The organism is Arthrobacter sp. BGA-UO-ETr-C19 (genome assembly GCF_059568005.1).
The window spans coordinates 173015-229752 of record NZ_JCAQPC010000012.1; the positions used below are offsets into that span (position 1 = coordinate 173015).

58 protein-coding genes, 1 tRNA gene and 1 riboswitch (2 of these 60 running past the window's edge) are annotated in these 56738 nt (G+C 67.0%); of the genes, 20 read left to right on the forward strand and 39 right to left on the reverse strand.

The annotated features are described in order from the left end of the window. Both AC57BR_RS06375 and greA read left to right on the forward strand, forming a co-directional pair. On the forward strand, positions 1-271 hold the 3' portion of the coding sequence (locus tag AC57BR_RS06375) for a DUF4307 domain-containing protein (protein ID WP_496358936.1). Its footprint begins 200 nt before the window's first position; the window shows 271 of its 471 coding nt (coding positions 201-471); its start codon lies off the left edge, out of view; the stop codon is at positions 269-271. A 193-nt stretch (positions 272-464) separates the two neighbouring features. Then, entirely contained in the window at positions 465-959 is a 495-nt protein-coding gene (greA, locus tag AC57BR_RS06380) for a transcription elongation factor GreA (protein ID WP_306921693.1), read from the forward strand. Positions 960-1103: 144 nt separating this feature from the next. On the opposite strand, the gene AC57BR_RS06385 is transcribed toward greA, so the two are convergent. From AC57BR_RS06385 to AC57BR_RS06400, 4 genes are all read right to left on the reverse strand, one after another. Further along, entirely contained in the window at positions 1104-1709 is a 606-nt protein-coding gene (locus AC57BR_RS06385; RefSeq protein WP_496358937.1) for a rhomboid family intramembrane serine protease, read from the reverse strand. Positions 1710-1717: 8 nt separating this feature from the next. Beyond that, positions 1718-2956 (reverse strand): threonine ammonia-lyase, encoded by a 1239-nt coding sequence (gene ilvA, locus AC57BR_RS06390; RefSeq protein WP_003798029.1) that lies wholly within the window; start codon positions 2954-2956, stop codon positions 1718-1720. Positions 2957-2959: 3 nt separating this feature from the next. Beyond that, positions 2960-4342, reverse strand: coding sequence for an AI-2E family transporter (locus AC57BR_RS06395; RefSeq protein WP_496358938.1), 1383 nt, complete (start codon positions 4340-4342; stop codon positions 2960-2962). Between the two features lie 82 nt (positions 4343-4424). Further along, entirely contained in the window at positions 4425-5363 is a 939-nt protein-coding gene (locus AC57BR_RS06400) for an aldose 1-epimerase family protein (protein ID WP_496359029.1), read from the reverse strand. 252 nt (positions 5364-5615) lie between these two features. Here AC57BR_RS06400 and AC57BR_RS06405 point away from each other — a divergent pair, with 252 nt between their 5' ends. The 4 genes from AC57BR_RS06405 to AC57BR_RS06420 are packed head-to-tail and all read left to right on the forward strand — an operon-like array spanning position 5616 to position 10183. Further along, positions 5616-6560, forward strand: coding sequence for a DeoR/GlpR family DNA-binding transcription regulator (locus AC57BR_RS06405; RefSeq protein ID WP_496358939.1), 945 nt, complete (start codon positions 5616-5618; stop codon positions 6558-6560). Then, positions 6557-7750, forward strand: a complete 1194-nt coding sequence (gene galT / locus AC57BR_RS06410; RefSeq protein WP_496358940.1) for a galactose-1-phosphate uridylyltransferase — start codon at positions 6557-6559, stop codon at positions 7748-7750. The genes AC57BR_RS06405 and galT overlap by 4 nt, the downstream gene beginning before the upstream one ends. After that, positions 7747-8907 carry a galactokinase gene (galK, locus tag AC57BR_RS06415; RefSeq protein WP_496358941.1) on the forward strand — a complete coding sequence of 387 codons (1161 nt, stop codon included), beginning with the start codon at positions 7747-7749 and terminating at the stop codon, positions 8905-8907. The genes galT and galK overlap by 4 nt, the downstream gene beginning before the upstream one ends. 37 nt (positions 8908-8944) lie before the next feature. Then, positions 8945-10183, forward strand: a complete 1239-nt coding sequence (locus tag AC57BR_RS06420; protein WP_496358942.1) for an acetyl-CoA C-acetyltransferase — start codon at positions 8945-8947, stop codon at positions 10181-10183. Between the two features lie 180 nt (positions 10184-10363). Here AC57BR_RS06420 and AC57BR_RS06425 read toward each other — a convergent pair whose 3' ends face one another. Continuing rightward, positions 10364-11299: a Bax inhibitor-1/YccA family protein gene (locus AC57BR_RS06425; protein WP_496358943.1), complete on the reverse strand. Its 936-nt coding sequence runs from the start codon at positions 11297-11299 to the stop codon at positions 10364-10366. 348 nt (positions 11300-11647) lie between these two features. On the opposite strand from AC57BR_RS06425, the gene AC57BR_RS06430 reads away from it, so the two are divergent. The 4 genes from AC57BR_RS06430 to AC57BR_RS06445 are packed head-to-tail and all read left to right on the forward strand — an operon-like array spanning position 11648 to position 15752. Then, on the forward strand, positions 11648-12943 hold the full coding sequence (locus tag AC57BR_RS06430; RefSeq protein ID WP_496359030.1) for a branched-chain amino acid ABC transporter permease: 1296 nt from the start codon (positions 11648-11650) through the stop codon (positions 12941-12943). Positions 12944-12952: 9 nt separating this feature from the next. After that, positions 12953-13921 carry a branched-chain amino acid ABC transporter permease gene (locus AC57BR_RS06435; RefSeq protein ID WP_496358944.1) on the forward strand — a complete coding sequence of 323 codons (969 nt, stop codon included), beginning with the start codon at positions 12953-12955 and terminating at the stop codon, positions 13919-13921. Beyond that, on the forward strand, positions 13918-14985 hold the full coding sequence (locus AC57BR_RS06440; RefSeq protein ID WP_496358945.1) for an ABC transporter ATP-binding protein: 1068 nt from the start codon (positions 13918-13920) through the stop codon (positions 14983-14985). Before AC57BR_RS06435 ends, AC57BR_RS06440 begins: the two co-directional genes overlap by 4 nt. Beyond that, complete coding sequence (locus AC57BR_RS06445) at positions 14982-15752, forward strand: ABC transporter ATP-binding protein (protein ID WP_496358946.1); 771 nt, start codon at positions 14982-14984, stop codon at positions 15750-15752. The genes AC57BR_RS06440 and AC57BR_RS06445 overlap by 4 nt, the downstream gene beginning before the upstream one ends. 76 nt (positions 15753-15828) lie before the next feature. Here AC57BR_RS06445 and AC57BR_RS06450 read toward each other — a convergent pair whose 3' ends face one another. From AC57BR_RS06450 to AC57BR_RS06545, 20 genes are all read right to left on the reverse strand, one after another. Further along, positions 15829-17175: an ABC transporter substrate-binding protein gene (locus tag AC57BR_RS06450; RefSeq protein ID WP_496358947.1), complete on the reverse strand. Its 1347-nt coding sequence runs from the start codon at positions 17173-17175 to the stop codon at positions 15829-15831. Positions 17176-17348: 173 nt separating this feature from the next. Next, positions 17349-17422: transfer RNA gene (locus AC57BR_RS06455), tRNA-Leu, on the reverse strand. Between the two features lie 20 nt (positions 17423-17442). Beyond that, positions 17443-18393 (reverse strand): N-acetyltransferase, encoded by a 951-nt coding sequence (locus tag AC57BR_RS06460; RefSeq protein WP_496358948.1) that lies wholly within the window; start codon positions 18391-18393, stop codon positions 17443-17445. A gap of 202 nt (positions 18394-18595) precedes the next feature. Continuing rightward, positions 18596-20065 carry an NAD(P)/FAD-dependent oxidoreductase gene (locus tag AC57BR_RS06465; RefSeq protein WP_496358949.1) on the reverse strand — a complete coding sequence of 490 codons (1470 nt, stop codon included), beginning with the start codon at positions 20063-20065 and terminating at the stop codon, positions 18596-18598. A 34-nt stretch (positions 20066-20099) separates the two neighbouring features. Further along, positions 20100-21497, reverse strand: a complete 1398-nt coding sequence (locus tag AC57BR_RS06470) for a S8 family serine peptidase (protein WP_496358950.1) — start codon at positions 21495-21497, stop codon at positions 20100-20102. An 18-nt stretch (positions 21498-21515) separates the two neighbouring features. Beyond that, a complete protein-coding gene (locus AC57BR_RS06475) occupies positions 21516-22472 on the reverse strand; it encodes a Ppx/GppA phosphatase family protein (protein WP_496358951.1) in 957 nt (318 codons plus the stop codon). Then, positions 22469-23161 carry a DUF501 domain-containing protein gene (locus AC57BR_RS06480; protein WP_496358952.1) on the reverse strand — a complete coding sequence of 231 codons (693 nt, stop codon included), beginning with the start codon at positions 23159-23161 and terminating at the stop codon, positions 22469-22471. Before AC57BR_RS06480 ends, AC57BR_RS06475 begins: the two co-directional genes overlap by 4 nt. 75 nt (positions 23162-23236) lie before the next feature. Beyond that, positions 23237-24067, reverse strand: coding sequence for an FtsB family cell division protein (locus AC57BR_RS06485; RefSeq protein ID WP_496358953.1), 831 nt, complete (start codon positions 24065-24067; stop codon positions 23237-23239). A gap of 88 nt (positions 24068-24155) precedes the next feature. Further along, on the reverse strand, positions 24156-25436 hold the full coding sequence (gene eno, locus AC57BR_RS06490; protein ID WP_003798068.1) for a phosphopyruvate hydratase: 1281 nt from the start codon (positions 25434-25436) through the stop codon (positions 24156-24158). Between the two features lie 142 nt (positions 25437-25578). Next, the gene (locus AC57BR_RS06495) at positions 25579-26184 is read right to left on the reverse strand and encodes a MazG nucleotide pyrophosphohydrolase domain-containing protein (protein ID WP_496359031.1); all 606 of its coding nucleotides are present in this window, start codon (positions 26182-26184) and stop codon (positions 25579-25581) included. A gap of 64 nt (positions 26185-26248) precedes the next feature. Beyond that, entirely contained in the window at positions 26249-27394 is a 1146-nt protein-coding gene (locus tag AC57BR_RS06500) for an adenosine deaminase (RefSeq protein WP_496358954.1), read from the reverse strand. Positions 27395-27482: 88 nt separating this feature from the next. Then, positions 27483-28181, reverse strand: coding sequence for a DedA family protein (locus AC57BR_RS06505; protein WP_496358955.1), 699 nt, complete (start codon positions 28179-28181; stop codon positions 27483-27485). Positions 28182-28283: 102 nt separating this feature from the next. Next, the gene (locus AC57BR_RS06510) at positions 28284-28901 is read right to left on the reverse strand and encodes a DedA family protein (RefSeq protein ID WP_496358956.1); all 618 of its coding nucleotides are present in this window, start codon (positions 28899-28901) and stop codon (positions 28284-28286) included. A gap of 2 nt (positions 28902-28903) precedes the next feature. Beyond that, positions 28904-30226, reverse strand: coding sequence for a thymidine phosphorylase (locus AC57BR_RS06515; protein ID WP_496358957.1), 1323 nt, complete (start codon positions 30224-30226; stop codon positions 28904-28906). Then, on the reverse strand, positions 30223-30654 hold the full coding sequence (locus AC57BR_RS06520) for a cytidine deaminase (protein WP_496358958.1): 432 nt from the start codon (positions 30652-30654) through the stop codon (positions 30223-30225). The genes AC57BR_RS06515 and AC57BR_RS06520 overlap by 4 nt, the downstream gene beginning before the upstream one ends. A gap of 178 nt (positions 30655-30832) precedes the next feature. Further along, complete coding sequence (locus AC57BR_RS06525) at positions 30833-31861, reverse strand: NADP-dependent oxidoreductase (protein ID WP_496358959.1); 1029 nt, start codon at positions 31859-31861, stop codon at positions 30833-30835. After that, a complete protein-coding gene (locus tag AC57BR_RS06530) occupies positions 31858-32289 on the reverse strand; it encodes an organic hydroperoxide resistance protein (protein ID WP_496358960.1) in 432 nt (143 codons plus the stop codon). Before AC57BR_RS06530 ends, AC57BR_RS06525 begins: the two co-directional genes overlap by 4 nt. A 43-nt stretch (positions 32290-32332) precedes the next feature. Further along, the gene (locus AC57BR_RS06535; RefSeq protein ID WP_496358961.1) at positions 32333-32767 is read right to left on the reverse strand and encodes a MarR family winged helix-turn-helix transcriptional regulator; all 435 of its coding nucleotides are present in this window, start codon (positions 32765-32767) and stop codon (positions 32333-32335) included. 129 nt (positions 32768-32896) lie between these two features. Then, a complete protein-coding gene (locus AC57BR_RS06540) occupies positions 32897-34096 on the reverse strand; it encodes an amidohydrolase (protein WP_496358962.1) in 1200 nt (399 codons plus the stop codon). A gap of 148 nt (positions 34097-34244) precedes the next feature. Continuing rightward, complete coding sequence (locus tag AC57BR_RS06545; protein WP_496358963.1) at positions 34245-35378, reverse strand: mannose-1-phosphate guanylyltransferase; 1134 nt, start codon at positions 35376-35378, stop codon at positions 34245-34247. A 257-nt stretch (positions 35379-35635) separates the two neighbouring features. Here AC57BR_RS06545 and sdhC point away from each other — a divergent pair, with 257 nt between their 5' ends. The 5 genes from sdhC (at position 35636) to AC57BR_RS06570 (ending at position 40148) form a co-directional block, all read left to right on the forward strand. After that, complete coding sequence (sdhC, locus tag AC57BR_RS06550; RefSeq protein WP_076798412.1) at positions 35636-36016, forward strand: succinate dehydrogenase, cytochrome b556 subunit; 381 nt, start codon at positions 35636-35638, stop codon at positions 36014-36016. 3 nt (positions 36017-36019) lie between these two features. Then, positions 36020-36511, forward strand: coding sequence for a succinate dehydrogenase hydrophobic membrane anchor subunit (locus AC57BR_RS06555; protein WP_003798094.1), 492 nt, complete (start codon positions 36020-36022; stop codon positions 36509-36511). 106 nt (positions 36512-36617) lie between these two features. Further along, positions 36618-38420 carry a succinate dehydrogenase flavoprotein subunit gene (gene sdhA / locus AC57BR_RS06560; protein ID WP_496358964.1) on the forward strand — a complete coding sequence of 601 codons (1803 nt, stop codon included), beginning with the start codon at positions 36618-36620 and terminating at the stop codon, positions 38418-38420. A gap of 1 nt (position 38421) precedes the next feature. Then, positions 38422-39204 carry a succinate dehydrogenase iron-sulfur subunit gene (locus tag AC57BR_RS06565; protein ID WP_354261993.1) on the forward strand — a complete coding sequence of 261 codons (783 nt, stop codon included), beginning with the start codon at positions 38422-38424 and terminating at the stop codon, positions 39202-39204. Between the two features lie 173 nt (positions 39205-39377). Further along, positions 39378-40148 carry an alpha/beta hydrolase family protein gene (locus AC57BR_RS06570; protein ID WP_496358965.1) on the forward strand — a complete coding sequence of 257 codons (771 nt, stop codon included), beginning with the start codon at positions 39378-39380 and terminating at the stop codon, positions 40146-40148. Here AC57BR_RS06570 and AC57BR_RS06575 read toward each other — a convergent pair. From AC57BR_RS06575 to glyA, 13 genes are all read right to left on the reverse strand, one after another. Beyond that, entirely contained in the window at positions 40105-41169 is a 1065-nt protein-coding gene (locus AC57BR_RS06575) for a YihY/virulence factor BrkB family protein (protein ID WP_496359032.1), read from the reverse strand. The genes AC57BR_RS06570 and AC57BR_RS06575 overlap by 44 nt on opposite strands. A gap of 37 nt (positions 41170-41206) precedes the next feature. Then, positions 41207-41803 carry a 2'-5' RNA ligase family protein gene (locus AC57BR_RS06580; RefSeq protein WP_496358966.1) on the reverse strand — a complete coding sequence of 199 codons (597 nt, stop codon included), beginning with the start codon at positions 41801-41803 and terminating at the stop codon, positions 41207-41209. A 16-nt stretch (positions 41804-41819) separates the two neighbouring features. Continuing rightward, a complete protein-coding gene (gene trpS, locus AC57BR_RS06585; protein ID WP_496358967.1) occupies positions 41820-42908 on the reverse strand; it encodes a tryptophan--tRNA ligase in 1089 nt (362 codons plus the stop codon). Between the two features lie 19 nt (positions 42909-42927). Further along, on the reverse strand, positions 42928-43761 hold the full coding sequence (locus AC57BR_RS06590) for an exodeoxyribonuclease III (RefSeq protein WP_496358968.1): 834 nt from the start codon (positions 43759-43761) through the stop codon (positions 42928-42930). A gap of 10 nt (positions 43762-43771) precedes the next feature. Then, entirely contained in the window at positions 43772-44335 is a 564-nt protein-coding gene (locus AC57BR_RS06595; protein ID WP_003798109.1) for a hypothetical protein, read from the reverse strand. A 62-nt stretch (positions 44336-44397) separates the two neighbouring features. Continuing rightward, positions 44398-45231, reverse strand: a complete 834-nt coding sequence (locus tag AC57BR_RS06600) for an ABC transporter permease (RefSeq protein WP_496358969.1) — start codon at positions 45229-45231, stop codon at positions 44398-44400. Further along, a complete protein-coding gene (locus AC57BR_RS06605) occupies positions 45228-46046 on the reverse strand; it encodes an ABC transporter permease (RefSeq protein ID WP_496359033.1) in 819 nt (272 codons plus the stop codon). Before AC57BR_RS06605 ends, AC57BR_RS06600 begins: the two co-directional genes overlap by 4 nt. 112 nt (positions 46047-46158) lie before the next feature. Further along, complete coding sequence (locus AC57BR_RS06610; RefSeq protein ID WP_496359034.1) at positions 46159-47073, reverse strand: ABC transporter ATP-binding protein; 915 nt, start codon at positions 47071-47073, stop codon at positions 46159-46161. Between the two features lie 251 nt (positions 47074-47324). Then, positions 47325-47645 carry an SHOCT domain-containing protein gene (locus AC57BR_RS06615; protein WP_496358970.1) on the reverse strand — a complete coding sequence of 107 codons (321 nt, stop codon included), beginning with the start codon at positions 47643-47645 and terminating at the stop codon, positions 47325-47327. 159 nt (positions 47646-47804) lie between these two features. After that, a complete protein-coding gene (locus AC57BR_RS06620; RefSeq protein WP_496358971.1) occupies positions 47805-48470 on the reverse strand; it encodes a response regulator in 666 nt (221 codons plus the stop codon). Continuing rightward, positions 48467-49663: a sensor histidine kinase gene (locus AC57BR_RS06625; RefSeq protein WP_496358972.1), complete on the reverse strand. Its 1197-nt coding sequence runs from the start codon at positions 49661-49663 to the stop codon at positions 48467-48469. Before AC57BR_RS06625 ends, AC57BR_RS06620 begins: the two co-directional genes overlap by 4 nt. A gap of 167 nt (positions 49664-49830) precedes the next feature. Next, positions 49831-50730 carry a bifunctional methylenetetrahydrofolate dehydrogenase/methenyltetrahydrofolate cyclohydrolase gene (locus AC57BR_RS06630; protein WP_307100610.1) on the reverse strand — a complete coding sequence of 300 codons (900 nt, stop codon included), beginning with the start codon at positions 50728-50730 and terminating at the stop codon, positions 49831-49833. Positions 50731-50733: 3 nt separating this feature from the next. After that, positions 50734-52038, reverse strand: a complete 1305-nt coding sequence (gene glyA, locus AC57BR_RS06635) for a serine hydroxymethyltransferase (RefSeq protein WP_496358973.1) — start codon at positions 52036-52038, stop codon at positions 50734-50736. 174 nt (positions 52039-52212) lie between these two features. Further along, a riboswitch (ZMP/ZTP riboswitch) is annotated at positions 52213-52299 on the reverse strand. Positions 52300-52341: 42 nt separating this feature from the next. Here glyA and purU point away from each other — a divergent pair. Both purU and AC57BR_RS06645 read left to right on the forward strand, forming a co-directional pair. Next, positions 52342-53202 (forward strand): formyltetrahydrofolate deformylase, encoded by an 861-nt coding sequence (gene purU, locus AC57BR_RS06640; RefSeq protein ID WP_496358974.1) that lies wholly within the window; start codon positions 52342-52344, stop codon positions 53200-53202. A 104-nt stretch (positions 53203-53306) separates the two neighbouring features. Next, on the forward strand, positions 53307-53666 hold the full coding sequence (locus AC57BR_RS06645) for a class I SAM-dependent methyltransferase (RefSeq protein ID WP_496358975.1): 360 nt from the start codon (positions 53307-53309) through the stop codon (positions 53664-53666). Positions 53667-53691: 25 nt separating this feature from the next. Here the strand turns inward: AC57BR_RS06645 and AC57BR_RS06650 are convergent, their stop codons facing one another. Beyond that, complete coding sequence (locus tag AC57BR_RS06650) at positions 53692-54708, reverse strand: DMT family transporter (RefSeq protein ID WP_496358976.1); 1017 nt, start codon at positions 54706-54708, stop codon at positions 53692-53694. Here AC57BR_RS06650 and AC57BR_RS06655 point away from each other — a divergent pair. The 3 genes from AC57BR_RS06655 to AC57BR_RS06665 form a co-directional block, all read left to right on the forward strand. Next, positions 54707-56119, forward strand: coding sequence for an aminotransferase-like domain-containing protein (locus tag AC57BR_RS06655; protein ID WP_496358977.1), 1413 nt, complete (start codon positions 54707-54709; stop codon positions 56117-56119). The genes AC57BR_RS06650 and AC57BR_RS06655 overlap by 2 nt on opposite strands. Before the next feature lie 99 nt (positions 56120-56218). Continuing rightward, on the forward strand, positions 56219-56539 hold the full coding sequence (locus AC57BR_RS06660) for a DMT family transporter (protein WP_496358978.1): 321 nt from the start codon (positions 56219-56221) through the stop codon (positions 56537-56539). Positions 56540-56565: 26 nt separating this feature from the next. Then, positions 56566-56738 carry the start of a haloacid dehalogenase type II gene (locus tag AC57BR_RS06665; RefSeq protein ID WP_496358979.1) on the forward strand. Its footprint extends 571 nt past the window's final position, so 173 of the gene's 744 nt are visible here — the first part of the coding sequence; the start codon lies at positions 56566-56568; its stop codon lies off the right edge, out of view.

A 56738-nucleotide genomic window follows, 5' to 3' on the forward strand; every position in this document is an offset into this window, starting at 1 on the left:
CCGGACCACGGACGCCACGCAGGCTGAGGTGGACTTCCAGGTGACGAGGGAACCCGGCACGGCGGTCAAGTGCGCCATCAAGGCCCTCGATTCCAAGTTCGCAGTTGTCGGCTGGAAGGTGGTCGACATTCCGCCGGTGGAGCAGGCGGCGCAGGGCCAGAGCGCCGACGGCGGGCGCACCCTGGCCCAGCGTGTTGTCCTTCGCACCGAATCCCAGGCCGTCTCGGGCGTCGTGGACAACTGCTGGATTCCGAAACCCGCGGCTTCCTAGGTCCTACAGGAAACCGGGCAGCGGAAGAAGCCATGTGACCCACGCCGCTTGGTTGTTGGGTTTACTCCACAGGATTGACTACAATGGATCAATACCTTTACCCCGCTGAGATGGTTACTGAGTTCCACAGGTGGCCACCGTGGCGGGGTCTTTGTTTGTAAGACCGCTTGTACACCCACTAGAGGAGAAGTCCGTGTCTACCACTAACAGCGCGCCTGCAGCTTGGCTTACCCAGGAAGCTTTTGACCGCCTGAAGGCAGAGCTGGACCACCTTTCCGGCCCCGGCCGTGCGGAAATCGTCCAGAAAATCGACGCTGCCCGTCAGGAGGGAGACCTCAAGGAGAACGGCGGTTACCACGCTGCGAAGGAAGAGCAGGGCAAGATCGAGGCGCGCATCCGCCAGCTGACCGTCCTGCTCCGCGACGCGCACGTAGGCGAGGCACCGGCTGACGACGGAATCGTTGAGCCGGGCATGATCGTCGTCGCCCGCATCGCCGGTGACGAGGAGACCTTCCTGCTCGGTTCCCGCGAAATCGCCGGCGACTCCGATCTGGATGTCTTCAGCGAGAAGTCCCCGCTGGGTGCCACGATCATGGGCCACAAGGAGGGCGACAAGCTTAGCTACACCGCCCCCAACGGCAAGGACATCCCCGTGGAGATCATTTCCGCCAAACCCTACTCGGGCTAACACCGCATCCGTCCGCGGTCGCAGCAAACGCACGACGCCGGTCTCCCCCACTCCGGGGACGGCCGGCGTCGTGCTTTAAATCGCCTTAGTCTTAAACTGCCTTGGTGGCCGTTCGCCGCCAACGCCGCTGACGCCGCCTACGGCTTAGCGGCGGGACGCCCGTGCCCGCAGCACGACGGCGGCAAGGACGCCGCCTGCGGCGCCGCCGAGGTGGGCCTGCCAGGACACATACCCTGCCACATTCGGAATGATTCCGAAAAGGATGCTGCCGTAGGCCAGGAACAGCACTACCGACAGCAGGATCTGCCACCAGCTGCGGTTGAAAAACCCGCGCACCAGGAGAAACGCGAAAAGACCGAAGACCAGGCCGGACGAACCCACGGTGACCCCGCCGGCACCAAACAGCCAGACGGCCAGCCCGGAGCCCAGCCAGCTGCAGGCAACGGCCGTGAGGAACACCCGGATCCCGGACAGGAACACCAGGAACCCGAAGATGATCAGCGGCAGCGCATTGGACAGCACGTGGTTGAGGTTGGCGTGCAGCAGCGGGAACGTGAAGACGTCAAGGATGCCGTCGGCGCTTCTGGGCCGGAGACCGAAGACGCCGTTCAGCGAGTGCAGCAGCACCGTGTTGAGCATCTCGATGGCGAAGAGCAGCATCACGAAGGATCCCACCACCAGCAGTCCGCCCTTGGCACGGGCGGCGGCCGTTTCCCTGGTGGCCGGCGCCTCTCCCTGGCTGTCCAGCATGGCCGCTCCTAGTGCACCACGATTGGCTGGAAGCCCTCCGCGCGCAGGGCGCCGAGGACCTGCTCGCCGTGCTCGTGGCCCTTGGTTTCAAGATTCACCGTGATGGAGACGTCGCCCATGCTGATGGAGCCGCCCACGCGCGTGTGGTCCAGGCCTGTCACGTTGGCGTCGTTCTCGGCGATGATGCGGGCGATGGTGGCCAGCGAGCCGGGGCGGTCATCGAGCATCATCCGCACGGTCATGTAGCGGCCGGCCGCGGAAAGGCCGCGCTGGATCACCTTCAGCATCAGCATGGGGTCGATGTTGCCGCCGGACAGGACGACGGCGGTGGTTCCCGGGTTCTCGATCTTGCCGTCCATGAGGGCAGCCACGCCCACGGCACCGGCGGGCTCCACCACCATCTTGGCGCGTTCCAGCAGGAAGATCAGGGCCCGCGCCAGCGAGTCTTCGCTGACGGTAACCACATCGTCCACGAGTTCGCGGATGATGCTGAAGGGCAGTTGCCCGGGCCGGCCCACGGCGATGCCGTCGGCCATGGTGGACACCTTCTTGAGCGGCACCAGGGCGTCCGCTGCCAATGACGGCGGGTAGGCGGCCGCGTTTTCTGCCTGGACACCAATGATGCGGATTTCGCGGCCGAGTTCCTTCGCGCGGGCCTTGACGGCCACCGCGACTCCGGCGAGCAGGCCTCCGCCGCCGACCCCCATCAGGATGGTGTCGACGTTGGGTACCTGTTCGAGGATCTCCAGGCCCAGCGTGCCCTGGCCGGCCACAACGTCCACGTTGTCGAAGGGGTGGACGAAGACGGCTCCGGTGTCGTCGGCATACCGCTGGGCCTCGGCAAGGGCCTCATCCACGTTGTGACCGTGCAGGACCACCTCGGCGCCGTGGCTGCGCGTGGCTGCGAGCTTGGGCAGTGCCACGCCGAGCGGCATGTAGATCCGGGCCTTGATGCCCAGGCTCTTGGCGGCGACGGCCACGCCCTGCGCGTGGTTGCCGGCGGAGGCCGCCACCACGCCGCGCTTCTTGTCCGATTCGGAGAGGCGCGCCATCCGCACGTAGGCTCCGCGGACCTTGAAGGAGCCGGCGCGCTGCAGGTTCTCGCACTTGAAGTAGACCTCGCCGCCCACCATGGCGCCCAGTGCCCGGGAGGACTCCACCGGGGTCCGCGCAATAATCCCGTCCAGCAGCTTCTGCGCCTCAAGGACATCGTCCAGCGTGACGGGAAGGCTTTCGGGGGTGTTCACGAACTATTCTCCTTTGGGTGATTCGACGTCGGCACCGGGGGCAGCGTTGCCGCCCGGGGCGCCGTGTGCAGTGCCGGCGGGGTTGCCGTGGCCGGACTGCGAGCCCGGCAGCCGGACTTCCCTGAAGGTGTTGTCCTCATCAGCAGAGGCCAGGTCTGCGGTACCCGCGGCAGCCGGCACAAGTTCATGTTCCCACGTTCTGGCAGCAATATACCGAATCGCCGAGTTTGCTACGGCCAGGATGGGGACCGAGAACAGCGCCCCGGGGATGCCGGCGAGGTAAGATCCCGCGGCAACGGACAGGATCACGGCCACCGGATGCAGGGCAACGGCCTTGCCCATGACCAGGGGCTGAAGGATGTGGCTTTCCAGCTGCTGCACCAGCAGCACGATGCCCAGCATGATCAGGGCATTGACCGGACCGTTGGCCACCAGGGCGAGCAGCACCGCGATGACGCCCGTCACCAGCGCACCGACCACGGGGATGAAGGAACCGATGAATACCAGCACGCCCAGCGGCAGGGCCAGCGGGACACTGATGATCGCCGCGCCGGCGCCGATGCCCACGGCGTCCACGAAGGCCACGAACAGCTGGATCCGCGCATAGCTCACCATGGAGGTCCACCCGCGCCGGCCGGCGCCGTCGGCGGGGATCCGCGCCTGCCGCGGCAGGAGCCGGACCAGGAAGGACCAGATGCGGCTGCCTTCCAGGAGGAAGAAGATCAGGATGAACAGAGCCAGGACCAGTCCCGCCGCGAAGTGACCGGCAGTGCTCCCGAAGGACAGGGCGCCGCTGAGGATGCTGCTGCTGTTGTTCTGCAGCGCGGCCGTGGCCTCCTGGATGTACTGGTCGATCTGGGCCGCGGTCAGGTGCAGCGGCCCCTCGGCCAGCCAGTCCTGGACCTGCTGGACGCCGGTCAGCGCCTCGCTCCACAACTCCTGGAAACCGAGGGCCAGCTGCCGGCCCACGAGGGCCAGGGAACCGGCGATGAGTCCGATGAAGCCCAGGACCGTGATCGCGACGGCGGCCCCGTTGGGGACGCGCGACTCCCGCAGCCACCGCACCACTGGGCTCAGCAGGCCGGCCAGCAGCGCAGCCACCATGACGGGAATGATCAGGAAGCTGACCTTGGCCAGCAGCCAGACCAGGGCGCCGGTGATCAACAGGATCAAGCCCAGCCGCCAGGCCCATGCCGCCGCAATGCGCACCCCGTAGGGAATGTCCTGTTCGATGTCACGGTCGGTCCGGATACGCCGAGGTTCCAGGCGCCCGAAGGGCCGTGCGGGGCTTGTTGTGCTGGGCCTGCCTGTGGCGCTGGCGCTGCCTGTCGCGCTGGCGCCCGTGCTGGCTGCGTCCTCTGGTGTGGCGTCCTTTGCTGGCGTCATAGCCCAATACTTCCCTAGCCGCCGTGCTATGGGAAACGCGCCACGGCCCGGCTGTGCACTACCAGGGCCGGATACTGCCTGGTCAGGCCCCGGCCAGGTCAGCGCGGATGCCCCAGGTGATGGTGAACGAGTCCCCGGGCGCAAGCCAGCGGAGGCTGTCCCCCGAGTTAAAGGCATTCGCAGGCCCTGTCATCGGTTCCAGTGCCACAGCCGCGGTCCGGCCCGGGTAGATGCGGCTGACAAACACGTGGACGAAGGGGCAGGTCTCGTCCTGCCACAGGCTGACGCTGCGGCCGTCCGGCGCGGTCAGCGTGTGGCGGGCGATCCCGCCGTCGAACGCCAGATCCGTCAAGGCGGCGTCGAGATCCAGGTCCCCCACCGTCCTCCCCCGCCGCAGGTCGCTGTCCGCCGACACGGGTTCGGAGCTGCGCGGGATGAGCCGCGCGTCGGCCACCAGCCGCGTTGCGGCATCCACCGTCAGCGTGAGTTCCTCGGAGGGAACGTCGCCGATCCGGAGGTACGGGTGCGCCCCCAGCACGAACGGCGCCTCGGCCCCGGAATCGTTGACCAGTGTTTGCCGCACCTCCAGGCCCAGATCCTCGGCCAGGGAGTACTCAACGCGGTGCCGCACCAGGAAGGGATAGCCGTGCTGGGGGAACACCGGCGCCTCGAGCGTCACGGCAAACTCGGATTCAGCGACGAGGGAGTACGCCGTATTGCGCAGGAGCCCGTGGCTTGCGTTGTTTTTGGAAACCTCGGTGATGTCCAGCTGCTGCTTCTTGCCGTTCAGGTGCCAGACGCCGTCCTCCACCCTGTTCGCCCAGGGCGCCAGGGTGATGCCCGTGGCGCCGGGCGGAATGTCGGAATCCCCATAGGACTCCGTCAGCTGGACGTCCCCGCGGCTGTACCACCGAAGCCCGGCAGCGAGCTCAGTGACCACGGCGAGCGCGTCGCCCCGCCTGAGCTCGTACTGCCTGCCCGTGGCGTAGCGCCTCGGCACCGTGCGGGAATCACTGGCCATCGGGGCATGGCCGGCCGTGGAGGAATGGCTGGTTTCGGAAGTCGCGCCGGAAGTCATGGACCTACCGTACAACGCACTCACTACTCCGCATGTGATCCGCATGTACCGCCCGCGAGGACCAATAGTTGTTATCTTTTGTTAGAAAGTATTTGTTTTTGATCGCTTTGTGCCACAATGGGAACAGCCACAAATGGTGACCGGGCCCACAGGCGCTCGAACCCGCACCGAGCCCGCAAGGAAAGGAGGAGCAACGTGCTCGCAAGCCAGCGGCAGCACCTCATCCTCCAGGAACTCGACGCCGAGGGCACGGTCCGCGTCGCGGCGCTCGCGGACCTGCTCCGTGTCTCCGAGATGACCGTCCGGCGCGACATCGACGCGCTCGATGCCGAAGGCCTGCTGCTGCGGGTTCACGGCGGTGCCACACGCGCTGCCGCGTTCAGCGCCCTCGAACCGGGCTTCGGTGCAAAGTCGGCCCGGGAAGCTGACGCGAAACGGTCCATCGCCACGGAGGCGCTCACGCTGCTCCGCCCCGGCATGACCCTGCTGGTTTCCGGCGGCACCACCACCCATGAGCTGGCGCGGCTGCTTCCCCGGGATCTCGGCCTCACGGTGGCCACCAACTCCCTCATGGTGGCCGGCGCGCTGGCGGCGGCCGGAGATGGCGGCATCCGCACCGTGGTCCTGGGCGGTCAGCGCACACCGTCCGAGGCCCTTGTTGGCCCGGTGACGGTGCACGCCCTGGACAACCTGCACGCCGACCTGTGCTTCATGGGCGTGCACGGGTTCGACCCGAAGGCCGGCATCACCTCGCCGAACCTGCTCGAGTCCGAGGTCAACGCAGCCATGATCGCGGTATCGGACCAGCTGGCAGTGCTCGCGGACGCCACCAAGTACGGAACCGTGGGGCTCGCCGGGATCGCCCCGCTGTCCGCCGTCGGCACCCTCATCACCGACGACCGGATCGGCACAGGCGCCGCAGGCCCTGCCGCCGAGGAGCTGCTCCGGCAGTCCGTCGGCGAACTGCGGCTCGCACACATACCCCCGCCCTCCCAACTGGGTAGCAGCTCAGGGCCTTCCCACGGCCGGGAACGCCCTGAGCTGCTACCTACTTCTCACAACGACACTCTTCCCGCCCGCCCCACCAGCCTCCCGGACGGCCAGACGCCGGCTACCGCGTTCAAAGGACATGACGCATGACTCATATCACCAGCACCCACCTCGCCGACGGCCGCGAACTGCTCTACTTCGACGACGCCGGCTCACCCCGACCGCGGACCGTCGAACAGGCGCAGGACCGCCGCGATCTCCCGCCCCGCGGAGAGCCTGGCGAAGTCCGGTATGACGCACTGACCGGCGAATGGGTGGCAGTGGCCGCACACCGGCAGACGCGCACCCACCTGCCGCCGGCGGACCAGTGCCCCATCTGCCCCACCACGGACGCCAACCCGTCGGAGATCCCCGCACCGGACTACGACGTCGTGGTGTTCGAGAACCGCTTCCCCTCCCTGGGCCCGGCCCTGGGCCCGGTCCCAGCCAACCCGGGCTGGGGCACCACGGGCCCCGCTTTCGGGCGCTGCGAGGTGGTCACCTTCACCCCGGAGCACACGGGATCGTTCAGCGGCCTGAGCGAAACCCGTGCCCGCACGGTGGTGGAGGCCTGGGCGCACCGGACGGGAGCCCTCAGCGCGCTGCCCGGCATCAAGCAGGTCTTCCCGTTTGAGAACCGCGGCGCGGACATCGGCGTCACCCTGCACCACCCGCACGGCCAGATCTACGCCTACCCCTACGTCACGCCGCGCGCCGCCGTCATGGGCGCCGCCGCGCGCAGGTTTTATGACGACGCCGGGGGGCGGCAAACGCTGACCGGCTCGCTGCTGCGCTCCGAACGGGAAGACGGCAGCCGGATGGTGCTGGAAAGCGACAGCTTCAGTGCTTACGTTCCGTTTGCGGCCCGGTGGCCCCTGGAGATCCACCTCGTGCCGCACCGCCAGGTCCCGGATCTGGCCGGGCTGACCGGGGAGGAGAAGGACGAACTGGCCCACGTCTACCTCGACCTGCTCAAGCGGCTCGACGCCCTCTACCCCACCCCGACGCCCTACATCTCCGCCTGGCACCAGGCCCCGGTGGATGACCTGCTGCGCCCGGCAAGCTACCTGCACCTGCAGCTGACCTCCCCGCGCCGCGCGGCGGACAAGCTCAAGTTCCTGGCTGGCTCCGAGGCGGCCATGGGTGCCTTCATCAACGACACCACCCCCGAACAGGTGGCGGAGCGGCTCCGCTCGGTCACCGTTCCGGCATCCCCGGCCGAGACGCTCGCTTCGGCCGCCCCCGGTCTTATCGAACCGGGCCTTACCGAACCGGACCTCATCGAAGGAGCCCACGCATGACCGCCCCCGCCACCGCCACCGACCTCGAGGCCCGGTTCCACGCCGCCTTCGGCCGCCAGCCCGACGGCGTGTGGCAGGCTCCCGGCCGGGTCAACCTGATCGGCGAGCACACGGACTACAACGAGGGCTTCGTGCTGCCGTTCGCCATCGACCGGACCGCCCGCGTGGCCGTGGGGGTCCGTACCGATTCCGCCATCCGGCTGCTCTCGACCTACGGCGACCAGGGAGTCACGACGGCGGACACAGCTTCGCTGCAGGCCGGGACGGCCAAGGGCTGGACCAAGTACCCGCTGGGCGTCATCTGGTCCCTGCAGCAGCGCGGCATCGACGTCCCGGGCCTGGACCTGCTGCTGGACTCCGACGTGCCCCTCGGCGCCGGGCTGTCCTCCTCGCACGCGATTGAATGCGCAGTGATCTCGGCACTCAACGACCTCACCGGAGCCGGCATGGGCCCGGAAGACATGGTGCTGGCCACCCAGCGTGCGGAGAACGACTTCGTCGGCGCACCCACGGGCATCATGGACCAGTCCGCCTCGCTGCGCGGCTCGAAGGGCCACGCCGTGTTCCTGGACTGCCGGGACCAGAGTGTCCAACTCGTCCCCTTCGAGGCCGAGGCGGCCGGCCTTGTCCTGCTGGTCATCGACACCAAGGTGTCCCATTCCCATGCCGACGGCGGCTACGCCTCCCGCCGCGCGTCCTGCGAACTGGGCGCCGAAGTGCTGGCCGTCAAGGCGCTCCGGGACATCACGCCAGGCGATCTGGAGGAGGCCAGCGGGCTGCTGGACGAGGTCACGTTCCGCCGCGTCCGGCACGTGGTCACCGAGAACGACCGCGTGCTGCAGACCGTGGAACTCCTGGGGCAACAGGGCCCGTCGGCGATCGGCGCCCTGCTCGACGCCAGCCATGCCTCCATGCGCGACGACTTTGAGATCTCCTGCGCCGAACTGGATCTCGCCGTCGATACCTCCCGGGCCAACGGCGCCATCGGCGCCCGGATGACCGGCGGCGGTTTTGGCGGCGCCGCCATCGCCCTGACTCCGGTGAGCGGGGAGCAGCAGGTGCGTACCGCCGTCGTACGGGCCTTCGCGGAGGCGGGTTACACCGCGCCGGACATCTTCACGGTCACTCCGGCGGCCGGGGCAATGCGGCTGGCGTAGCTGTTAATGCACCCTGCTCCGGGCGTAGGCTGGTCGCATGCCTGAAGCAGTCATTGTTTCAACCGCCAGGAGCCCGATCGGCCGCGCGTTCAAGGGGTCGCTGAAGGACGAGCGGCCGGACGATCTGGCGGCGGCCATGGTCAGCGCGGCGCTGGCCAAACTGCCGGCGTTCGACCCCTCCGGAGACAGCGGGCAGGGCCTGGACGACCTCTACCTCGGCTGCGCCGAACCGAGCGGCGAAGCGGGCTCCAACATGGCCCGCGTCGTCACCATCCTCACGGGGCTGGACAACGTGCCGGCCGCCACCGTCAACAGGTTCTGCGCCTCCAGCCTGCAGACCCTGCGGATGGCCTTCCACGCCATCCGCGCGGGCGAGGGCCAGGCATTCGTGGCAGCCGGCGTCGAAGCCGTGTCGCGCTACCAGGACTGGGCCGGGGCGGGCGAAACCGGGGCCCAGAACCACAACCCGCTGTTCGAACCGGCCCGCCACCGCACGGCTGCGCGCGCCGAGTCGAACACGCCCTGGACGGATCCGCGGCTGGGCGGCCGCATGCCGGACATCTATATCGCCATGGGCCAGACGGCCGAGAACGTGGCCACTTCCTACGGAGTCAGCCGCGCTGACCAGGACGAATGGGCCGTGCTTAGCCAGAACCGGGCCGAGGCCGCGATCGCCTCCGGGTTCTACGCCCGTGAAATCACCCCGTACGAACGGCGCGACGGCACGGTGGTGGACCGGGACGATTCGCCGCGGCCGGGCGTGACCCTCGACGCGGTCAGCGCCCTGCAGCCGGCCTTCCGCCGGGAGGGAACCGTCACGGCAGGCAATGCGTGCCCGCTGAACGACGGCGCCGCCGCCCTGGTGGTCATGAGCTACGACCTGGCCAGGGACCTGGGGCTGGAGCCGCTGGCCAGAATCGTCTCCACCGCGGCCACCGCCCTGTCCCCCGAGCTGATGGGGATGGGGCCGGTGGAAGCCTCCCGGCAGGCGCTGGCCCGTGCCCGCCTGGACATGCGGGACATCGACCTCGTGGAGCTCAACGAGGCCTTCGCCGTACAGGTGGTGGCCAGCGCCCGCGAACTGAAAATCGACCCCGCGAGGCTCAACGTCCACGGCGGTGCCATCGCCCTGGGGCATCCGTTCGGCATGACCGGAGCCCGCATGACCACCACGCTGATTAACGGCCTGCGCGAGACGGACGGAACCATGGGCCTCGCCACGCTCTGCGTCGGCGGCGGGCAGGGCATGGCCGTGGTGCTGGAGCGCCTCACCTAACGTTCGCCCTTGGAGTTTTTGTAGAGATAATGGCTCTAAATGGCCCCCGAAGTCCCAATAAGTGGACAAAAACTCCAGCCTTAACGCCGGAATGGGCCCCGCCGGTTGGCGGAGCCCACTCCCTTGCTGGTGCTATTGAATTACGACGGCGGTCTGCCGGCTTAGTTTGCCGTCACCGGGTTAGTCGTCGCCGCGGAGGATGGCCAGCAGGCGGATGATTTCCACATACAGCCAGACGAGCGTGACGGTCAGGCCGAAGGCGGCGGTCCAGGAGAAGCGCTCCGGCGCTCCGGCGCGGACGCCGGCCTCGATGCTGGTGAAGTCCATGATCAGCGAGAAGGCTGCGAGGCCGATCGCGAGCAGGCCGATGAAGACGCCCAGCGGAATGCCGGCGATCTCCATGCTCGTGCGCAGGCCGAACGGGGAGTCCACCGCGCCGGTCCACATCATGACCATGTTGATCAGGGCGAAGACCGCGTAGCCAATGGTGGCGATCATGAAGAAGCGCATCGCCTTGGGGGTGGCGCGGACCTTGCCGCTCTTGAAGAGCAGCAGCGTGACGGCGAAGACGGACAGCGTGCCGATGACCGCCTGCAGGCCGACGCCCGGGTACAGACCGTCGAGGATGCGGGTCAGGCCGCCGAGGAACAGTCCCTCAAGGGCTGCGTAGGCCAGGATGAGGGCCGGCGAGGGCTGCTTCTTGAAGGTGTTGACGAGGGCCAGCACAAAGCCGCCCAGCGCGCCGACGATCATGAGCATGCTGGCGAGGGGCAGGGCCACGGCCAGCGTGACGGCGGCGCCGGCCACCACGGCCGCGAGGCAGATGGCGGTCTTGACGATGACGTCGTCGAAGGTCATCCGCCCGGTCTCGGCAGGGCCGGCGGCAGGCCGGTTGTACATCTGCTGCAGCTGGTCGTTGGACATGTTCTGCTGCTGTGACATCCAGCCGGACTGTGCGTCCATGACCTGGCCGGGGGTGCGGCCCTGGCCGTACGCCGGCTGGCCGAACTGGTTCTGACCGTAGTTGTTGTGGCCGTACGCCTGCGGGACAGGCGGTGCCTGGGTGGCTCCACGGAAATTCTTTCCGTTAAAGATCGGGTTTCCGCCAAGTGCCATTGCGGGTGTCCTCCATGTATGGGGTCGAGTGATGAATCTACTGGTCACGCTATCAATTTCCACGGACCAGCGGCACGGAAAGTTCCTGCTGGTAACGGGGCATTTCAGTTGTTACCGGATCGCTATCTGATGGTCAGCTCCGCCCACGCGGTTTGTACTGCCCGCGCTGTACGATAAGCGGGTCAGGGTGACGAATATCACAGCCAGTCAAGACCCGCTCCACCAGCACGGATATCCGGCACCCTCCGTTCGCAGCGACTGCAATGAGGCAGCCGCAACCACCCCCACGTGGAGGTTTTCAATTTGAGACGCACACCGAGAGGGCTGCCTATCAGGCGGCCGGCCGGGCTGCTGAAGGTATGGGGGGCCATTGCCTCCGCCGTCGTGGCACTTCTGCTGGTCGCAGCACCGGCATCACAGGCAGGCACTCCAGCTCCGACACCACCCCCGTCGAACCAGCAGTTCCAGGACACCATCAGCGGCTTCCTCCGCGACGATACGCGGCGCCCCATCGAAGGCGTCAAGATCACCGCCAAGAGCGGGACCTTCACCGGGGAGGCAACCTCGGGCGCCAACGGGTCCTGGCGGATCGGTGTTCCCAGCCAGGGGACCTACGAGATCCAGCTGGACGAATCCACGCTTCCGGAAGGCATCAAGCTCGCCGAAGGCCAGTCGAACCCCCGGACTGTCACCTTCAGCCAGACATCAAACCTCTCCGTCATCTTCGCCTTCGGCAAGGGCATCGTGGTGCAGCAGCAGGACTTCGGCCAGAACCTGCTCAACAGGCTCGTGGCGGGCCTTAGCTTCGGCCTCCTGCTGGCCCTCGCCTCCGTAGGCCTGTCCCTGATCTTTGGTACCACCGGCCTCACCAACTTCGCGCACGGCGAGATGGTGACCCTCGGCGCCGTGCTGGTGTTTGCATTCAGCGCCATGAACCTGCCCTTCTGGCTGGCCATCATCCTGGCCCTGCTTGGCGGCGGACTCTTTGGCTATGCGCAGGACGCCGGGCTCTGGCGGCCGCTGCGCCGCCGCGGCACCGGCCTGGTGCCGATGATGATCGTGAGCATCGGCCTGGCCCTGGCCGTCCGCTACATCATCCAGTTCTACTTCGGCGGGGCCACGCAACAGCTGCCGTTTGCGCAGAGCTCGGAAATCCAGATTGGCCCGGTTTCCATCTCCCCCAACAACCTGTGGTCCCTGGTCATCAGTGCCGTCGTCATAGCCCTCATCGGCATAGTGCTCCTGAAGACGCGGCTGGGCAAGGCAACCCGCGCGGTGGCGGACAACCCCGCCCTCGCCGCCGCCTCCGGAATCGACGTCGACGGCGTCATCCGCCTGGTCTGGATCGTTGGCGGGGTGCTGGCCTCCCTGGGAGGCATCCTCTGGGCCTACTACCGGCCGGGCGTCACCTTCGACATGGGCTCGCAGATCCTGCTGCTCATCTTCGCCGGTGTGACCCTCGGTGGCCTGGGCACCGTTTTCGGCGCTCTCATCGGATCCGTCATCGTCGGCATCTTCGTCGAACTGACCACCGTGTTCGGCCTCGCGGCCGACCTCAAGTACGTGGGAGCACTCTTCATCATGATCGTTGTCCTCTTGTTCCGGCCCCAGGGCATCCTGGGCCGTCGCGAGCGCGTGGGTTAGGAGACAGGCATGGACTTCGGATTTATTCTTTCCAGCGCGGCTGGCGAACTTTTCAGCCCGACGACGGCGGCCTACGCCCTCGCCGCGCTCGGCCTCGCCGTGCACTTCGGCTACTCGGGCCTGCTGAACTTCGGCCAGGCCGGCTTCATGGCGGTGGGCGCGTACGGCTTCGCCATCTCGACGCTCACCTTCCAGGTGCCCTTCTTCGTGGGCCTGCTCATCGCCGTCATCTCTTCCGTGCTCTTTGCACTGGTGCTGGGCATTCCCACCCTCCGCCTGCGGGCGGATTACCTGGCCATTGTCACCATTGCCGCAGCGGAAATCGTCCGCTACGTCGTCACCACCAACCAGCTCACGTCCGTGACCGGTTCAGCCAATGGCCTGGCCGCCTTCGAGAGCGGTTTCTATTCGATGAACCCCTTCCCGGAGGGCTCCTACTTCGGAATGAACAACCGTGACTTCTTCATCCGGGTGGCGGGCTGGGGGCTCGTGGCCGTGGGCTGCGTTCTCGTCTGGCTCCTGATGCGCAGCCCCTGGGGCCGCGTCCTCAAGGGCATCCGCGAGGACGAGAACGCGGTCCGCTCGCTCGGCAAGAACGTCTACGCCCACAAGATGCAGTCGCTGGTGATCGGCGGAATCTTCGGCGCGCTGGCCGGGATGATCTTCACGCTCCCCCGCGGCGCCGTGCAGCCCGCCAACTACGGCACGGAGCTGACGTTCTTCCTGTGGACCTGCCTCCTGCTGGGCGGCATGGCCACGGTCCTGGGGCCGGTGATCGGCGCGATGATCTTCTGGGTGGTCCTGTCCCTCACCCAGGGCGTCCTGTACGGGCTGATCGAATCCGGCGCAGTGTCCTGGCTGACCACTGTCCAGGCCGGCCAGCTGCGCTACATCCTGGTGGGCATCGCCCTGATGCTGCTGATGATTTTCAGGCCGCAGGGTGTCTTTGGCAATAAGAAGGAGCTGGCGTTCGCATGAGCAAGCACAGCGAAGAATCAATGGAAGCGGGCATCGACTACATGACGGACGCCCGCCCGATCTCCGCCGGGGACAATACCCCCGGCTGCAAGAAGCGGGACCCGATCGTCGTCGCTGAAAACGTGACGCGCAGCTTCGGCGGCATCAACGCCGTCGACGTCGATTACCTGGAAATCCCGCGGCACAAGATCACCGCTCTGATCGGCCCCAACGGGGCCGGCAAGACCACCCTGTTCAACCTGCTCACAGGCTTTGACACACCGAACTCGGGCAAATGGCAGTTCGAGGGCCAGAGCATCGCCGGCGTGTCCTCCTACAAGGTGGCGCGGATGGGCATGGTCCGCACGTTCCAGCTCACCAAGGTCATGGGCAAGCTGACCGTCATGGAAAACATGCGGCTCGGCGCGTCCAACCAGCCCGGCGAAAGGCTGTCCAAGGCCCTGTTCAAGAACATCTGGGGCGGCCGCGAAAAGGAAATCACCGAGCACGCCAACGTATTGCTCGAGAAGTTCAAGCTCGATACGAAGAAGGATGATTACGCGGCGTCGCTGTCCGGCGGCCAGCGCAAGCTGCTGGAAATGGCCCGCTCCCTGATGGTCCGGCCCAAGCTTGTGATGCTGGACGAACCCATGGCAGGGGTCAACCCGGCGCTGACGCAGTCGCTGCTGGACCACATCAAGAACCTCAAGTCCGAGGGCATGACCGTCCTCTTCGTGGAACACGACATGCACATGGTCCGGCACATCGCGGACTGGGTGGTGGTCATGGCCGAAGGAAAAATCGTCGCGGAAGGACCGCCGGGCGAGGTCATGAAGGACCCCGCTGTCATCGACGCCTACCTCGGCGCCCACCACGACGTCGATCTCGGCGACACCGAGGGCATCAAGGAACTGGAGCAGGAACTCGCGGCAGACGAGGAATCGATCGTCGGCACGGAGGACGCGGGCATCATCGCCGTGGACGTCGTGGCGCCCAAGATTACCGAAACCGGACCGGACACAGATGGCGGACGAACAGGTGCAGGATCCACAGTTGTCGGCCAGCCAGAAAAGGACAAGGAATGAGTGCCACGAGCGCGGCCCCGGCCGCAAGCAGCGCAGCCGAGGACGGCTCCGTCGTCAAAGTCACCGACCTGGTGGCCGGTTACCTCCCCGGCGTCAACATTCTCAACGGGTGCAGCATCGAGGCCCGTAAGGGCGAACTGATCGGCATCATTGGCCCTAACGGGGCGGGCAAGTCCACACTGCTCAAGGCGATGTTCGGGCTGGTGAAGGTGCACTCCGGATCCGTGGTGGTCAGGGGTCAGGACCTCACAGGGCTCAAGGCGAACAAGCTGGTGACCCAGGGCGTCGGCTTCGTGCCCCAGACCAACAACGTCTTCTCCACCCTCACCATCGAGGAAAACCTGCAGATGGGCATGTTCCAGCGGCCCAAGGACTTCGCGCAGCGCTTCGACTTCGTCACCAGCCTGTTCCCGGAACTCGGGAAGCGCCGGGCCCAGCGTGCGGGCTCGCTGTCCGGCGGCGAGCGGCAGATGGTGGCCATGGGGCGTGCCCTGATGATGGAGCCGGCAGTGCTGCTGCTGGACGAACCATCGGCGGGCCTCTCCCCTGTCAAGCAGGACGAGACCTTCCTGCGGGTGCACGAAATCAACCGTGCCGGCGTGTCCGTGATCATGGTGGAACAGAACGCCCGCCGCTGCCTGCAGATCTGCGACCGCGGCTACGTCCTGGACCAGGGCAAGGATGCGTACACCGGCACGGGCCGTGAGCTCATGAAGGACCCGAAGGTCATCCAGCTGTACCTCGGCACGCTGGCCGACGAGGACTAGGCACAGCACAGCACAACACAACAGGAAGCCCCCGTCCGGCTGGACGGGGGCTTCCTGTTGTGCGGCGGAAAACGGTTTACAGCTTGCCGAATTCTTCCCTTGCCGGCGTGTACTTGTTGTCGTCCTGGTACTCGTAGATGCCAATGGAGGCTTCCGTCGGGTCACCGGCGTCGGAGAAGGTCACCGGACCGGACTCGCCGTCGTAGTCGATATCCTTGCCGTTGCGGAGCAGCGTGACACAGGACGCGAAGTCCATGCACTTCTCGCCGCCCTCGGAAACTGCCTTGAGCTGCTTGGCGATCTCCGTGCCCTTGGTGCTCTTGGCAGCCTCCGCTGCCAGCGAGATCAGGTTGACGGCGTCGTAGGACTCACCGGCGTAGCTGTAGTCCTTCAGGGCGGGGTCGATGGCGAGGAGCTTCTTCTTGAAGTCCTCCTTGGCGAAGGTGCCGGGGATGGTTCCCTGTGCGCCCTTCAGCGTGCCGGGCTTGAAGTCCTTGCTGTAGTCGGACGTGTTCCCGTCCACCATGAACAGCTGCGTCGGCTTGGCGCCCTTGCCCGTGATCAGCGGAACGATGCTCTTGGCCTGGTCAAAGGTGATCAGGGCAATGGCGTCCGGCTTGGCGGCGATGACCTTGTCCACCTGGCTGCTGAACTGCGAGTCGCCCTCGTTGAAGAGTTCCTCGGCCACAACCTGGCCGCCGGCTGCTTCAAACGCGGCCTTGACGTTCTTCGCCAGGCCCGTGCCGTAGGCGTCGTTCAGCACGATCATGCCGACCGTCTGGGCGCCACACGTTGCAATGTAGTTGCCCAACACCTTGCCCTGCAGGACGTCGGACGGAGCCGTACGCCAGTACAGGCCCTTGTCGTCCCAGGTGGTGAAGTCCGGCGAGGTGTTTGCCGGGGAGAACTGGATGACACCCGCGCCGGTGATCTGGTTGATCACGGTCTTGGACACACCCGAGGAAGCCGCACCGATGATGGCGCTGACACCCTGGCCGAGGAGTGCCGTGGTGGACTGGGTGGCGATGTCGGTCTTGGTGTCGCCGGAGTCACGGTGGGTAATCGAAACGGGCTTTCCGAGCACGCCGCCGGCGTCGTTCACTTCCTTGATGCCGAGGTTAACACCGGCGATTTCGGGCGGGCCGAGGAACGCCAGCGACCCCGTCGTCGGCAGGAGCGATCCAAGTTTCAGCGGTGTGGGCGTGGTGGTGGTTGCTGCCGGCACGTTGCCGGTCTCTGTGGCGGTGCTGCTTGCCCCGGCCGTGGCACTGGGTGCAGGGCATGCGATGCCGCCTGCCGCTGCGGAGGATTCTGTCGCGCTTGGGGTGGAACCGCCACCACAAGCCGTGGCCAGAAGGGCGACGCCGATGCTAAGCGCTGTGAGCTTAGCGACCCTTGGCGCCGTCTGGGGGAGTGAAATCATTTAGAGTCTCCTCGATCGAAAGGTGCGAACGGCCTTTGATGCGATTTTTGGTCAGGGGTTCCTGAGCTAAGTTCAAGCTAATCCAATTCGAGCCCGAACATAAGTGACTAAGGTCACATCCTCATAACACTCGTTGCATATTGGAACACCGGCGACGCGGAGGAGAAAAGTTGTACCCCAGGTGGGACTCGAACCCACAACACGCGGATTTTAAGTCCGCTGCCTCTGCCAATTGGGCTACTGGGGCGCCCGGTCAATCGTATCGCCTCAGACGGCCGCCAACGGCCCCGCGTAACGGAATGTGCCATGGACCCCGCCGGGCCACAATGCGAGGGGCAGCAGCTGGAAATGGTCGCCCCAGTTCCTGTCCGGCGCCTCGACGCCCAGGGACGACGCCGGAACGAAGCCGAACCGCGGATAGTACTCGGTGCTTCCGAGCAGCGCGATGCCCTTCTCCCCCGCCGCGTTGGCACGGACGACGGTCTCGCGCATCAGCGCCGAGCCGATGCCATGCCGCTGCAGCCGGGGCGTCACGCCGATGGGCCCAAGGCCCAGCAGCTCAAGATCCTCCACCCAGGCGCGGGTGCTGATCACGTAGCCGACGATTTCGCCGTCGAGTTCCGCGACGATGCTGAACTCCGGCAGGTATTCCTCGGCGCCGAACAGCTCGCGGAGTATCTTAACCTCCACGGGTTCCCCCTCCACCGGCAGGCCGGTGACCGGGGAAACAGCGAAGGCTTCGACTGTCAGGGCGAGGAGGGCGTCGCGGTCCCCGGGCTGTTCGCTGCGCAGGACCACCTCCCGCACCGGCTCCGGCTCGGGGGCGTTGGCGGCCGAGAGCTCGGCCAGGACCTCCAGCGCCCGCGCCGAGTCGGCCACCGGCACCAGGAGATGGTCGTGGTGGAAGCCGGCGAGGACGTTGCAGCTGATCCGCGCCTCCGTCAGTGCCCTGCTGACGGCCGCGGTCAGGCCCACCGCTTCCAGGGCCGAGTGGACCTCCAGGGTGATCCAGGCGGCCACGAAATCGTAAGGCAGCTCCAGCGCGTCCGCTTCGGCCCGGGGCAGGACCACCGTGAGCCCCTCGGCTTCCCGGACGGCGGCCTCAATGTGCCCCGCCAGCGGCTTGCCGTGCGGCCAGAGGACGTAGACGTACTCCCCTTCCCGGAGCACCGGATGGATCGAGGCAAGGAGAGTTTGGAGGTTCTTTTCACCCGTCATGCAGCCAGTCTATGTGTGCGCCCTTCCGTGCCCGGGGAGGGTGCACCAGGGAAGACCATCTCATCTGGAGAAAAGCAAAATCATCTGGAGAAAAGCAAAAGCGGCCGTTCCCCCGGAAGGGAACGGCCGCCGTCGTAGCCGCATGGGCCCACACCGCCGAGGGCCCCAATCGAGCTTGCGAGGTTGGGGAGGCGGTGGGGACTTACTTGGCCTCAGCCTTGACGGGATCCTTGGCGCCGCCCTGAGGGGCGTCCGCGGACTTCTCCGCAGCCGGTGCGGCCGGAGCCGGAGCAGCGGGCTTGGGCGCCGGGGTGGCGGCGGCCACGAAGGCGCCGCGCGGGTTGTCCAGGTCCAGCAGCTGGGTGGTGTCGCGGCCCGCGAAGAAGCTCAGGATCCAGTTGAAGATCACGCGGAACTTGCGCTCGAACGTCGGCATGGCCATGCCGTGGTAGCCGCGGTGTGCCAGCCAGGCGAGGGGGCCCTTGAGCCCGATGCGGCCGAGCAGGTTGATGTTGGCAACACCCTTCCACTCGCCGAAGCCGGCCACAGCACCGAGGTTCTTGTGCTTGTAGTCCACCAGCGGCTTGTCCCAGCGGGAAGCCCACAGGTTCTTGGCGAGGCGCTTGGCCTGGCGCAGCGCGTGCTGGGCGTTGGGAACGCAGGTGCCGTCCGGCAGGCCGGCGCCCGTCAGGTCGGGAACCGCGGCGATGTCACCGGCAGCCCAGGCGTTGTCGATGATGCCTTCGTCGCCCGAGATGCGCAGGTCCGGCAGGACGCGGACGCGGCCGCGGGGCTCCAGCGGGAAGTCGGTGGAGCGGACCATCGGGTTGGCCTGCACACCGGCGGTCCACACGAGGGTGTCGGTCTCGAATTCCTGGGCAGGGGTCTTGTCCGGCAGGTTGATCAGCTTGAGGGAACCCTCGGCGTTGTCCAGCGACGTGTTCAGCAGGACCTCGATGCCGCGGCTGCGGAGGTGCTCCACGACCCATTCGGCCTGCTTCGCGGTGACCTCGGGCATGATGCGGCCCATGGCCTCGACCAGGACGAAGCGGACTTCCTCCTGCTTGACGCGCGGGTTGTTCTTGACCGCAGCGCGGGCGAGGTCTTCCATCTCGGTGATGCATTCGATGCCGGCGAAGCCGCCACCCACCACCACGAAGGTCAGGGCGCGGGCGCGTTCGGCAGGGTCGGTCATGGTGGAGCCGACCTCGATGCGGTCAAGGACCTTGTTGCGCAGTGCAACGGCTTCCTCGATGGTCTTCAGGCCGATGCCCTTGTCCGCCAGGCCCTTGATGGGGAACGTGCGGGTGATGGCGCCGGCGGAAAGCACGACGTCGAAGTACGGCACCTCGAAGTTGTCGCCGCCGTCAGCCGGGGCAACCACGGCCGTGCGGTTGGCGTGGTCGATGGACACGACGCGGCCCTGGATGAGCTCGGTCTGCTTGAGGTGCTGGCGGTGCGAGACCACTGCGTGGCGGGCCTCGATGTTTCCACCGGCAACTTCCGGAAGGAAGGGCTGATAGGTCATGTAGGGCAGCGGATCAACGACGGTGACGATGCCGCCTGCGTTCGCGATCTTCTTCTGCAGTTTGAGGGCTACGTAAAGGCCGACGTACCCGCCGCCGACGACGAGCACACGCGGACGATCCTGGAGCTGTGGGGTGGTTGCCATAACTCCAGAGTACCGTACTTTGTGAAAATCTTCACTAACTTGTCCGGTCGGCCGAATCCACCCTCGCCACGGCACCGGTTTCCGGCTCCTCCACTCCCCCGCCGGACGCCCGGTAGGCCCGCCGCAGCTGAACCGCGCCGGCCACAATAATGGCTATGAAAAGCCCGCCAAACCCGATGACCACCGCGGCCGGCAGTGCACTGTCCAGCTGCGACGGCGGTACCGCCACCGGCACGGTCGCCTTGGGCAGCGTGGCCTGGGCGGTGGGCGCCGGGGCCGTCGGCTCGGGAGCGGGCGTGGCGAGGTTCCCGCGTCGGTGGACGCGGATCCAGTCCGCAATGGAACCCAGCGGGTTGGCCTTCGTTTCGGCCACGTCGTCCGTGAGTGCCGCCTCCGCGTTGAGGACGCCGAAGCCGTACAGCGGGTCCTTGCCCGGCGTGCCCTCGTCCTTGGCGGTGGAAACGATCCTGTTGATGACTTGCTTGGCGCTCATCTCGGGCCATTTGGAACGGATCAGCGCCGCAACGCCGGAGACGATGGGGGTGGCACCGGACGTGCCGGCCCATTCCGCGTAGCTGCCGCCGGGCAGTCCGCCGGCGAGCTTCTCTGCGGGCGCTGCCACGCCAATGCTGATGCCCTGGGAGGAGGAATCGGTGCTGGCCTGTCCGCTCAGGTCCAGGCCCGCCACGGTCAGCACGCCGGGGATGGTGGCCGGAGCCCCCACCTGGACGTTGCCGCCCACCCGGTTGCCGGCCGCGGCCACGATGACCACGTCCTTCTGCTCGGCGTACAGGAAGGCGGCGTCCCAGCTTTGCGGCCACTCAGGGGACGTGCTGCCCAGTGAAATATTGATGACCTTGGCGCCGTTGTCCACCGCCCAGCGCACAGCCTCCGGGATCTGGTCCTGGTCGCTCTTGCCGCCGGGGTTGGCCGATCCCAGCCAGGTGGAGACGGAGAGGATCTGCGCCTCGGGTGCCACCCCCATGATGCCGTCCGGCATGGTTTTGGACGCAGATGCGCTGGCGCTCGGGGAAGGCTTGGCGCTGGCCGTCGGCTTCTTTGCCCGCTGGTGTCCCCGGCCCGCGAGCATGGTGGCCACCAGCGTGCCGTGCTCGGGCTTGGCACCGATGCTCTTCTCGCCGTCCGGGGCGCCGGCACCGGAGACGTCATGGCCGCCGGCCAGCACGCCCTTGAGGTCGGGATGGCCACCGTCCACCCCGCTGTCGATCACAGCGACCTTCACGTTGGCGCCTTTGGAGACCTCCCAGGCCTTGGTGATGCCGGCTTCCTTGAGCCAGTACTCCTTGTCCCGCCAGGAATCGGCCTGCGCGGCCGGTGCGGTGGCGACGGCGGATGCGGCGATGCCACCGGCAAGCACCGCGGACAGAAGGGCCGAGACCGTCCGGCGGAACCGGGCTGTTGCGCTGGTCATTCAGGATCCAATACTTGGTTAACTTGGTGCCTCGGCACTCAGGGCAATTCCATCAAGAATATCGTGCTCGCTGGCGGTGGCCGTAATTATGCGGCCGCCGCTGAGCTCGCCCATGCGGGTGAGGATGCGCCGCCACACCAGCGCCCCGGCGCCAATGACGTCCACCCGGCCGGGGTGCATGTACGGCAGTTCGGCCCTCTGCGCCCGCGGCATCTGCAGCAGGTCAGTGGCCGCCGCCTGGATGGCAGAGATGGACAGTTCGGCGCCGTGGATGGCCCCCGGCAGGTATTCAGGAAGTTTGAGCGCGTGCGCCGTGATGGTGGTGATTGAGCCGGCAACCCCGACGACGGCGGTGCTGCGTTCCAGCGGAACGTCCAGTTGCGCTTCGGCGATGGCGGCGTCGACGTCGGCCTCCGCGGCGGCGATCTGTTCGGCCGTCGGCGGATCCGATTTGAGGTGGCGTTCGGTCAGCCGGACACAGCCGATGTCCACGGACTTCGCGGCGATCACGCCGTTGGCGTCACCGAGCACAAACTCCGTGCTGCCGCCGCCCAGGTCCACCACCAAAACCTTGTCCTCAGCCGAAATAGGCAGCACGCTGCTGGCGCCGGCGAAGGAAAGCGCGGCTTCCTCGTCGCCGGTGATCACCTCAGGCTCCACGCCAATGAGGTTCCGGATGCCGTCAACGAAGACCTGGCGGTTCCGGGCGTCCCGGCTGGCCGAGGTGGCCACGAAGCGGACTTTCCGGGCCCGGTACTCGCGGATAAGCGCGGCATAGTCAGCCGTGGCAGCGAAGGTGCGCTCCAGCGCTTCGGGCGCCAGCTCGCCGGTGGCGTCCACGCCTTGGCCAAGCCGCACCACGCGCATTTCACGCACGACGTCGGTGAGCTTCGTTGCGCCGTTGCTGCGGTCAATGTCGGCGATGAGCAGGCGGATGGAGTTGGTTCCGCAGTCGATGGCGGCCACCCGGGTCATGCGCCAGCCTCCGTGCCGGTTGCGTCTGTTGCTGCGTCGGTCTTGGATTTACGAACCGGCGCGGGACGGCCGACGATGTCCGGCAGCCCCTGCGGGCCGTGGCGGCTGAGGTCCCGGGAAGGTGCGTCTCCGGCCGTGTCCCAAGCGCCGTCGCAGTAGCAGCGGTCCGCGGTCCACCATTCACTGATGGCCGCGATGGCTTCGTCTCCCAGCGGATTCACGCCCGGCCCGGCGGCCAGCGAGTGCCCCACCAGGACGTGCAGGCACTTGACGCGGGCGGGCATGCCGCCGGCGGAGACGCCGTCAATCTCCGGGACGTCGCCGATGCCCGACCGTGCCCCGATATCGGCGCGGGCAGCCAGGTAGGCCTCGTGGGCTGCCCGGTAGGAGGAAGCGAGAGACTCGTCGGCGGCAAGCCGGTCATTCATGTCGTTCATAAGGCCGCCGGCCTCAAGCCGGGAGACCGCCGACGTGATGACGGGGTGGGTCAGGTAGAACGTGGTGGGGAAGGGAGTTCCGTTGCTGAGGCGCGGGGATGTTGCCGCCACGAGCGGGTTCCCGCAGACGCAGCGCGCCGGGATTTCCACAACGTCACGCACCGGCCTTCCCAGCTGGCGGCTGAGCACATCGAGATCCTGCGCTGATGGCTGCCTGGATGCACCGGGGGCGGTTGCCGTGTTGTCGTCCACTGGCCTGGCCGTCCTTCCTGCCCGGATTTGGCTGCCCCGAAATTCCGGTGGACAGTCCCGCGGCGGGCGCCGCTCCTAGTCTGTTGCCGAGCGCCTGATGGACTCCCAGAGGGAATCCACCCAGGGCACGTCGGCGGGGTCTTGTGTTTCTGCTGCACTGGGCTGGCTGCCTGATGCGCCGGCCGGCAGGTCGCTGCCGAACACCCAGTAGCCGGTCTCTCCCGGCATAACCATGTTAATGCGGTCCCGGGCCTGCTGCTTGACGTAGTTGGGGTCCTGCCACCGCGAGACCTGCCGTTTGAGGTTGTCCTGGTTCGCCTTGCTGTCCGCGATGTCCGACTCCAGGGCCGCAATTTCCGCCCGCTTGTCGATGAAGATCTTCACGGTGGGGGCCAGCATGATGGTGATGGCCACCATCACCACGGCCAGCGCCAGCATGCGCCCGGAAAACGCCTTTGCAGGAACGGGGTCGAGGTTCTCTACCTCGGCCGCAACGGCTGACGACCCGGGCTTCCGGCGGCTGTTTCCGGCGCTGCCAAGCTTTCCGGTGCCGGCATTCGTGCCGGCGGCCTTGGAACCCTGGCCTGCTTTGGGGCCGGCGCCAGTCTTAGGACCGGCGCCCGTGGAACCCGTTCCCTGTTTGGCACCCGTCCCCGGCTTGGCACCGGGGCTGGCCTTCGTACCGGTGCCAGAATTGGTCCCGGCGTCAGTCTTGGTACCGGCGCCGTTGGCCCTGCCTGCCGCGTTCCGCCCCGCGCCTGCGTGTCCGATCCCGGAGTCATGGGCGTCCGTAGCCGAGCGCGGGCCGCCGAAGTCCGCCTGGATGACGTCTCCCCCGGCCGATCCGGCGGAGGACTGCTGTGCTGGTGGGGTCACCCTGGGAACTTTGGGACGGCGGGTAGCCATGACACTCCTGTAACGTGTGGGCGCCTAAAACAAAACCGGTGGCTATGGTCTTTCCACCATAGCCACCGGTCAGCTGTTTCTTTGGCTACTAGGCCTTGAAACGCGGGAACGCGCTGCGGCCGGCGTAGCGTGCGGCGTCGTCGAGTTCCTCTTCGATGCGCAGCAGCTGGTTGTACTTTGCAACGCGCTCGGAGCGGGCCGGGGCACCGGTCTTGATCTGCCCGGCGTTGGTGGCAACGGCGATGTCGGCGATCGTGGTGTCTTCGGTCTCGCCGGAGCGGTGCGAGGTGATGGTGGTGTAACCGGAGCGCTGGGCCAGGGAAACGGCGTCCAGGGTTTCGGTCAGGGAGCCGATCTGGTTGACCTTGACCAGCAGCGAGTTGGCCGTGGCCGCGTCGATGCCCTGCTGCAGGCGCTCGGGGTTGGTGACGAACAGGTCGTCACCCACCAGCTGGACCTTGTCACCGATGGTGTCGGTGAGGATCTTCCAGCCTTCCCAGTCGTTCTCGTCGAGCGGGTCCTCGATGGAAACCAGCGGGTAGTCGGCAACGAGTTCGGCGTAGTAGGCGCTCATCTCGGCCGCGCTCAGGGCCTTGCCCTCGAACTGGTAGGCACCGTCCTTGAAGAACTCGGAGGAGGCGACGTCCAGGGCCAGGGCGATGTCGGTGCCCGGGGTGTAGCCGGCGTTCTGGATGGCTTCCTGGATCAGGTCCAGGGCAGCGCGGTTGGACGGCAGGTTCGGGGCGAAGCCGCCCTCGTCACCAAGGCCGGTGGAGAGGCCCTTCTGCTGCAGCACGGACTTGAGGTTGTGGTAAACCTCAACGCCCCAGCGCAGGCCCTCGGAGAAGGTCTCGGCGCCGATCGGGGCGATCATGAATTCCTGGATGTCGACGTCGGAGTCCGCGTGCGAGCCGCCGTTGAGGATGTTCATCAGCGGAACGGGCAGGACGTGGGCGTTCGGGCCGCCCAGGTACTTGTACAGCGGCAGGTCAGCGGAGGCTGCTGCGGCGTTGGCAACGGCCAGGGAGACGCCCAGGATGGCGTTGGCGCCCAGCTTGGCCTTGTTGGCGGTGCCGTCCAGGTCAATCATGGCCTGGTCGATGCTGCGCTGGTCGGTGGCGTCAAAGCCGGTCAGGGCCGGTGCGATCTGGTCGATGACGGCGTCAACGGCCTTCTGGACACCCTTGCCGAGGTAGCGGCCCTTGTCTCCGTCGCGCAGTTCTACGGCTTCGTGCTCGCCGGTGGACGCACCGGACGGAACGGCAGCGCGGCCGATCTGGCCGTCGGAGAGGAGAACTTCAACTTCGACCGTGGGGTTGCCACGCGAATCGAGGATCTCGCGGGCGTGGATGGCATCGATAAGCGCCATGGATTTGCTCCTTATGGGCAATTTACTGGGGAACTTTAGCGGAAAATCTCGACGTCCTCGTCAGGGACAAGCGTAGTCGAGAGTGGTGCACGTTACGGAAACCTATCCAGAACCCGGACGTCATGATCCGGGTGCGGAAGTTTCACAGGTGGCGGTTCTGGTAACGCCGGACGGCCCCGCGGAGGGCACGTTCGGCGTCGAACCCCCTGTTCCGGGCAGAACGGACGACGGCGAGCAGCAGCTCGCCTAGTTCGGCTTCGGTCTCTATTGTTTCGGCGAGCTCAACCGTCGGGGTTCCGGCAGGCCTCGCTTCGACAGGCTCAACCATCGGCAGCCCGGCCCGCTCGGCCCGGTCAAGGGTTTTCTGGGCCTGGGCCAATGCCGGCAGTGCCACCGGGATGCCTTCGAAGGGCGTGCTCCGCTCCGGGCTTTCGGCCTTTTTCACGGCATCCCACTTGAGCACAATCTCCTCCACCGTGGCGGGAAAGGAGTCCTGGAGGGAACCGTCCGGACGGAACACGTGGGGGTTGCGGCGGATCATCTTCGCGGTGAGGCCGCGAGCGACGTCGCCGAAACCGAACACGCCGCGTTCCTCGGCGAGCCGGGCGTGCAGCACCACCTGGAGCAGCACATCGCCCAGCTCGCCTTTGAGGTCAGCCTCATCCGCACCGGTCTCGATGGTCTCGGCCACTTCATAGGCCTCCTCCAGCAGGTACTCCACGAGCGACTCGTGGGTGAGGGCGCCCATCCAGGGGCAGTGCTCGCGAAGGGCGGCAATCACCCCCAGCAGCTCCCCCACCGGGTCAGGGGTTTCAGCCAAGGTCGCCGTACGCGTCGTTGATGTACTCCACGAGGGCTTCCTTTTCCTCGAGGGGCAGGAAGGAGGCCTCGGCGGCGTTGAGCGTGAGCTCCAGCAGGTCGTCGAGGTCGTAGTCGAAGGTTTCCACCAGCAGCTCGAACTCGTCGGTGAGCGTCACGCCGCTCATGAGCCGGTTGTCGGTGTTGATTGTCACGTTGAAGCCCAGCTGGTACAGCATGTCCAGCGGGTGGCTTTCGATGCCCTCGCCGAAGCCGGCAATGGCACCGGTCTGCAAATTCGAGGACGGGCAGATTTCCAGTGCGATGCCGCGGTCGCGGATCCAGCTGGACAGGTTGCCCAAGGTGACCAGGCCGATGTTGTCGCTGTCCTCGTCGTCGGCGTCGTCCTCGTCGAACTCCACCATGATGTCCTCGGCGATGCGCACGCCGTGGCCCAGGCGCAGCGCGCGGCCGTCAACCAGGGCTGACTGGATGCTGTCCAGGCCGGCGGCTTCACCGGCGTGCACGGTGGCCGGGAAATTGTTTTCGGCCAGGTAGGTGAAGGCGTCCCGGAAGCGGGAGGGCAGGAAGCCGTCTTCGGCCCCGGCGATGTCGAACCCTACGGCGCCGTTGTCGCGGTGCCGAACGGCGAGTTCGGCAATTTCCTGGCCACGGTCGGCGTGGCGCATGGCCGTGATCAGCTGGCCCACCTGGATTTCGCGGCCTGTCTCGGCCACGGCCTCCACACCGGCTTCGAGGCCTTCCTGGACCGCCTCGACAACCTCGTCCAGGGTCAGTCCCTTCTGGAGGTGCTGCTCAGGTGCCCAGCGCACTTCGCCGTACACCACGCCGTCGTCCGCCAAATCTTCAACGAACTCCTTGGCGACGCGGAACAGCCCTTCCTTGGTCTGCATGACGGCGACCGTGTGGTCGAACGTCTCCAGGTAGCGGACCAGCGAGCCGGAGTCGGCGGATTCGCGGAACCACTCGCCCAGCGCGGTCGGGTCGGTGGACGGGAGGGTGTGCCCCACCGCCTCTGCCAGCTCGATGATGGTGGCAGGGCGCAGGCCGCCGTCGAGGTGGTCGTGAAGGGATACCTTGGGCAGGCTCTTCAGGTCGAAGTCAAGGGCAGGGGCGGCGTCAACGATTGGCTCAGTCACGTACCAACTCTAGGGTTGGACCGGCGGCAATGCCAACGCACCGCATTGCACGGTGACGGGCGGTCCGAAAGGCCGCCCTGCCGCGCTGCTAAGCCACGCGGCTGGCCTGTTCCCGGCCGCCTTCCGGGACGCCGCCCTCTTCCGGCGCAGGGCTCCCTTCCGGGGCAGCGGCGGCGTCGTTGCGGCCGAGCCGCTTGTGCCACCAACGGAGGGCGTGGTCGATGATGATGCCCAGGATGATGGCGAACACGACGGCGATGCCGGCGCCGAGCAGCGGGTTGTGGTGCAGCCATGGGAAGGAGCTGGCGACGAGGCCGATGCCAATCGAATAACCCACCCAGGTGAAGCAGGCCAAGGCATCCAGCAGGAAGAACCTGCGGTGCGGGTATCCGGTGGTGCCGGCGACGTAATTCACCGCCACACGGCCCCACGGAATGTAGCGCGCCGTGAAGATCAGCACGGCGCCGCGCTTCTCGAGTTCGTACCGGGCCCAGCCGAAGACTTTCTGCACCCTGGGCCGGCGCATCCATTTCCAGCGCTCCAGCCCGATCTTCCGGCCAAGCATGTAGGCCATGTTGTCTCCGGCCATGGCGCCGGTCAGGGCAGTCAGGCCGAGGATCCAGAGATTGGGCTCGCCGCTGTGCCGGGAGAAGGCCGCCAGCGCCACGATAAGCGTCTCGCTGGGCACCACCATCGCGAACCCGTCAACGAAGAAGAACATGAGCAAAACGGGATAAATCCACCACTGACCCGCTGCATGGAGCACGGCCTCATTAATAAACTCCACGCGGGTGTTGCTCCTAGGGACTATAACAAGACAGGAAGTGACGCAAATCGCTCTTTAGTGTCGCATGGCGGGAGGATAGTCCGCTACGCCTTGATTGGAAAGTCAACTTTCTTCCAACGGATCCCGAACGCGGTTCCGGATCCGGTTGATACCGAGGTCCACCAGGATGCCCAGCACAATGGCGCAAACAATGGCGATCATGGCCCCCAGCAGGTGGTTTTCCTCGAACCACTGGCCGAAGAACAGCCCGATGGCCACGGAGTACGAGGCCCAGAGGGTGGCGGAAAGCACAGTCAGCCCGACGAAGCGGGGATGGGAATAATGCGTGGCTCCTGCGGTCAGGTTGACCGCCACCCTGCCGATGGGGACGAACCGCGCCACGAGAATCAGCGACGCCGGCCGCTTGCGCAACTCCCGTCCGGCCCACCGGAAGGCGCGCTGCATCCGAGGCCCCCGCATCCACGCCCAGCGCTGTGTGCCCACTCCCCGGCCGATGAGATAGGCGGCGTTGTCGCCGGTAAACGCGCCCAGTCCTGCGACGGCCGCCAGCAGCCACGGGTTGGGAACGTCCGCCGTCGCGGCGACGGCGGCCAGCCCCACCACCACGGATTCGCTGGGAATGGGCGGGAAGAAGCCGTCGATGACGCAGCAGGCGAGGACTATGAACAGGACCCAGGGCTGCCCGGCGGCAGCCAGGATGAAGTCATTGATGGCCTGCACGGTCAGGCGACGCGGTCGATGATGAGCTGCTGGGCAGGCCTGGAACCAACCGGCGCGACGGTGGCGGCGTTCTCGAGCGCCTCCCTGGCCCGGGCAAACTTCTCCGGCGTGTCCGTCAGCAGGGTCATCAGCGGTTCGCCGGCACGCACAGTCGCGCCGGGCTTGGCGTGCAGGCGGACGCCCGCCGCTGCCTGCACCGCGTCTTCCTTCCGCGCCCGGCCGGCGCCGAGCCGCCAGGCCGCCACACCCACGGCGAACGCGTCGAGCTCCACAAGGACACCGTCGGCGGGCGCGTAGATGGTTTCCGTTTCCCTGGCCACCGGCAGCTTGGCCCGCGGGTCGCCGCCCTGCGCCGCGATCATCCGGTTCCAGACGTCCATGGCCCTGCCGTCCTTGAGCGCGGCGGCGGGATCGGCGTCGGAAACACCGGCACACCGCAGCATCTCCTCCGCGAGCCTCACCGTCAGCTCGACCACATCGGCCGGGCCGCCGCCCGCAAGGACCTCAACGGATTCCTCCACCTCGATGGCGTTGCCCGCGGTGAGTCCAAGAGGGGTGCTCATGTTGGTCAGCAGGGCCACGGTTTCCACCCCGGCGTCCTTGCCCAGGGCCACCATGGTCTCGGCCAGTTCGCGTGCGCCGGCCTCGTCCTTCATGAACGCCCCGCTGCCCACCTTGACGTCCAGCACCAGCGAGCCCGTGCCCTCGGCGATCTTCTTGCTCATGATCGACGAGGCAAGCAGCGGGATGGACTCGACGGTGCCCGTGACGTCGCGGAGCGCGTAGAGCTTCCGGTCCGCCGGAGCGAGCCCTGCACCGGCGGCGCAGATCACCGCGCCCACCTCCTGGAGCTGGGCCAGCATTTCATCGTTGCTCAGGGATGCACGCCAGCCCGGAATGGACTCGAGCTTGTCCAGCGTGCCGCCGGTGTAGCCCAGCCCGCGCCCGGACAGCTGCGGCACTGCCACTCCGAACACGGCGACGAGGGGCGCCAGCGGCAGGGTGATCTTGTCCCCCACCCCGCCCGTGGAGTGCTTGTCCGTGGTTACCTTCACGCCGCCGTCGGGGCGCCGGAGGCCGGAGAAGTCCATCCGTTCCCCCGAGGCAATCATCGCCGCGGTCCACCGCGATATCTCGGCACGGTCCATGCCGTTGAGCAGGATGGCCATGCTCAGGGCGGCCATCTGCTCCTCCGCGATGACCCCGCGGGTATACGCGTCGATGGTCCAGTCAATCTGCTCGGGGCTGAGTGCACCCTTGTCGCGCTTGGTTCTGATGATCTCGACGGCGTCGAACGCCTGGGTTTCCTTTAAAGGACGTGTCACCGGGTTCCCTCCAGGTGTTCGGGGCCAAATGCATCGGGCAGCACCTGGTCCATGGTCTTGATCCCCTGCGTGGTCATCAGCTCCATGCCGGGCGCCCGGAACTCGTGCAGCAGCTGCCGGCAGCGTCCGCAGGGCATCAGTACGTTGCCGCCCGCGTCGACACAGTAGAAGGCGCGCAGCATGCCGCCGCCGGTCATCTGCAGGTTCCCCACGAGGACGCACTCGGCGCACAGCGTCAGGCCGTAGCTGGCATTCTCCACGTTGCAGCCACTTACGATCCGGCCGTCCGCCGTGAAGGCCGCGGCCCCCACCGGAAAGTTCGAGTAGGGCGCGTAGGCGGCCTTCATGGCGCCGAGCGCGGCGGCTTCCAGGGCCGTCCAGTCGATGATGGCGCCCACGTCATTGGCGTCGTTCTGCACGGCCGTCACCCCTTGGCGTACGGGATGCCGCTGGCCGGCATCCGGGTGCGCCGAAGCGCACTCATGAGCCCACTTTAGTGTCCAGTGGCATGTCCGGTTAACACGTCGAGCGCGAACGCACACTTGAGGCCCGCCGCTTGGGGCTTAAGTGTGCGTTCGCGCTCGGGTGACGGCTGTTGCCCGGGGGCTAGAGCCGGACGAGCATCTTCCCGGTGTTCCCGCCGTCGAGCATGTCCATGAAGGCCTGCGGAGCGTTCTCCAGGCCGTCGACAACCGTCTCGTCGTACCGGACGGTCCCGTCGGCGAGCCAGCCGGCCATCCGCCCGGCGAACTCAGCGGCATGCTGGCGCTGGCCGCCCACCAGGAATCCGCGCAGCGTGAGCTGCTTGCCGATCGCCACGGCCAGGTTGCGCGGCGCGGCCGGCGGTTCCGTCGAATTGTACTGGGCGATGGCGCCGCACATGGCCACGCGGCCGCCCACGTTCAGGACGGACAGCGCCGCCTCGAGATGGTCGCCGCCAACGTTGTCGAAGTACACGTCTATGCCGTTGCTGCCCGCGGCGGCCTTCAGCTGGTCCAGGACCGGGGCATCGCGGTAGTTGAACGCCGCGTCGAAGCCCAGGTCCAGCAGCCGTGCAACTTTCTCCGGTGTACCCGCGCTGCCAATCACCTTTGAGGCACCCATCGCCTTGGCGATCTGTCCCACGAGCGAAGCAACGGCGCCGGCGGCACCGGAGACGAAAACGGCGTCCCCCGGCTTGAACTCCGCGACCTTCAGCAGGCCAGAGTACGCGGTGAGGCCGGTCATGCCCAGCGCACCCAGGAAGGCAGAGGCCGGGGCGAGGCTGGTGTCCACGGGGGTTGTCCGCTCCGCGTCCACCACCGCGTGCTCCCGCCAGCCGAGTTGATGTACGACGACGTCCCCCACCTTGCGCTGATCGGACCGGGACGCGATCACCTCGCCCACCGCACCGCCGTCGAGCGCTTCGTCCAGCGCGAACGGCGCCGAATAGGATTTGGCATCGTTCATGCGGCCTCGCATGTAGGGGTCAACCGAGATGAACAGGTTCCGGACCAGGATCTGGCCCTCATTGAGGGCCGGGACCGCTGCCTCGGCGAGCCTGAAGTTTTCCGGGACGGGCCGTCCCGACGGGCGCGAGGCCAGCTGGATCTCGCGGGTGGTCACCGGCAATGCCGTTGCTGCGCCGGCGCTCACGCTGCGAACTCCACGAGCGTGAGTGCGACGTCCATGTTGCCGCGCGTCACGTTGGAGTACGGGCAGATGCTGTGCGCCTTGGCCATGAGCGTCTCTGCGGTGTCGCGGTCCAGTGCCGGGAGGGCGACTTCCAGTTCGGCGGCCAGGCCGTAGCCCTCGCGGTCCTGGAGGGCGCCGAAGTGGATCTTGGCTGCAACAGCGGAGTCGGTGAGGTCCGCTTTAGCCTGCCGGCCAACGACGCGGAGGGCGGAGTGGAAGCAGGCCGCATAGCCGGCAGCGAACAGCTGCTCCGGGTTGGTGCCCTGGCCGCTGCCGCCCAACTCCACCGGGCTGGCAAGGTTGACGTCGAGCTTGCCGTCCTTGGTGCGCGCGGAACCGTCGCGGCCTTCGCCGGACGCGAGGGCCTCGGCTGTGTAGAGAGTCTTCAATGTGTTTCCTTCCGGTTGGGAGGTCTGGAGGTTTCGGGGCTGCCTAGCGTGAACCGTGCAGGGCTGCTGTGAGCTTGCCGAGGGTTTCGCGCAGCTGGTCAAGTTCGCCGGGGCTCAGGCCCGCTGCGGCGGCGAGGTGTTGGGGCACGCCGGAGGCCTTGCTGCTGAGGGCCTTGCCCGCCTCGGTCAGGTGCACGGCGACGCGGCGCTCATCCTCCGCCGAGCGCTGCCGCTCCACGAGGCCCAGCGCCTCGAGACGCTTGAGGAGGGGCGAGAGGGTCCCGGAGTCGAGACCCAGCTCCGCACCGAGTTCCCGGACGCCGCGCGGCTCGTTCTCCCACAGCACGAGCATGACGAGGTACTGCGGGTAGGTCAGGCCGAGTTCTTCCAGGAGCGGGCGGTAAACGGCGGTGGCGGCCCGCGACGCGGAGTAGAGGGCAAAGCACACCTGGCGGTCAAGACGGGGAGCATCGGGCATACCGATAACAGTAACGTGCAATTCAATTGTGCACAACTTACATGAGCAAGGAAAGCGCGAACTGGCAGCTGATGCCCACAAACCGGGGATTTGAGGGCATCAGCCGCCAGTTCGCGCCTGGGGACGGGCCTAGAGGTCGCGGATGGTGCGGAGTGCTGCGGCGGTGAGGACCTGGATGCCGAAGCCAAGGGCCCGCTCGTCCAGGATGTAGTCGCCGCGGTGCAGGTCGTACTCCTCGCCGCCGGGAGTCTTGGTGCCGAGGCGCATCATGGCCCCCGGCAGCTCGGCCAGGAACCAGGCGAAGTCCTCCCCGCCCATGGACTGCGGCGTCAGCACTACTGCGCCCTCGCCGATCTCAGCGCGTGCAGACGCCTCGATCAGCGCCGTCTCATGCTCGGAGTTGACCACGGGAGGAACGCCCCGGGTGTGCTCCAGCCGCACGTCGACGCCGTAGGGCGCCGCCACCTGGTGCACCACTTCATCCAGGAGTTCACCGGCGCTGTGCCAGGCGTCGCGGTCCAGGCAACGCATGGTCCCTGCCATGTACCCGGTGCCGGGGATCGCGTTGGGCGCCGAACCTGCAGAGATGTGCCCCCACACCACCGAGACGCCGCTGCGGACATCCACCCGGCGGGACAGGACGGCCGGCACGTTCACGGCAATCTGCGCCAGGGCGAAAACAAGGTCCTCGGTCAGGTGCGGGCGCGAGGTGTGCCCGCCGCGGCCGGACAGTTCAATCCGAATGGTGTCCGACGCCGAGGTGATGGCGCCAATGCGCGTGCCGATCTTGCCCACTTCGATGCGCGGGTCGCAGTGCAGCGCCAGGATGCGGGGCACGCCTTCCAGCACGCCCTGCTCGATGCAGGAGTGCGCCCCGCCGGGCATGGTTTCCTCGGCAGGCTGGAAGATGATGCGCACGGATCCGCCCAGCGGGGATTCCTGGTGCATGCGGTGCAGCACGAGGGCGATGCCCAGCATGGTGGTGGTGTGCACGTCGTGGCCGCAGGCGTGGGTGACGCCGTGGTTCTTCGAGGCGAACGGGAGTCCCGTCTCCTCGATGATCGGCAGCGCGTCGATGTCACCGCGCAGCGCGGTGGCGATGGGGCCCTCGCCGATGTCCACGGTCAGGCCGGTGCCCTCGAGCCGGCGGGGCTCCAGGCCTGCCGCCTCGAGCCGCTCCGCCAGCTTGTCCGTCGTCCGGAATTCCCTGAAGGACAGTTCGGGGTGCGCATGCAGGTCACGGCGAAAATCGATCAGTTCCGGCAGCAGGGGCTCGAGCCACGGCCCCACCAGTGCGGTGGGCTCAGCTTCAGTAGTGTAATTGCGCACACCTCAACTGTAGCGAGACCGCAAAAATTAGCGGCATCGCCTTCTCCGCGTTACGTGTTCGCCGTCTCCGATTTACTTACGGCCGGAGGGTGCACAACCGCAGCGGGCCGGCGCACTGAAGTGCACCGGCCCGCTGGAAGAGGTCCTGCTAGAGGACGTCGGTGTCGCCGCTGGCCTTCAGGGCGTCCACCGCCTGCTTCACCCGCTGCGAGTGCTGCTTGGTGGTAACCAGCAGTGCATCCGGGGTATCCACGATGACGACGTCCTTGATGCCGATCAGCGCGATGACACGCTTGGTGTCCGAGACAACCACGCCGCTGGCGTTTTCGGTGAAGACGCGGGCGCCCTCGCCGAGGACGGTCACCTCGTCCACTTCCTTGGCGCTGTTGAGCCGGCCCACGGAGGCGAAGTCGCCGACGTCGTCCCAACGGAATGAACCGGGCACGACGGCGACGTCCCCGGCCGCCGCTGCGGGCTCGGCGACTGCGTAGTCGATGGCGATCTTGGGCAGGGTGGGCCAAATACGCGCGGTGACTTCGTCACGCTGCGGGGTGTCCCACGCCTGGGCGATTTCCTGCAGGCCGTTGAACAGTTCGGGCTGGTTCGCTTCCAGGTGCTTGAGCATGAGGGAAACGGGCGCCACGAACATGCCTGCGTTCCAGACGTACTCGCCGCTGTCCACGTACTGCTGGGCCGCGTCCTCGTCCGGCTTCTCCACGAACTCCACCACTGCCTGGGCGCTCGGCGCGCCGGGGATGTGCAGCGAGCTTCCGGACCGGATGTAGCCGAAGCCGGTGGACGGGTGCGTCGGCTTGATGCCGATGGTCACGATCTTGCCGGCCGCCGCAGTGTGGATGGCTTCCCGCACGGCATCCTGGAAGAGACCATCGGGGCTGATCACGTGGTCCGCGGCGAAGGAGCCCATGATGACGTCCGGATCGCGCTGGTGCAGGATGGCTGCGGCCAGGCCGATCGCGGCGCCGGAGTCCTTCGGTTCGCTCTCGAGCACGAGGTCGCCGTCCTGCACTTCGGGCAGCTGGCGGCAGACGGCCGTGCGGTGCGCCACGCCGGTGACAACAAGGACACGGTTGCCGGCCAACGGTTCGAGGCGGTCATAGGTGGCACGCAGAAGCGTGCTTCCCGAACCGGTGAGGTCGTGAAGGAATTTGGGAGCTGCTGCACGTGACAGAGGCCAGAGGCGGGTCCCCACACCGCCTGCAGGAATCACAGCGATAAAACGGCTGAGAGGTGAATCCTGGCTTGTCACTTTGTCGTTACTCATCAGGGCCTACTTTAGCCGACGCGCCTCAAGGCGGCCTTCCGCCGGCCGCCAGCATGCGGATACTGTGGCAACAGATGTGGTGTTCGTCTCAAAATAACCGAAAATCCGTACAGTACGTGGCGGGCAAGGACCGCCTGAATTGAATAAGCTGTGAGCGAAGCCTAGATTTAGGCCTGAGCTACGAGTGCTCTCGCAGTAGGCGTTCCCCCCGCGTGGATCCCACGCCAGCGCCGCTGTGTCGCAGGGAGGTTTATTCAGTGCCGACGAAACCAGCTGGCACCTTGTACCGCGGCCGTGAAGGCATGTGGTCTTGGGTTGGACACCGCATTACTGGTGTAGTGATCTTTTTCTTCTTGTTGGTCCATGTGCTGGACACCTCGCTGGTGAGGGTGTCGCCTGAGGCCTACACCGCCGTAATTGGTGCCTACAAGAACCCGCTGATGGCCCTGGGTGAAACGGGCCTCGTCGCAGCGATCGTATTCCACGCCTTCAACGGCCTGCGGATCATCGCCGTCGACTTCTGGAAGAAGGGCGCCAAATACCAGCGTCAGATGCTCTGGGTGGTGCTGGGCCTGTGGGTCGTCACCATGGTCGCCTTCGCCATCCGCCACCTGTCCCTCGCGCTCGGAGGTCACTAAGCCATGTCTGCAACTGAGATCCAGTCCCCGCGCAGCGGACAGATCGGCGGCAAGCCCGAGTCCGGCAAGATCGCCCCGAAGTACCGCCGCAACGGCAGCTCGCGCGGCAACTTCGAAATGCTGGCCTGGCTGTTCATGCGTCTGTCCGGCGTGGTCCTGGTTGTGCTGATCTTCGGCCACCTCATCGTGAACCTCCTGGTGGGCGAGGGCATCCACGCGATCGACTTCGGCTTCGTTGCCGGCAAGTGGGCAGATCCGTTCTGGCAGTTCTGGGATCTGGCCATGCTGTGGCTCGCCATGCTGCACGGCACCAACGGCGTACGTACCATCATCAACGACTACGCCGAGAAGGACTCCACCCGCTTCTGGCTCAAGATGGTCCTCTACGCAGCCTCCGCCGTCATCATCATCCTCGGCACCCTGGTGATCTTCACCTTCAACCCGTGCCCGGTAGTGGACGGCGTCCAGCTGCCCGGCGGCTTCTGCCCCGCGTAGCATCCCGTGGCGGCCCGCCATCCATTGGCGGGCCGCGATTTTGTGCGGAGACGGCTTCAGACCGCCCGCTGTTTTATTGCGAATTTTGAGAGAAAGAGCGTCTGGTATGCAGGTCCATAAGTACGACGTCGTCATCGTCGGTGCCGGTGGCGCCGGGATGCGCGCCGCGATCGAGTCCGGTCAGCGTGCGCGAACAGCAGTACTGACCAAGCTGTACCCCACCCGCTCCCACACGGGTGCGGCGCAGGGCGGCATGTGTGCAGCCCTGGCCAATGTCGAGGAAGACAACTGGGAATGGCACACCTTCGACACCATCAAGGGCGGCGACTACCTGGTTGACCAGGACGCCGCCGAGGTCATGGCCAAAGAGGCCATCGACGCGGTACTGGACCTCGAGAAGATGGGCCTGCCGTTCAACCGCACGCCCGAGGGCCGGATCGACCAGCGCCGCTTCGGCGGCCACACCCGTGACCACGGCAAGGCTCCGGTGCGCCGCGCGTGCTACGCCGCCGACCGCACGGGCCACATGATCCTCCAGACCCTGTACCAAAACTGCGTCAAGCACAACGTTGAGTTCTACAACGAGTACTACGTCCTTGACCTCCTGACCGTCGAGGAAGATGCAGTACGCGAGGACGGCACGCCGTTCAAGCAGAAGCGCGTTGCCGGCGTCGTGTCCTACGACCTCGCCTCCGGCGAGCTGCACGTGTTCCAGGCCAAGTCCGTGGTGTTCGCCTCCGGCGGCGCCGGCAAGGTCTTCAAGACCACCTCCAACGCCCACACCCTGACCGGGGACGGCATGGGCATCGCGTTCCGCCGCGGCATCCCCCTGGAGGACATGGAGTTCTTCCAGTTCCACCCGACCGGCCTCGCAGGCCTGGGCATCCTCCTGTCCGAAGCCGCACGCGGTGAAGGCGCCATCCTGCGTAACTCTGAGGGTGAACGCTTCATGGAGCGCTACGCCCCCACCATTAAGGACCTCGCCCCGCGTGACATCGTGGCCCGTTCCATGGCCAACGAGGTGCGTGAAGGACGCGGCTGCGGACCGAACAAGGACTACGTGCTCCTTGACCTGACGCACCTTGAGCCGGCCCACATCGACGCCAAGCTGCCGGACATCACCGAGTTCGCCCGCACTTACCTCGGCGTGGAGCCCTACACGGAGCCGGTCCCTGTCTTCCCGACGGCGCACTACGCCATGGGCGGCATCCCGACGAACATCACCACCGAGGTCCTGCAGGACAACGACACCGTGGTTCCGGGCCTCTACGCCGCCGGCGAGGTCGCCTGCGTTTCGGTCCACGGCTCCAACCGCCTGGGCACCAATTCCCTGCTGGACATCAACGTGTTCGGCAAGCGCGCCGGCATTGCCGCTGCAGAGTACGCCAAGACGGCTGACTTCGTGGAGCTGCCGGAGGACCCGGAGGCCTACACGATTGAGCTCCTCAACATCGCCCGCAACGGCACCGGCGACGAGAAGGTGGCCCAGATCCGCAAGGAACTGCAGGACACCATGGACGCCAACATGCAGGTGTTCCGCACGGCAGACACGCTCAACCAGGTCCTGAAGGACATCGAGTCCTTCGAGGAGCGGTACACGCGCATCAACGTCCAGGACAAGGGCAAGCGCTTCAACCTTGACCTGCTGGAGGCCGTTGAGCTCGGCTTCCTGCTGGAACTGGCCAGGGTCATGACGGTTGCTGCCCTGCACCGTGAGGAATCCCGCGGCGGCCACTTCCGCGAGGACTTCCCGGACCGCGACGACGAAAAATTCATGAAGCACTCCATGGCGTACAAAGAAGACCACGCACCGGCTGACGGTTCCGCGGAGGAGGCAATCGCCGGTGTCCGGCTTGCCACCAAGCCGGTTGTCTTTACGCGCTACGAGCCGATGGTGAGGAAGTACTAATATGTCCGCTGAACTTGCTGAGCCAGCCTCCAAGATCGAACTTCCCGCCGGTGTTGGTGGCGGCGGGGAAATCCCGACGTTCGACATCACCCTGCGCGTCCGCCGCTACGACCCCGAGGTTTCCGCCGAAGCCCGCTGGGACGACTTCAAGCTGACCATGTACGGCACCGACCGCGTGCTGGACGCCCTGCACAAGATCAAGTGGGACATCGACGGCAGCGTCTCCTTCCGCCGGTCCTGCGCCCACGGTGTGTGCGGTTCCGATGCCATGCGCATCAACGGCCGCAACCGTCTCGCCTGCAAGACCCTGCTCAAGGACCTGGACACGTCCAAGCCCATCACCGTGGAGCCCATCAAGGGCCTGCCGGTGGAGAAGGACCTGATCGTGGACATGGAGCCGTTCTTCCAGTCCTTCCGCGAGGTCATGCCGTTCCTCATCAACAAGGGCCACGAACCCACGAAGGAACGCCTGCAGTCCGCCGAGGACCGTGAGCGCTTCGACGACACCACCAAGTGCATCCTGTGCGCCGCGTGCACGTCCTCCTGCCCGGTGTTCTGGACCGATGGCCAGTACTTCGGCCCGGCAGCGATCGTGAACGCCCACCGGTTCATCTTCGACTCCCGTGACGACGCCGGCGACATGCGCCTGGAGATCCTCAACGACAAGGAAGGCGTGTGGCGCTGCCGCACCACCTTCAACTGCTCCGAGGCATGCCCCCGCGGCATCCAGGTCACGCAGGCGATCGCAGAGGTCAAGCAGGCCATCCTGGCCCGCAAGATCTAAGCCCGCCTACCAGCGGACGTAACGGACGACGGCGTCGCTCACCACGTACGGAAACGTACGGTGAGCGGCGCCGTCGTCGTTTTCTCCCCACCCGCCCCCTGACCTCGCAAGCTCGGCCAGGGAACCCGGCGGGCGTGGGCCCAGAGCCATTCGCATCAACGAAAGGGGACACCGTGTCCCGCTCCGAAAAAGTCTCGTTCGAAGGCACCACCGGTGAACTGCTGTCCGGCATCCTCGATGTGCCGGACGGCCCGGTGAAGGGCTGGGGCGTCTTTTCACACGGCTTCACGCTGGGCAAGGACAGCCCGGCGGCGTCCCGGATGTGCAAGGCGCTGGCGGACAACGGGATCGGCATGCTGCGCTTCGACAACGTGGGCCTCGGCGGCTCCGGAGGGCAGTGGTCCGCAGGGTCGTTCAGCCACAAGGTGGCGGACACCGTCCGGGCCGCGGAGTACATGCGGGCCGAGGGCCGGGGCATCTCCCTGCTGGTGGGGCATTCCTTCGGCGGCGCCGCCGTGCTCGCGGCCGCGTCTGAAATCCCGGAACTTGATGCGGTCGCCACGGTGGGGGCGCCCTTCTCCCCCAAACATGTTGCGCACGTCTTTGATGCGGCGCTGGACAAGATCCTCAGCGAAGGCAGCGCCGAGGTGGACCTGGGCGGCAAGCGCGTGGAGATCCGCAGGCACTTCGTGGAGGACCTCGAGAACGCCGACCTCACGGACTGCATCCGCCGGCTGCACAAGCCCCTGATGGTCCTGCACTCCCCCACGGACAACACGGTGGGCATCGAAAACGCCAGCACGATCTTCCAGACGGCCCGCCATCCGCGGAACTTCGTCTCGCTGGAGGGCAGCGACCATCTGCTGACCGGCAAGGGACAGGCCGCGCGGGCCGCGAAGATTATCGCGGCGTGGGCCGACCAGTACCTCGACGCCGGACACTGACGCCCACCGGGCGCGGATGTTCGGCCGGGTGGTGCCGTTCCACCGGCGTCTTTCCGGGCTGCACCTGCCGTGACCCCCAGCCGGTGGTTTTGGCTGCCGGAGCGGCCTTCAGGTCCTCCTCACGGATGGCCGACCAGGACGCGGACACAAGATAGACCTGGCTGACCAGGTTGAACCAGATCAGCAGGCCGATGATGATGGCGAACGGCGCCAGGATGGGGTTGCGTCCGGCCCCGGCGAGCAGCTCGGTGCTGAACACCTGCAGGACCGTGGTGCCGACGCCTGCGAGGATGGTTCCTTCCAGCAGCGCCTGCCTGGAGAGTTTCAGGCCGCCGGCCAGGCGGAACATGATGAGCGCGGTGATCCAGTTCAGGAGCAGCGGCACGGCGATCTTGATCAGCGCCGCCACCGGCCCCGCCACTGCGGGGTCGAGGCGGAGCTGCTCCATCGCCCACCCCGCCGCCGTGCCGAACACGAGGGACGCACCCGAGCTGATGACCAGGGCGACGCCGAGCAGCAGCAGCGTTCCGGCGTCGTGCAGTTTGAGGACCACGGGATTGAGCCTGAGCGGGCCCAGCATCATCACACCGCGGAGTCCCTCCCGGAGGCCGGCGATCCAGCCCAGGGACGTAATGACGGTGACGACGGCGGCGATCACCGCCGTCCAGCCGAGACCGTCCGGATTAAGGAGATCCTGTGGATCCACCAGCCCGTCGCCGCCGTTGACCTTCAGCAGGCCCGGGGCGCTTTCGGCCACACTGGCGGTGATCCGGTCCAGGAGAGCCGGCTGGTCGCGGAGCGCCAGGCCCGCGATGGAGAATCCGGTGGTCAGCAGGCCGGTGATGGAGAAGAACATGTTGAAGCCGGTGCCCGCACTCATCAGCGGTCCGTGCTGCCGGGTGTAGTGCTGCCAGGCCCGCATGGGGCGGAAGGCGTTCAGCCGGGCCTGCAGAAACTGGGCCAGTGCCATGAGCTGGGGGACGGTCCCCTGGCCGGACCTGCGGGCCTTGCCCCACTCCACCTGTTTGCGGATGACCTCCAGCAAAAGCTGCCCCCGCTCAGTGGGGAGCGGTGGCTCCGTCGGCTTTTGTTGCTCGGAGGGCGTCCCGTTCGTCGTCTGGTTCGGTACCAAAGTCAAGCTCTTCCCGTAGCTGCCAAATACCGTCGGTGTCGTGCTCGTAGAGTCCCATGCTAACCACCGGGAAGGTTGCCCTGTAGTCTTTCAGCACCGTTTCCGCCTCATCGAGGCTCTCCGGTGCGACGTCGTGGGCAATGGTCACATGGGGATGGTAGGCAAAGGGCAACTCTCGTTCGAGCGGTCCGGTCTGGAGCTTTTCGTGGAGGTCAACACATTCCTGGAAGCCCTCCTCCACCCTGATGAAAACCACCGGGGAGACGGGCCGGAAGGATCCCGTTCCGCAGATGGTCACCATGAACGGGGCCTGCGTCCGGGCAACCTCCCGCACGTGGTCCCGGGCCGCTTCCCAGTCATGCGTGGGCGTGGTGGTCACGAGCGTGATGTGTGCCGGGATGACGGTGGCCATCGGGTCCCCGAAGGACGCCCGCCACCGCTGCAGTTCCTCGGCGATTTCAGGCGGGAAGCCCAGAATGACGCCGAGGCTCATTCCGTTGCTGACTCCGCTGTTGGCGGGCATGGGGGCCGGCATCTCGCTAGCGGGCTCCGGCATATGGCAGGAAGCCGGTCTTGGCATAGACGTCCGCGAGGGTGGCGGAGGCGATTGCGCGGGCTTTGTCGGCACCGTGCGCCAGCAGCCGGTCCAGCTCCGCCGGGTCGGCCAGCAGTTCGTTGGCGCGGTCGCGGATCGGGGTCAGCCGCTCAGTCACCACCTCGGCCAGGTCCACCTTCAGGTGGCCATACATCTTGCCTTCGTAGGCGGCCACCAGCTGGTCGACGGTCTGCCCGGTGATGGCCGAGTAGATGGTCAGCAGGTTCGACACGCCGGGCTTGGTTTCCCGGTCGAACCGGATGTCGGTCTCCGCGTCGGTGACGGCGGACTTGATCCGTTTGGCGATGACCTTGGGGTCATCAAGCAGGTTGATCAGGCCGTTGGGCGACTCCGCGGACTTGGACATCTTCGCGGTGGGAAGCTGCAGGTCGTAGATCTTCGCCGACTCCTTCTGGATGAAGGGCTCGGGAACGGTGAAGGTCTTGCCGAACCGGGTGTTGAACCGGGCGGCGAGGTCGCGGCTGAGCTCCACGTGCTGGCGCTGGTCCTCGCCCACCGGAACGCCGTGCGGCTGGTAGAGGAGGATATCCGCGGCCTGCAGGATCGGGTAGGTGAAGAGACCAACGCTTGCATGGTCCGAGCCCTGCCGGAGCGCCTTGTCCTTGAACTGCGTCATGCGGGACGCTTCGCCGAAGCCGGTGATGCAGTTCAGGACCCAGGCCAGCTGGGCGTGTTCGGGCACCTGGGACTGGACGAACAGGGTGCACTTGTCCACGTCTACGCCGCCGGCGATGTACTGCGCGGCAGTGACCCGCGTCCGGCGGGCCAGCTCCGCGGGGTCCTGGGGCACGGTGATCGCGTGCAGGTCCGGGATGAAGAAGATGGCGTCGTACTCATCCTGCATCCGGACCCAGTTCACCAGGGCGCCGAGGTAGTTGCCAAGGTGCAGCGAGTCCGCGGAGGGCTGCATGCCGGAAAGGATGCGGTGCCGGATGCCGGCCTCGGGCGCGGTGCCGTTTGCTGCTTCGGGCTGCGCAGCGGCGGCGTCGGTCACGGTGGAAGTGGAGGTCATTCGTCAGGAGCCTTCGGAACTAGAGCCGGTAGTCCACTACCAGCGGGGCATGGTCAGAGAAGCGGGTGTCCCACGAGGGTGCCCGGTCCACGACGGCCGAAACTGCTGCGGCCGCGAGCGCGGGGGTGGCCAGGTGGTAGTCGATGCGCCAGCCGGTGTCGTTGTCGAAGGCCTGGCCGCGCTGCGACCACCAGGTGTAGGGGCCATTGACGTTGCCCGCCAGGCCCCTGTGAACATCCTTCCAGCCGATCTCCTCACCGAAGAAGCGGTCAAAATAGGCGCGTTCCTCCGGCAGGAATCCGGCACGCTTGACGTTGCCCTTCCAGTTCTTGATGTCCAGCTCAGTGTGGCCGACGTTCAGGTCACCGGTGACCAGGGCGTGGTCGCTGTGCTTGGTGAGCTCGGGCAGACGCGTGCTCATGAGATCCAGGAAGCGGTATTTGTCCTCCTGCTTGGGGGTGCCAGCCTCGCCGGAGTGCACGTAGGCGCTCACCACGGTCATCTGGGAGGCGTTGCCTTCGGCGTCGCGGACGCGGAAGTCCGCCTCCACCCAGCGGCCGGCGGTGGCAAAGTAGTCATCGCCGATGTGGTCACGGGTGACGAGGGGCTCCTCGCGGGAAGCGATGGCGACGCCGGCGCGGCCCTTGGCCTCGGCTTCGGCGTGCAGGATGTGCCATCCTTCGCCGATGAGCTGGCGCACGATGGCGTCAGGGGCCCGGACCTCCTGCAGGGTCAGGATGTCCACCTCGCGGGCCGCAAGCCACTCGGCCATGCCCTTTTTGTAGGCAGCGCGGAGGCCGTTGACGTTGACTGTTGCGATGCGAAGGTGGTCCTTCTTCAATGCCGAGCTCACCCGTTCCACTCTAGTCGATGATGGTTCCGGTCACGGGCTCGCCGGAGCCGCCGGACGACTTGATCATGTCACGGGCGTTGGTGGCGGTGATCTCAATGGTCTCGAGGGCGCGGCGGATGGTGTCCTGGTCCGCGGCTGCCCCCTTGGCCCGCTCCTGCTCCACCACGCGCACCTGCACCTGCACGATCTTGAAGGAGTGGTCCAGCTTCATGTCCCGGATCTCCTCCGCCTCGCCGCGTTCGCGGACCAGGCGGGTTCCTCCGTGGTCGGCCGAGACGGTGGAGGGTGCGCGGCCTGTGGCGGCGTTGAACGCGTTGTGCGCCTCGTTGATCTTGGCTCCGGCCTTCTTGGCCGCCCGCTGGATGCTGAAGACCACGAAGGAGGCGAGCGCCAGCCAGAACAGTGCGATGACGGCAACAACCCAGCCGACGACGTCGTTCTGGTTGGCGGCGAAGATCACTGCCACCAGGAAGGCCGTGATCAGGACCAGCAGGCCCGGACCGCTGATGCGGAACATGGAGAATCCACCCCGGCCCGGGGTGGATGAAGACTTGGAGCTGCCCAGAGATTGCATGAAGCTATTCTCTCAAATCCCCGGAGCGCCCCGGGACGCTTCCACCGGCGGCGAACACTTGCCTACTTCAGGAACAGGCTCCGCAGCCTGCCGGTGGTCAGCATGAGGCCGAGCACGATCATCACCAGGTAGTAGCCCACGTGGATGGCCGTGGCCGGAGTGAAGGAGGCAGCGCTGATCTGCCGCAGCAGCTCCACCCCGTGCCACAGCGGCATGGCCTGGATCAGCCACTGGATGTACTCGGGGTAGACGCTCAGCGGATAGAACGTGGCACTGAAGAGGAACATCGGCAGCATGATGAAGTTCACCCAGTCCATCTGCTGGAAGGTCTTCATGAAGCTCGTGATGCCCATCCCGAAGCTGGCGAACCCGAAGGCGATCAGCACGGAGGCCGGAATCATCAGCAGTGCCCACGGAGTGGTGATCAGGCCCATCAGCCCCATGACTGCCGTGAACCCGGTGGCATACAGCAGGCCGCGCAGCAGCGCCAGGAAGATCTCGCCGATGGCCACGTCCAGCGGCCCGAGCGACGTGTACAGCATCCCCTGGTAGAGCCTGGCGAAGTTCATCTTGAAGAAGACGTTCCAGGTGGAGTCGTACACCGCACCGTTCATGGCCGAAACCGCCAGGAGCGCCGGGGCGATGTACGCCGCGTAGCTGATCTCCTGGCCGCCCGGACCGGTGACGGAGCCCACCACGGCGCCCATCCCGACGCCCATCGAAATCAGGAACAGCACCGGCTCGAAGAACCCGGACAGCATGACCAGCCAGTTGCTGCTCTTGGTGGCCATCAGTCCCCGCCCGATCACCGCACGGGCGTTGCGCGAGTACAGCGGGCCGAAGCGCCGGTTCCGGGCGTCCTCCGTGACGGCGTGGCCCTGGGTCAGGACTGTCACTGCCCCATCCTCCTGACGAATTGGCGCTTGGTGAGGACCCAGCCGAACCAGGCCAGAGCCAGCAGGAACACCACATGGATGATGGTCAGCACCGGGGGTTCCCCGTAGCCGAAGGTCATCACCCGTCCCAGCTCCGTGCCGTGCCAGATGGGCGAAATCCAGCCGATCCAGCGGACCAGCACGGGCAGCGTGTCCAGCGGGAAGAACGTGCCGGAGAACAGGAACAGCGGCATGACGATGAACCGCATCACCATGGCGAACTGGCCCTTGTCCTCTTTGACGGACGCCGCGTAGGCCATCAGCGGCAGTCCGAACGAGAGCCCGGCCAGGGTTGCCACCAGCACGGAGCCCCAGCCCCAGCCACTGGGTGATGCGCCGAACATTGCCACGATGACGAAGTAGATGACGGACTGCAGAAGGAACCGCAGCGTCACCGCGATGATCTGCCCGGCCGCGATCTGCTCGGGGGTCAGCGGGGAGGCGTGCGGACCGTAGTAGACCCGGCGCCATTTAAAGCCGTCCATCACCGGGAACGTAAATTCGTTGGCGGCGGTCATGACCGCGGCCGACACCAGCAACGCCGGGGCGATGAAGGCGATGTAGCTGACCCCGCCGAAAGCCGAGACAGCGTTGGTGTCCACCAACGTGGCCAGGCCGACGCCCATCGCGAACAGGTACGCCGCCGGCTGGCCCACGCTGTACAGGAAGATGGACCAGCCGTAGCCCCTCATGACGCGCAGGACCTGCTCCGCATAGTAGAAGGCGCCCCAGCGCCGCGCCTTGGCGGCCGACACCCCGGGAGGGTGGGCGCGCAAGGTACGTCCCGCCGTCGGGCCTTCCGGTGAATCCCCGACGCCGGTGGGCCCGGAAGCGGACCCGGCGGCGCGCCCGGCGGCGCGCCCGCTGGCCGGCACAGCAGGCAAAGGCTCAGTCAACGAGGCTCCTGCCGGTGAGCCGGAGGAATACGTCCTCCAGCGATGACCTGCGCACCAGCGAGGTCAGCGGCCGCAGCCCGCGCGCGGAGACTTCCTCCAGCGCCGCCTCGCCATCGTGGGTGTAGATCAGCACGCGGTCCGGGAGCGTTTCCAGGCGTTCGCCGATGCCCTCAAGCTCGGCACCGATGCTGGCGTTGCGCTCCGAGCCGAACCTCAGCTCCAGGACCTCGCGGGTGGAGTAGTCCCGGATGAGCGCGGCCGGCGAGCCTTCCGCCATGATGCGGCCCTTGTCCACCACGATCAGCCGGTCGCAGAGCTGCTCGGCCTCATCCATGTAGTGCGTGGTGAGGATGAGCGTGACGCCCTGCTCCTTCAGCCGGAACAGACGGTCCCAGAGGATGTGCCGCGCCTGCGGATCCAGGCCGGTGGTGGGCTCGTCAAGCAGCAGGATGCGGGGCTCGTTGATGAGTGAGCGCGCGATGGTGAGGCGGCGCTTCATGCCCCCGGACAGGGCGTCCACCTTGGACCTGGCCTTGTCCGTCAGCTGGGCGAACTCGAGCAGCTCGTCGGCTTTGGGTTTGAGGTAGCTCATGGGCAGTCCGAAGTAGCGGCCGTAGACCAGCAGGTTGTCCCGGACCTTGAGTTCCTCATCCAGGTTGTCCTGCTGCGGCACCACGCCCAGGTGGGCCCGCACCTCGGGGCCGTTCTGCTCGGGATCCAGGCCCATGATGGTCAGGGTTCCGGAGGTCCGCTGGGACACGCCGCCGATCATTTTCATGGTGGTGGACTTCCCGGCGCCGTTGGGTCCGAGCAGCCCGAAGGACTCCCCCGCGGGAACATTGAAGGAAATGCCGTCGACGGCGGTGACGTCGCCGTAAGTCTTGGTCAGGTTCTCTGCGGTAATCACGTACCGCGGGGCGGCGGGGCCTGTTTCATGTACGGGCCCTGCTGCTTTCTCGGGCCCTGCTTCGTTTGCGGGCACAGGCTTCTTGGACGTTCCTTCGGCGGAATGGAGTTCGGGCACCCCATTACGCTAGTACGCGGCACGGGCCAAAGGAATAGCTAAATCTCAAAAAACCCGAACAGCAACGCGAGGTCAGATACCGCCCAATGCGGCGTCGGTATTGGGCGATATCTGACCCCGCGTTGCGGTTGGCGTTACCTGCGGTTCCCCCGGGAGTCGCCCCGGGAGTCGCTGCGGAGGACCTCCAGCCGCTGGCGGTACTCGGTCTCGTCAATTTCGCCGCGTGCGTAGCGCTCACGCAGGACGCTCTCACCGCCACGGACCGTGGCCCACTCGTGGTTCCTGCGCCAGGTGCGCCGGGCGAAGAAGATGAACAGTCCGATCACCAGGATCCAGAACAGCGGGAACAGCAGGAACCATGGCGAGAATCCTGTGCCCCACGGGCCGTGGGCGACGGGATCGGCCAGCAGCTGCGCGGACTGGACCGCGAAAGTGGTGGCTAGGGATGAAGTCATGTCATGCTCCCAAAATCTCGGTAAGGGCCGTCTTTCGGCTCTGCTTCGAGTCTGGCCGTCCGACGGCGGCGGGTCGTCCGACGGCGGGAGTCACCTTGGGTGCCCCGCGTACTCCGCCGGGAGTCCCCTCTCCTGCTGCCACGGCCGGAGCCTGCAGTCCTAACCCGCCCAGCCGGGCCGCACGAGCCCCGATTCGTAGGCCAGCACCACCAGCTGGGCCCGGTCACGGACCAGCAGCTTGGTCATGATGCGCGAGACGTGCGTCTTGGCCGTCAGCGGCGTGATCACCAGCCGTTCCGCGATCTCGGCGTTGTTCAGGCCCTCGCCCACCAGCCGCAGGACCTCGCGCTCCCGTTCGGTGACGTTTTCCAGCGACACCGGAGCCGCCGTCGCCCGGGACTGCAGCGCCAGCTGGGCCATGATGCGCCGAGTGACCGACGGCGACAGCAGGGCGTCGCCGTCGTGGACCACGCGGACGGCGCGGAGCAACTCCTCGGGTTCGGTGTCCTTCACCAGAAACCCTGCCGCCCCGGCGCGCACCGCCTCTGCGATGTATTCGTCCAGTTCGAAGGTGGTGAGGATGATGATGCGGGTCCCCGCGAGGCCCTGGTCCGCCATGATTTTCCGGGTCGCCTCCAGCCCGTCCGCCTCGGGCATCCGGATGTCCATCAGCACGACGTCGGGACGTTCGCGCGCGGCCAGGCGGACGGCGTCGCGGCCGTTGCCGCACTCGGCCACCACCTCCATGTCCGGTTCGGCGTTCAGGAGGGCGCGGAAGCCGGCACGGATGAGGGTCTGGTCATCGGCCAGCAGGATGCGGATCACCGCGCCTCCCGTTCCGGTCCGGGCACGGGCCGGGCCATCGGTCCGGCCAGCGGCATCACGGCCCGGACCCGCCAGCCCTGCTGTTGCGGTGACAGGTTCAGCGGCGCCAGGTGCAGCGAACCGCCCACGGCGGCCGCCCTCTCCCGCATCCCCGTCACTCCGTTGCCTTCAGGCACCCCGGCGGCCCCGGCGCCGTCGTCGTCAATGGTTACGGTCAGCTGCCTTCCGGGGTTCCCCACCGGCGTCGTGCCTTCCAGGGCGAGGACGACGGCGGCCTTCCGGGCGCCGGAATGCCGCACCACGTTGGTCAGGGCTTCCTGGACGATCCGGTACGCCGCTTCCTGGACTGCGTCCGGAAGCTGCTGCACGGCAGCCGCCCCCGGTTGGGTCAGACTCACTTCGAGCCCCGCGCGGCGGGCGTCGTCGGCGAGCCCGGGAAGCCGGTCCAGCCGGGGTGGTGGCGCCGGGCTCAGCGGGGCGTCCTCGCGGAGCACGCCCAGGAGTTGGCGGATCTCGGCCAGCGAATCCTTGCTCGCCGCCTTGATGGCTTCCAGCGCGGGGCGGAACTGGGTGGGGTCCTTCTCCCCCAGGTGCAGCGCCACGGAGGCACGGACGTTGATGAGTGACAGGGAATGGGCAACGACGTCGTGGATGTCCCGGGCGAGGGCCAGCCGGTACTCGTCGCGGGCAGCCTGCTCGCGGGCCTCATGCTGGCGGCGGCGTTCCGCAACCCGTTCGGTGCGCAGCCGAACGCCCTCCCCCATCAGCACAAGAATGGCCAGCCACGAGGTGCCGGCGAATGCCCGGACCAGGGCGAACTCGTCGCCGCTGCCCGCCGCGCCGGCCACCAGGACGGCTGCACATGCGCCGGCCACGCTCCAGGTCTGCCAGCGCTTGCCGGCAGCGGCGGAAAGCACGATCGCCAGCGCCAACGACAGGAACACCGGACCCCACGCGTAGCCAAGGGCCAGATACGCCGCGACGGAGGCCGCCGCGGCAGGAAGCATCACGAGCGGGGCACGGCGCCGCAGCGACAGGGACGCCGGTCCCGCCAGGAGCAGGACGAACGCGAGGGCATCCAGGGGCCGGTGGTCCGGCTGCCGGGCGGAGGCGAAGACGGTGCCCACCACCTCGAAGACGGCCACGGCAACCACGATGGCTGCTGTGGGCGGTCCCCGGAATCGGCGCTGCATAGCTCCGAGCCTAGCCGGGAAGGCCCCGCCCGTCGTCGGCTTAACGGCGTAGGGCGCCTACTCCCGGAGGAGTAGGCGCCCTTCAATTCGCTGATGAGCCTGGGGCCACGACCGCCGGGTTCCCTGGCCGAGCTTGCGAGGTTAGGGGGCGGGTGGGGAGCGAAACCTTAAGCGATACCTGCGTGGCGTTCCGCGGTTTCCACCACGTTGGCCAGGAGCATGGCGCGGGTCATCGGCCCCACGCCGCCCGGGTTCGGGGACAGCCAGGCGGCGACGTCGGCGGCGTCGGGGTGCACGTCACCGGTGACCACCGCCTTGCCGGTGCCGTCGTCAACACGGCTCACGCCGACGTCGAGGACGATGGCGCCCGGCTTCAGGTCCTCCGCCTTGACCAGGTGCGGCACGCCGGCCGCGGCGATCACGACGTCGGCCTGCCGGAGTTCGGCGGGCAGGTCGGCGGTGCCGGTGTGCGCCAGCACCACGGTGGCGTTGACGTCCTTGCGCGTCAGCAGCAGGCCCACCGGGCGGCCGATGGTCACGCCGCGTCCCACAACGAGGACGCGCTTGCCCTTCAGGTCAATGCCGTGGCGGCTGAGCAGTTCCACGCAGCCCTTGGGGGTGCAGGGCAGCGGGGACTTCATGGGGCCGCTGATGTTGGCCACGAGGCGGCCCAGGTTCATCGGGTGCAGGCCGTCGGCGTCCTTGTCCGGGTCCATGGCCTCCAGGATGACGTCCTGGTCGATGTGCTTGGGCAGCGGCAGCTGGACGATGTAGCCCGTGCACTCCGGGTTGTCGTTCAGCTCGCGGACCACGGCCAGGAGCTCGTCCTGGGTGGTTTCCTCGGGCAGGTCGCGGCGGATGGAGTTGATGCCCACCTCGGCGCAGTCCTTGTGCTTGCCCCCCACGTACCAGGTGCTGCCGGGGTCAGACCCCACCAGAATGGTGCCCAGTCCCGGAGTGACGCCCTTGGCCTTGAGTGCGGCCACGCGTTCGGTCAGTTCGGCCTTGATGGCAGCGGCGGTAGCCTTGCCGTCAAGGATCTGCGCGGTTTTTGCGGTTTCAGTCACGGATCACCACTGCTCGTGCTGCGGGTACAGCGGGAAGTCGGCGGCGAGCTTGTCCACCCGGGACTGCAGGGCATCGACGTCGGTGGCGGAGCCGGCCTTCAGGGCGGTGGCGATGATCTCGGCAACCTCGGTGAATTCGGCAGCACCGAAGCCGCGGGTGGCCAGGGCCGGGGTGCCGATGCGCAGGCCGGAGGTGACCATCGGCGGGCGCGGGTCGAACGGCACGGCGTTGCGGTTGACGGTGATGCCCACGGAGTGCAGGAGGTCCTCGGCCTGCTGGCCGTCCAGCTGCGAGTTGCGCAGGTCCACCAGCACCAGGTGGACGTCGGTGCCGCCGGTGAGGACGGAGACGCCGGCCTCGGCAACATCGGACTGGTTGAGGCGGTCGGCGATGATCTTGGCGCCTTCCAGGACGCGTTCCTGGCGCTCCTTGAATTCGGCAGTGCCGGCGATCTTGAAGGCCACAGCCTTGGCGGCGATGACGTGCATGAGGGGTCCGCCCTGCTGGCCCGGGAAGACGGCGGAGTTGAGCTTCTTGGCCCATTCCTGCTTCGCCAGGATGACGCCGGAGCGCGGCCCGGCGAGCGTCTTGTGCACGGTGGAGGTGACGACGTCGGAGTACGGGACCGGGCTCGGGTGCAGTCCGGCGGCGACGAGGCCGGCGAAGTGCGCCATGTCGGTCCAGAGCAGCGCGCCCACCTCATCGGCGATCGACCGGAACGCGGCGAAGTCGAGGTGGCGCGGGTACGCGGACCAGCCGGCGATGATGACCTGGGGCTTCTCGGCGATGGCCTGCTCGCGCAGCTTGTCCATGTCGATCCGGAAGTTGTCTTGCTCGACCTGGTAGGCGGCAACGTCGTAGAGCTTGCCGGAGAAGTTCAGCTTCATGCCGTGGGTGAGGTGGCCGCCGTGGGCCAGGGAGAGGCCCAGGATCTTGTCGCCCGGGGTGATCATGGCGTGCAGCGCGGCGGCGTTGGCCTGTGCGCCGGAGTGCGGCTGGACGTTAGCGTATTCGGCGCCGAAGAGGTCCTTGACCCGGTCGATCGCCAACTGCTCGGCGACGTCCACGTACTCGCAGCCACCGTAGTAGCGGCGGCCCGGGTAGCCCTCGGCGTACTTGTTGGTCAGAACGGAGCCCTGGGCTTCCATGACCGCGCGGGGCGCGAAGTTTTCGGAGGCGATCATTTCCAGGGTGCCGCGCTGGCGGCCGAGTTCCTGGTCCAGTACTGCGGCGATCTCGGGATCGAGTTCAGCCAGCGGCTGGTTGCTGACGGAGGAAGTGCTAACGGAAGTCGGTGAAGTGGTCACGAAGAACTCCTGGCTAGGGATGGGCACTGCTAAAGGTCAGGCTACCGGCTGGAACGTTGCTCCGCCCTTAGATGACAACCGTCCGGAATGGCTTCCGGGCGCAGGTCTATCAAGGGCGCCGCAGCGCACTGGGTGGCTGCTCTTCGAGAAGCGCAGCGCTACCGGCAAAACATGACCCTCGGCCCAGGCGTACGATCCGTGGTCTTCGTGAATGCCGCTCCCTGGTGGTTAGCCACCCAAACGCCAGTTGCGACGCCACCACACTATCAAAAGCGGGACCGACGCGCGGGTAGGCTGTTCTTCGTGAATGAAGACCAGCTCGCCAAATCGTACGTAGTAACCCTGTCCTGCCCCGACCGCCCCGGAATTGTGCACGCCGTTGCCGGCGCCCTGCTCGTGGCGGGCTGCAACATTACGGATTCACAGCAGTACGGGAGCGAGTCCACCGGGACCTTCTTCATGCGCGTGGAAGCCACCACCACCGCCCCTCAGACGGAGGTGGTTGCCGCCCTGGAGCCGGTGGCCGAAGCCTTCGGCATGCAGTGGAGCCTGAACCCCGTGGGCCGGAAGGTCCGCACCCTGCTGATGGCCAGCAAGTCCGCCCACTGCCTGAACGACCTCCTGTTCCTGCAGCGCTCCGGCACCCTGCCCATCGACGTTCCCGCGATCGTCTCCAACCACCGGGACCTGGCCGGCCTCGCCGAGTTCTACGGCATTCCGTTCCACTACATCCCGGTGACGGCCGACACGAAGGACCAGGCCGAGGACCAGCTGCGCAAGATCATCGCTGAAGAGGGCGTTGAACTGACCGTCCTGGCCCGTTACATGCAGATCATCTCGGATGACCTCTGCACGGAGCTGACCGGCAAGGCCATCAACATCCACCACTCCTTCCTGCCGTCCTTCAAGGGCGCCAAGCCGTACCACCAGGCCCATGCCCGCGGCGTGAAGCTGATCGGCGCCACGGCGCACTACGTCACAGCCGCGCTGGACGAAGGCCCGATCATCGAGCAGGAAGTCATCCGGGTGGACCACGCCCGCACGCCGGAGCAGTTCGTGCAGATGGGCCGGGACGTGGAGGGCCGCACCCTTGCCCAGGCTGTGCAGTGGCATGCCGAACACCGCGTGCTCCTGGACGGCAACCGGACGGTCGTCTTCAACTGATGCTCCGCTTGTGACGGGTACGCCGCTGCGGGAAGCGTACACGCGGCGGCGTTTTTCGGTGGCGGTTCACACACGGCGGGTTTTAACCAACACTGGTTAACACGATGACTCTGCTGACAGAAACCGCGCTGGAACCCTTCATCGCCCTGCTCAAATCCCAAGGCAGGCACGCCGTGCTGGAGGTGTGCTGTGGCCCGGGCGACGACGGCCTCCGGTTCGTCCAGGCCGGAATCCACTACACGGGCGTTGATCCGTTCGACGGCAACGTAAGGTATGCCCTGGCACGCCGCCTCAGCGTCTCCGTGGCGGAGCCCTCGCGCCTGCCCTTCGCCGCGAATACGTTCCCGGCGGTCTGGGCGGTCCAGTCACTGGAGGGGCTCACAGCAGACCAGGCGGACGACGTCGTGCGGGAGCTTGAGCGGGTGGCGGAACCGGGTGCTCCGATCGCCGTTGTCCTTCCCTGACTACTGTCACGCCCAGCGCCCCCTGCTACGGCTCCGCCGGGACGGGCACTTGGCTGCGCTGGGCTGACGGCCCGTTGAGCCTTACGCGGACTGCGGCGCCGGCGCAGACAATGACGGCAAGTCCGCCAACCATGGTGGCCCACGTCAGCTGCTCGCCGAGCAACAGCGCAGCCCAACAGATGCTCATCACCGGCTGGGCGAGCTGGACCTGGCTGACCTGGGCCATGGGCCCGATGGCGAGTCCGTGGTACCAGGCAAAGAACCCCAGAAGCATGCTGACGACGCCGAGGTAAGCAAAGGCAGCGCACTGCACCGGTGTGGCTGACGGCGGCTGCTGGGACACGGAGAAAGCCAGCAGAACAATCATCAGGGGCGCGGCCAGGACGAGGGCCCAGGATATGGTCTGCCACGCGCCAAGCTCACGGGCCAGCAGCCCTCCTTCGGCGTACCCGACGGCAGCGGCCAGCACGGCGCCGAAGAACAGGGCATTCGTCCACTGCGGCTGGCCGAAACCACCCGGCTGCGCAAAGGCGAATGCGAGGGCGGCAAGGGCACCCGCTCCGGTTGTGGCCCAAAACGCCGCACGCGGGCGCTCACGGCCGCGGAGAACCGCCATGGTGGCAGTTGCCGCCGGAAGCAGTGCGATCACCACGGCCCCATGGCTGGCCGGCGCGGCAGTGAGCGCGAAGGACGTCAGCATGGGGAAGCCGATGACGACCCCTCCGGCGACCACCGCCAGGCGAAGCCACTGCCCAGCGCGGGGCAGGCGCTGGCGGGTCAGCACCAGGGCCGCGGCGGCCAGAACAGCCGCGACCACCGCCCGGCCCGAGCCGATGAACAACGGCGACAGCCCTTCGACTGCGAGGCGGGTAAAGGGAACGGTAAACGAGAAAGCCACTACTCCGAGGAGGCCCCACCAAATTCCGGCGCGTGAGGATGCCGTGCCTGACGAACCTGCGCCTGACGAACCTGCGGGCGACGAACCTGCGGGCGACGATATCACCGGGCTTACTGGAACAGTAGCGCTACTATTGTCTCTCATGAACAACGATAGCAGTTCCCGGATTGCGTCTCGACTGAGGCAATGGGTCGCCGCGGCGGCGCCGGGATCGCGCCTGCCGTCGACCCGCTCGCTCGTCGCGGAGCACCAGGCCAGCCCGGTGACCGTTCAGAAGGCTCTCCAGGCCCTCACGCGGGAGGGCGTCATCGAGAGCCGGCCAGGCGTGGGGACGTTCGTGCGGGCCGTCCGGACCGCCCGGCCCTCGGACTACGGCTGGCAGACTGCCGCCCTGCGTTCACCGCAGGCCCCGCTTCGGCCAGGCTCCGCCGCCATGCGCGCTGCACCGAATGACGTTATTGCGTTCCAGTCCGGCTATCCGGACCGCGAACTCCTGCCGGAACGGCTGGTGCGCGCGGCGCTTACGCGGGCGGCCCGCGGCGAGGCAGCACTGTCCCGGCCCCCGGCAGCAGGGCTGCCCGAGCTGCAGTCCTGGTTCGCCCACGAACTCGGAAGCTCCACCCCGGCCGGCATTACCCCGCCAACCCCGAGCGACGTCGTCGTTCTTCCTGGCAGCCAAAGCGGCCTTAGCTCCATCTTCAGGGCCCTGGTGGGCTACGGGCAGCCGCTGCTCGTGGAATCGCCGACCTACTGGGGAGCCATCCTTGCCGCGGCGCAGGCCGGCGTGCGGGTCATCCCCGTGCCCAGCGGTTCCGGCGGGCCGGACCCGGAGGAACTGGCCCGCGCCTTCGAGGAAACGGGCGCCCGGATGTTCTATGCGCAGCCGAACTACGCTAACCCCACCGGCGCGCAGTGGGACGGACAGCGCGGCGAACAAGTACTGGACGTTGTGCGCAGGAACGGCGCCTTCCTCCTCGAGGACGACTGGGCACACGACTTCGGCATCACCACCACAGCCCAGCCCGTGGCCGCCCGCGACGATTCCGGCCACGTTGTGTATATCCGGTCACTGACCAAGAGCGTCTCCCCTGCCATCCGCGTGGCCGCCGTCATCGCCCGCGGGCCGGCACGCGAGCGCATCCTTGCCGACCGGGCAGCGGAGTCGATGTACGTCAGCGGCCTGCTCCAGGCCGCGGCCCTCGACGTCGTCACTCAGCCGGCCTGGCAGACCCACCTGAGAAGCCTCCGGCACCAGCTCCAGTCCCGCCGCGATCTGCTGCTCACGAGCCTGCTTCAGCATGCACCCCAGGCCCACATCGAAAATATCCCCAAGGGCGGGCTGAACCTCTGGGCACGCCTTCCGGACGGGACCGACGTCGAACAGCTCGCCCGGAACTGCGAAAGCGCCGGCGTCATCATTGCGGCCGGAACGGAGTGGTTCCCTGCCGAACCGGCGGGGCCCTTCATCCGGCTCAACTACGCGGGCCCCAACCCGGGCGCCTTCACCGAAGGCACCCGCATTCTCGGCCAGGAGCTCTCGCGGACCCTCGGGTAAGTCTGCTGTTCCGCGCACACCTAGGATGGGAGTCGTCTGGGTGCGAAGCGCCGGCAGCATGCCGGCCAGGGCTCCAGCAATGAGAAAGGACAATACTTCTTGGGCTACGTCTATCTGGCGCTAGCGATCGCCGCGGAGGTCCTGGGCACCAGCCTCCTGAAATCGACAGAGGGATTCAGCCGGCTCTGGCCCAGCGTCTGGTGCCTGGGCTCCTACGGAATTGCCTTCGCGCTGCTGTCCCAGGTAATCAAGACTGTGCCTGTCGGCGTCGCCTATGCCCTCTGGTCAGGCCTCGGAACGGTTGCCATCGTGGCCATCGGCGCCGTCTTCCTCGGCGAGGAACTGAACCTCATGAAGGTCCTCGGGATCGCACTGGTGGTCGCCGGCGTCGTCGTCCTGAACGTCGGCGGCGCACACTGACGGGCGCAAGCGGGCAGAAGATGTCCATGACTTTCGTTTCGCCGTCGACAGGACGGCAGCTCAAGGCCGTGCTGTTCGACACCTTCGGCACGGTGGTCGACTGGCGCTCCGGCGTCGCCGCCGAGATCAGGCGATTCGCGGACACGCACAGGCTCGCACTGGACCCGTTCGACCTTGCGGACAAATGGCGGGCGGAGTA

What these genes read in the sequence shown, in the direction of transcription:
- AC57BR_RS06445 (WP_496358946.1), top strand. Translation starts at nt 14,982, where the DNA reads ATGAGTGCCACGAGCGCGGCCCCGGCCGCAAGCAGCGCAGCCGAGGAC.
- AC57BR_RS06495 (WP_496359031.1), bottom strand. Translation starts at nt 26,184, where the DNA reads ATGGGCGCCCTCACCCACGAGTCGCTCGTGGAGTACCTGCTGGAGGAG.
- sdhA (WP_496358964.1), top strand. Translation starts at nt 36,618, where the DNA reads ATGCAGGTCCATAAGTACGACGTCGTCATCGTCGGTGCCGGTGGCGCC.
- AC57BR_RS06395 (WP_496358938.1), bottom strand. Translation starts at nt 4,342, where the DNA reads ATGACGCCAGCAAAGGACGCCACACCAGAGGACGCAGCCAGCACGGGC.
- AC57BR_RS06400 (WP_496359029.1), bottom strand. Translation starts at nt 5,363, where the DNA reads ATGGCCAGTGATTCCCGCACGGTGCCGAGGCGCTACGCCACGGGCAGG.
- AC57BR_RS06615 (WP_496358970.1), bottom strand. Translation starts at nt 47,645, where the DNA reads ATGACTTCATCCCTAGCCACCACTTTCGCGGTCCAGTCCGCGCAGCTG.
- AC57BR_RS06465 (WP_496358949.1), bottom strand. Translation starts at nt 20,065, where the DNA reads ATGGCAACCACCCCACAGCTCCAGGATCGTCCGCGTGTGCTCGTCGTC.
- AC57BR_RS06485 (WP_496358953.1), bottom strand. Translation starts at nt 24,067, where the DNA reads ATGGCTACCCGCCGTCCCAAAGTTCCCAGGGTGACCCCACCAGCACAG.
- AC57BR_RS06595 (WP_003798109.1), bottom strand. Translation starts at nt 44,335, where the DNA reads ATGCAATCTCTGGGCAGCTCCAAGTCTTCATCCACCCCGGGCCGGGGT.
- AC57BR_RS06435 (WP_496358944.1), top strand. Translation starts at nt 12,953, where the DNA reads ATGGACTTCGGATTTATTCTTTCCAGCGCGGCTGGCGAACTTTTCAGC.
- AC57BR_RS06385 (WP_496358937.1), bottom strand. Translation starts at nt 1,709, where the DNA reads ATGCTGGACAGCCAGGGAGAGGCGCCGGCCACCAGGGAAACGGCCGCC.
- AC57BR_RS06420 (WP_496358942.1), top strand. Translation starts at nt 8,945, where the DNA reads ATGCCTGAAGCAGTCATTGTTTCAACCGCCAGGAGCCCGATCGGCCGC.
- AC57BR_RS06475 (WP_496358951.1), bottom strand. Translation starts at nt 22,472, where the DNA reads ATGACCCGGGTGGCCGCCATCGACTGCGGAACCAACTCCATCCGCCTG.
- AC57BR_RS06545 (WP_496358963.1), bottom strand. Translation starts at nt 35,378, where the DNA reads ATGAGTAACGACAAAGTGACAAGCCAGGATTCACCTCTCAGCCGTTTT.
- AC57BR_RS06580 (WP_496358966.1), bottom strand. Translation starts at nt 41,803, where the DNA reads ATGCCCGCCAACAGCGGAGTCAGCAACGGAATGAGCCTCGGCGTCATT.
- trpS (WP_496358967.1), bottom strand. Translation starts at nt 42,908, where the DNA reads ATGACCTCCACTTCCACCGTGACCGACGCCGCCGCTGCGCAGCCCGAA.
- eno (WP_003798068.1), bottom strand. Translation starts at nt 25,436, where the DNA reads ATGGCGCTTATCGATGCCATCCACGCCCGCGAGATCCTCGATTCGCGT.
- AC57BR_RS06565 (WP_354261993.1), top strand. Translation starts at nt 38,422, where the DNA reads ATGTCCGCTGAACTTGCTGAGCCAGCCTCCAAGATCGAACTTCCCGCC.
- galT (WP_496358940.1), top strand. Translation starts at nt 6,557, where the DNA reads ATGACTCATATCACCAGCACCCACCTCGCCGACGGCCGCGAACTGCTC.
- AC57BR_RS06450 (WP_496358947.1), bottom strand. Translation starts at nt 17,175, where the DNA reads ATGATTTCACTCCCCCAGACGGCGCCAAGGGTCGCTAAGCTCACAGCG.
- AC57BR_RS06460 (WP_496358948.1), bottom strand. Translation starts at nt 18,393, where the DNA reads ATGACGGGTGAAAAGAACCTCCAAACTCTCCTTGCCTCGATCCATCCG.
- AC57BR_RS06440 (WP_496358945.1), top strand. Translation starts at nt 13,918, where the DNA reads ATGAGCAAGCACAGCGAAGAATCAATGGAAGCGGGCATCGACTACATG.
- AC57BR_RS06425 (WP_496358943.1), bottom strand. Translation starts at nt 11,299, where the DNA reads ATGGCACTTGGCGGAAACCCGATCTTTAACGGAAAGAATTTCCGTGGA.
- AC57BR_RS06650 (WP_496358976.1), bottom strand. Translation starts at nt 54,708, where the DNA reads ATGAGAGACAATAGTAGCGCTACTGTTCCAGTAAGCCCGGTGATATCG.
- galK (WP_496358941.1), top strand. Translation starts at nt 7,747, where the DNA reads ATGACCGCCCCCGCCACCGCCACCGACCTCGAGGCCCGGTTCCACGCC.
- AC57BR_RS06535 (WP_496358961.1), bottom strand. Translation starts at nt 32,767, where the DNA reads ATGCCCGATGCTCCCCGTCTTGACCGCCAGGTGTGCTTTGCCCTCTAC.
- AC57BR_RS06470 (WP_496358950.1), bottom strand. Translation starts at nt 21,497, where the DNA reads ATGACCAGCGCAACAGCCCGGTTCCGCCGGACGGTCTCGGCCCTTCTG.
- AC57BR_RS06625 (WP_496358972.1), bottom strand. Translation starts at nt 49,663, where the DNA reads ATGCAGCGCCGATTCCGGGGACCGCCCACAGCAGCCATCGTGGTTGCC.
- AC57BR_RS06645 (WP_496358975.1), top strand. Translation starts at nt 53,307, where the DNA reads ATGACTCTGCTGACAGAAACCGCGCTGGAACCCTTCATCGCCCTGCTC.
- AC57BR_RS06655 (WP_496358977.1), top strand. Translation starts at nt 54,707, where the DNA reads ATGAACAACGATAGCAGTTCCCGGATTGCGTCTCGACTGAGGCAATGG.
- AC57BR_RS06555 (WP_003798094.1), top strand. Translation starts at nt 36,020, where the DNA reads ATGTCTGCAACTGAGATCCAGTCCCCGCGCAGCGGACAGATCGGCGGC.